Annotated in this window: 52 protein-coding genes, 4 tRNA genes and 6 rRNA genes (2 of these 62 only partly in view); 34 read left to right on the plus strand and 28 right to left on the minus strand. The window is 60.2% G+C overall.

Annotation, left to right across the window (positions count from 1 at the left end; translation table 11 throughout):
• The 8 genes from AZSP09_RS14980 to AZSP09_RS15015 form a co-directional block, all read left to right on the plus strand.
• Positions 1-721, plus strand: the 3' end of a protein-coding gene (locus AZSP09_RS14980) for a DUF6701 domain-containing protein (RefSeq protein WP_152090489.1). The gene continues 3,911 nt to the left of window position 1, outside the view; only the last 721 of its 4,632 coding nucleotides appear in the window; its start codon lies beyond the left edge, outside the window; the stop codon is at positions 719-721.
• Positions 722-788: 67 nt separating this feature from the next.
• Positions 789-1,736, plus strand: coding sequence for an agglutinin biogenesis protein MshI (locus tag AZSP09_RS14985; RefSeq protein WP_130459344.1), 948 nt, complete (start codon positions 789-791; stop codon positions 1,734-1,736).
• Between the two features lie 9 nt (positions 1,737-1,745).
• Complete coding sequence (locus tag AZSP09_RS14990) at positions 1,746-2,444, plus strand: hypothetical protein (protein WP_014236390.1); 699 nt, start codon at positions 1,746-1,748, stop codon at positions 2,442-2,444.
• The gene (locus AZSP09_RS14995; protein WP_014236391.1) at positions 2,441-3,094 is read left to right on the plus strand and encodes a hypothetical protein; all 654 of its coding nucleotides are present in this window, start codon (positions 2,441-2,443) and stop codon (positions 3,092-3,094) included. The genes AZSP09_RS14990 and AZSP09_RS14995 overlap by 4 nt, the downstream gene beginning before the upstream one ends.
• Positions 3,091-3,480 (plus strand): hypothetical protein, encoded by a 390-nt coding sequence (locus AZSP09_RS15000; RefSeq protein WP_050804269.1) that lies wholly within the window; start codon positions 3,091-3,093, stop codon positions 3,478-3,480. The genes AZSP09_RS14995 and AZSP09_RS15000 overlap by 4 nt, the downstream gene beginning before the upstream one ends.
• Positions 3,477-5,180 (plus strand): pilus (MSHA type) biogenesis protein MshL, encoded by a 1,704-nt coding sequence (gene mshL / locus AZSP09_RS15005; protein ID WP_152090490.1) that lies wholly within the window; start codon positions 3,477-3,479, stop codon positions 5,178-5,180. The genes AZSP09_RS15000 and mshL overlap by 4 nt, the downstream gene beginning before the upstream one ends.
• A gap of 25 nt (positions 5,181-5,205) precedes the next feature.
• Positions 5,206-6,036: an ExeA family protein gene (locus tag AZSP09_RS15010; protein ID WP_152090491.1), complete on the plus strand. Its 831-nt coding sequence runs from the start codon at positions 5,206-5,208 to the stop codon at positions 6,034-6,036.
• A 10-nt stretch (positions 6,037-6,046) separates the two neighbouring features.
• Entirely contained in the window at positions 6,047-7,171 is a 1,125-nt protein-coding gene (locus AZSP09_RS15015; RefSeq protein WP_152090492.1) for a tetratricopeptide repeat protein, read from the plus strand.
• Here AZSP09_RS15015 and AZSP09_RS15020 read toward each other — a convergent pair.
• Positions 7,116-8,930 (minus strand): PglL family O-oligosaccharyltransferase, encoded by a 1,815-nt coding sequence (locus tag AZSP09_RS15020; protein WP_152090493.1) that lies wholly within the window; start codon positions 8,928-8,930, stop codon positions 7,116-7,118. The genes AZSP09_RS15015 and AZSP09_RS15020 overlap by 56 nt on opposite strands.
• A 21-nt stretch (positions 8,931-8,951) precedes the next feature.
• The gene (locus AZSP09_RS15025; protein WP_232058907.1) at positions 8,952-9,614 is read right to left on the minus strand and encodes a ComF family protein; all 663 of its coding nucleotides are present in this window, start codon (positions 9,612-9,614) and stop codon (positions 8,952-8,954) included.
• Between the two features lie 148 nt (positions 9,615-9,762).
• Between AZSP09_RS15025 and bioB the strand changes: the two genes are divergently transcribed.
• Both bioB and AZSP09_RS15035 read left to right on the plus strand, forming a co-directional pair.
• Positions 9,763-10,770, plus strand: coding sequence for a biotin synthase BioB (bioB, locus tag AZSP09_RS15030; protein ID WP_014236398.1), 1,008 nt, complete (start codon positions 9,763-9,765; stop codon positions 10,768-10,770).
• A gap of 5 nt (positions 10,771-10,775) precedes the next feature.
• Positions 10,776-11,678, plus strand: a complete 903-nt coding sequence (locus AZSP09_RS15035) for a methyltransferase domain-containing protein (protein WP_152090495.1) — start codon at positions 10,776-10,778, stop codon at positions 11,676-11,678.
• A 69-nt stretch (positions 11,679-11,747) separates the two neighbouring features.
• Here AZSP09_RS15035 and AZSP09_RS15040 read toward each other — a convergent pair whose 3' ends face one another.
• From AZSP09_RS15040 to AZSP09_RS15065, 6 genes are all read right to left on the minus strand, one after another.
• Entirely contained in the window at positions 11,748-12,449 is a 702-nt protein-coding gene (locus tag AZSP09_RS15040; protein WP_152090496.1) for a sulfite oxidase heme-binding subunit YedZ, read from the minus strand.
• A 12-nt stretch (positions 12,450-12,461) separates the two neighbouring features.
• Positions 12,462-13,400, minus strand: coding sequence for a protein-methionine-sulfoxide reductase catalytic subunit MsrP (msrP, locus tag AZSP09_RS15045; protein WP_014236401.1), 939 nt, complete (start codon positions 13,398-13,400; stop codon positions 12,462-12,464).
• Between the two features lie 46 nt (positions 13,401-13,446).
• A complete protein-coding gene (locus AZSP09_RS15050) occupies positions 13,447-14,223 on the minus strand; it encodes an anti-sigma factor family protein (RefSeq protein WP_152090497.1) in 777 nt (258 codons plus the stop codon).
• A complete protein-coding gene (locus tag AZSP09_RS15055; RefSeq protein WP_152090498.1) occupies positions 14,220-14,720 on the minus strand; it encodes an RNA polymerase sigma factor in 501 nt (166 codons plus the stop codon). The genes AZSP09_RS15050 and AZSP09_RS15055 overlap by 4 nt, the downstream gene beginning before the upstream one ends.
• 3 nt (positions 14,721-14,723) lie before the next feature.
• Positions 14,724-15,107 (minus strand): COG4315 family predicted lipoprotein, encoded by a 384-nt coding sequence (locus AZSP09_RS15060; RefSeq protein WP_130459336.1) that lies wholly within the window; start codon positions 15,105-15,107, stop codon positions 14,724-14,726.
• A gap of 178 nt (positions 15,108-15,285) precedes the next feature.
• Entirely contained in the window at positions 15,286-15,927 is a 642-nt protein-coding gene (locus AZSP09_RS15065; RefSeq protein WP_014236405.1) for a c-type cytochrome, read from the minus strand.
• A 226-nt stretch (positions 15,928-16,153) separates the two neighbouring features.
• On the opposite strand from AZSP09_RS15065, the gene yihA reads away from it, so the two are divergent.
• The gene (gene yihA / locus AZSP09_RS15070) at positions 16,154-16,912 is read left to right on the plus strand and encodes a ribosome biogenesis GTP-binding protein YihA/YsxC (protein ID WP_152090499.1); all 759 of its coding nucleotides are present in this window, start codon (positions 16,154-16,156) and stop codon (positions 16,910-16,912) included.
• Between the two features lie 189 nt (positions 16,913-17,101).
• Positions 17,102-18,112 (plus strand): porphobilinogen synthase, encoded by a 1,011-nt coding sequence (gene hemB / locus AZSP09_RS15075; protein WP_172974776.1) that lies wholly within the window; start codon positions 17,102-17,104, stop codon positions 18,110-18,112.
• A gap of 67 nt (positions 18,113-18,179) precedes the next feature.
• Here hemB and slmA read toward each other — a convergent pair whose 3' ends face one another.
• From slmA to AZSP09_RS15150, 15 genes are all read right to left on the minus strand, one after another.
• On the minus strand, positions 18,180-18,776 hold the full coding sequence (slmA, locus tag AZSP09_RS15080) for a nucleoid occlusion factor SlmA (RefSeq protein ID WP_152090500.1): 597 nt from the start codon (positions 18,774-18,776) through the stop codon (positions 18,180-18,182).
• Between the two features lie 32 nt (positions 18,777-18,808).
• The gene (locus tag AZSP09_RS15085; RefSeq protein WP_152090501.1) at positions 18,809-19,486 is read right to left on the minus strand and encodes a pyrimidine 5'-nucleotidase; all 678 of its coding nucleotides are present in this window, start codon (positions 19,484-19,486) and stop codon (positions 18,809-18,811) included.
• Positions 19,486-20,367, minus strand: a complete 882-nt coding sequence (gene argB, locus AZSP09_RS15090; protein WP_152090502.1) for an acetylglutamate kinase — start codon at positions 20,365-20,367, stop codon at positions 19,486-19,488. The genes AZSP09_RS15085 and argB overlap by 1 nt, the downstream gene beginning before the upstream one ends.
• 97 nt (positions 20,368-20,464) lie before the next feature.
• Positions 20,465-20,896: an Hsp20/alpha crystallin family protein gene (locus tag AZSP09_RS15095; RefSeq protein ID WP_014236411.1), complete on the minus strand. Its 432-nt coding sequence runs from the start codon at positions 20,894-20,896 to the stop codon at positions 20,465-20,467.
• An 83-nt stretch (positions 20,897-20,979) separates the two neighbouring features.
• Positions 20,980-21,324, minus strand: a complete 345-nt coding sequence (locus tag AZSP09_RS15100; protein ID WP_152090503.1) for a hypothetical protein — start codon at positions 21,322-21,324, stop codon at positions 20,980-20,982.
• Between the two features lie 168 nt (positions 21,325-21,492).
• Positions 21,493-21,960 carry a dihydroneopterin triphosphate diphosphatase gene (nudB, locus tag AZSP09_RS15105; protein WP_152090504.1) on the minus strand — a complete coding sequence of 156 codons (468 nt, stop codon included), beginning with the start codon at positions 21,958-21,960 and terminating at the stop codon, positions 21,493-21,495.
• Positions 21,957-22,403 (minus strand): barstar family protein, encoded by a 447-nt coding sequence (locus AZSP09_RS15110; protein WP_152090505.1) that lies wholly within the window; start codon positions 22,401-22,403, stop codon positions 21,957-21,959. The genes nudB and AZSP09_RS15110 overlap by 4 nt, the downstream gene beginning before the upstream one ends.
• Before the next feature lie 3 nt (positions 22,404-22,406).
• A complete protein-coding gene (locus AZSP09_RS15115; RefSeq protein WP_152090506.1) occupies positions 22,407-22,799 on the minus strand; it encodes a ribonuclease domain-containing protein in 393 nt (130 codons plus the stop codon).
• Between the two features lie 15 nt (positions 22,800-22,814).
• The gene (gene aspS, locus AZSP09_RS15120; protein WP_152090507.1) at positions 22,815-24,626 is read right to left on the minus strand and encodes an aspartate--tRNA ligase; all 1,812 of its coding nucleotides are present in this window, start codon (positions 24,624-24,626) and stop codon (positions 22,815-22,817) included.
• Positions 24,627-24,656: 30 nt separating this feature from the next.
• Entirely contained in the window at positions 24,657-25,298 is a 642-nt protein-coding gene (locus tag AZSP09_RS15125) for a DUF502 domain-containing protein (RefSeq protein ID WP_014236417.1), read from the minus strand.
• Entirely contained in the window at positions 25,277-25,549 is a 273-nt protein-coding gene (locus tag AZSP09_RS15130; protein WP_130459327.1) for an FmdB family zinc ribbon protein, read from the minus strand. The genes AZSP09_RS15125 and AZSP09_RS15130 overlap by 22 nt, the downstream gene beginning before the upstream one ends.
• 98 nt (positions 25,550-25,647) lie before the next feature.
• A complete protein-coding gene (locus AZSP09_RS15135) occupies positions 25,648-26,502 on the minus strand; it encodes a prepilin peptidase (protein WP_130459326.1) in 855 nt (284 codons plus the stop codon).
• 2 nt (positions 26,503-26,504) lie between these two features.
• Complete coding sequence (locus tag AZSP09_RS15140) at positions 26,505-27,749, minus strand: type II secretion system F family protein (protein WP_014236420.1); 1,245 nt, start codon at positions 27,747-27,749, stop codon at positions 26,505-26,507.
• A 24-nt stretch (positions 27,750-27,773) separates the two neighbouring features.
• The gene (gene pilB, locus AZSP09_RS15145; protein WP_152090508.1) at positions 27,774-29,492 is read right to left on the minus strand and encodes a type IV-A pilus assembly ATPase PilB; all 1,719 of its coding nucleotides are present in this window, start codon (positions 29,490-29,492) and stop codon (positions 27,774-27,776) included.
• Between the two features lie 275 nt (positions 29,493-29,767).
• The gene (locus tag AZSP09_RS15150) at positions 29,768-30,607 is read right to left on the minus strand and encodes a cytochrome C assembly family protein (RefSeq protein WP_014236422.1); all 840 of its coding nucleotides are present in this window, start codon (positions 30,605-30,607) and stop codon (positions 29,768-29,770) included.
• 45 nt (positions 30,608-30,652) lie between these two features.
• Between AZSP09_RS15150 and ffh the strand changes: the two genes are divergently transcribed.
• Positions 30,653-32,008 carry a signal recognition particle protein gene (gene ffh / locus AZSP09_RS15155; protein WP_152090509.1) on the plus strand — a complete coding sequence of 452 codons (1,356 nt, stop codon included), beginning with the start codon at positions 30,653-30,655 and terminating at the stop codon, positions 32,006-32,008.
• Between the two features lie 319 nt (positions 32,009-32,327).
• On the opposite strand, the gene AZSP09_RS15160 is transcribed toward ffh, so the two are convergent.
• Positions 32,328-32,936 carry a lytic transglycosylase domain-containing protein gene (locus tag AZSP09_RS15160; RefSeq protein ID WP_130459324.1) on the minus strand — a complete coding sequence of 203 codons (609 nt, stop codon included), beginning with the start codon at positions 32,934-32,936 and terminating at the stop codon, positions 32,328-32,330.
• Entirely contained in the window at positions 32,924-34,636 is a 1,713-nt protein-coding gene (locus AZSP09_RS15165) for a proline--tRNA ligase (protein WP_152090510.1), read from the minus strand. The genes AZSP09_RS15160 and AZSP09_RS15165 overlap by 13 nt, the downstream gene beginning before the upstream one ends.
• 159 nt (positions 34,637-34,795) lie before the next feature.
• Here AZSP09_RS15165 and AZSP09_RS15170 point away from each other — a divergent pair, with 159 nt between their 5' ends.
• The 4 genes from AZSP09_RS15170 to coq7 are packed head-to-tail and all read left to right on the plus strand — an operon-like array spanning position 34,796 to position 37,248.
• A complete protein-coding gene (locus AZSP09_RS15170) occupies positions 34,796-35,320 on the plus strand; it encodes an RNA pyrophosphohydrolase (protein ID WP_014236426.1) in 525 nt (174 codons plus the stop codon).
• Between the two features lie 54 nt (positions 35,321-35,374).
• Positions 35,375-35,986, plus strand: coding sequence for a CBS domain-containing protein (locus AZSP09_RS15175; protein WP_014236427.1), 612 nt, complete (start codon positions 35,375-35,377; stop codon positions 35,984-35,986).
• Between the two features lie 56 nt (positions 35,987-36,042).
• Positions 36,043-36,603 carry a CNP1-like family protein gene (locus AZSP09_RS15180; protein WP_232058806.1) on the plus strand — a complete coding sequence of 187 codons (561 nt, stop codon included), beginning with the start codon at positions 36,043-36,045 and terminating at the stop codon, positions 36,601-36,603.
• Positions 36,604-36,624: 21 nt separating this feature from the next.
• Complete coding sequence (coq7, locus tag AZSP09_RS15185) at positions 36,625-37,248, plus strand: 2-polyprenyl-3-methyl-6-methoxy-1,4-benzoquinone monooxygenase (protein WP_152090511.1); 624 nt, start codon at positions 36,625-36,627, stop codon at positions 37,246-37,248.
• A gap of 37 nt (positions 37,249-37,285) precedes the next feature.
• Here coq7 and AZSP09_RS15190 read toward each other — a convergent pair whose 3' ends face one another.
• Positions 37,286-37,702: an OsmC family protein gene (locus tag AZSP09_RS15190; RefSeq protein WP_130459322.1), complete on the minus strand. Its 417-nt coding sequence runs from the start codon at positions 37,700-37,702 to the stop codon at positions 37,286-37,288.
• Between the two features lie 500 nt (positions 37,703-38,202).
• On the opposite strand from AZSP09_RS15190, the gene rplM reads away from it, so the two are divergent.
• From rplM to erpA, 5 genes are all read left to right on the plus strand, one after another.
• The gene (rplM, locus tag AZSP09_RS15195; protein ID WP_014236431.1) at positions 38,203-38,631 is read left to right on the plus strand and encodes a 50S ribosomal protein L13; all 429 of its coding nucleotides are present in this window, start codon (positions 38,203-38,205) and stop codon (positions 38,629-38,631) included.
• A 9-nt stretch (positions 38,632-38,640) separates the two neighbouring features.
• The gene (gene rpsI, locus AZSP09_RS15200) at positions 38,641-39,033 is read left to right on the plus strand and encodes a 30S ribosomal protein S9 (protein ID WP_014236432.1); all 393 of its coding nucleotides are present in this window, start codon (positions 38,641-38,643) and stop codon (positions 39,031-39,033) included.
• 443 nt (positions 39,034-39,476) lie between these two features.
• Positions 39,477-39,977, plus strand: coding sequence for a DUF6776 family protein (locus AZSP09_RS15205; RefSeq protein WP_328590245.1), 501 nt, complete (start codon positions 39,477-39,479; stop codon positions 39,975-39,977).
• 20 nt (positions 39,978-39,997) lie between these two features.
• The gene (locus AZSP09_RS15210) at positions 39,998-40,408 is read left to right on the plus strand and encodes a bactofilin family protein (protein ID WP_014236434.1); all 411 of its coding nucleotides are present in this window, start codon (positions 39,998-40,000) and stop codon (positions 40,406-40,408) included.
• 44 nt (positions 40,409-40,452) lie between these two features.
• Positions 40,453-40,800: an iron-sulfur cluster insertion protein ErpA gene (gene erpA / locus AZSP09_RS15215; protein ID WP_014236435.1), complete on the plus strand. Its 348-nt coding sequence runs from the start codon at positions 40,453-40,455 to the stop codon at positions 40,798-40,800.
• A gap of 71 nt (positions 40,801-40,871) precedes the next feature.
• Here the strand turns inward: erpA and AZSP09_RS15220 are convergent, their stop codons facing one another.
• On the minus strand, positions 40,872-42,224 hold the full coding sequence (locus AZSP09_RS15220) for a M23 family metallopeptidase (RefSeq protein ID WP_152090512.1): 1,353 nt from the start codon (positions 42,222-42,224) through the stop codon (positions 40,872-40,874).
• A 570-nt stretch (positions 42,225-42,794) separates the two neighbouring features.
• Here AZSP09_RS15220 and AZSP09_RS15225 point away from each other — a divergent pair.
• The 12 genes from AZSP09_RS15225 (at position 42,795) to AZSP09_RS15280 (ending at position 54,592) form a co-directional block, all read left to right on the plus strand.
• Positions 42,795-44,334: ribosomal RNA gene (locus AZSP09_RS15225) — 16S ribosomal RNA — on the plus strand.
• Positions 44,335-44,471: 137 nt separating this feature from the next.
• Positions 44,472-44,548: transfer RNA gene (locus tag AZSP09_RS15230), tRNA-Ile, on the plus strand.
• A gap of 14 nt (positions 44,549-44,562) precedes the next feature.
• Positions 44,563-44,638, plus strand: a tRNA-Ala gene (locus AZSP09_RS15235).
• Positions 44,639-44,863: 225 nt separating this feature from the next.
• Positions 44,864-47,749: ribosomal RNA gene (locus AZSP09_RS15240) — 23S ribosomal RNA — on the plus strand.
• A 100-nt stretch (positions 47,750-47,849) separates the two neighbouring features.
• Positions 47,850-47,963: ribosomal RNA gene (gene rrf / locus AZSP09_RS15245) — 5S ribosomal RNA — on the plus strand.
• Between the two features lie 345 nt (positions 47,964-48,308).
• Positions 48,309-49,848 (plus strand): 16S ribosomal RNA (locus AZSP09_RS15250).
• Positions 49,849-49,985: 137 nt separating this feature from the next.
• A tRNA-Ile gene (locus AZSP09_RS15255) sits at positions 49,986-50,062 on the plus strand.
• Positions 50,063-50,076: 14 nt separating this feature from the next.
• A tRNA-Ala gene (locus AZSP09_RS15260) sits at positions 50,077-50,152 on the plus strand.
• 225 nt (positions 50,153-50,377) lie between these two features.
• A 23S ribosomal RNA gene (locus tag AZSP09_RS15265) occupies positions 50,378-53,263 on the plus strand.
• A 100-nt stretch (positions 53,264-53,363) separates the two neighbouring features.
• Positions 53,364-53,477 (plus strand): 5S ribosomal RNA (gene rrf / locus AZSP09_RS15270).
• Together the 16S, 23S and 5S rRNA genes with 4 tRNA genes alongside form the textbook arrangement of a ribosomal RNA operon.
• A 177-nt stretch (positions 53,478-53,654) precedes the next feature.
• Positions 53,655-54,203: a peptide-methionine (S)-S-oxide reductase MsrA gene (gene msrA, locus AZSP09_RS15275; RefSeq protein ID WP_152090909.1), complete on the plus strand. Its 549-nt coding sequence runs from the start codon at positions 53,655-53,657 to the stop codon at positions 54,201-54,203.
• 44 nt (positions 54,204-54,247) lie between these two features.
• The gene (locus AZSP09_RS15280) at positions 54,248-54,592 is read left to right on the plus strand and encodes an FKBP-type peptidyl-prolyl cis-trans isomerase (RefSeq protein WP_014236438.1); all 345 of its coding nucleotides are present in this window, start codon (positions 54,248-54,250) and stop codon (positions 54,590-54,592) included.
• 6 nt (positions 54,593-54,598) lie between these two features.
• On the opposite strand, the gene AZSP09_RS15285 is transcribed toward AZSP09_RS15280, so the two are convergent.
• Positions 54,599-55,427, minus strand: partial view of an alpha/beta fold hydrolase gene (locus AZSP09_RS15285; RefSeq protein WP_232058807.1) — the 3' portion only. It continues 134 nt past the right edge of the window; the window shows 829 of its 963 coding nt (coding positions 135-963); its start codon lies off the right edge, out of view — the gene reads right to left on this strand; its stop codon occupies positions 54,599-54,601.

Raw genomic sequence — 55,427 nt, forward strand, 5'->3', positions numbered from 1 at the left:
CACGGTCTTTCCCGGGGGGGGCGGAACCCGCCTCGGTTTTACGCCCGGCACAGTCTCTACTGCCTGCAGCGGGTCTCCGACCAATCGGTGGTGTGCCGGGGTTGCAACGATTACCGGCAACCTCGTATTGAATCGCGCGGCAACCGCTGACGGGCCCTACGCGAGCTTCACCATTGGCGCAGTTCCCCGGGACCAGGATGGTGTTTCGCTGGCAGCGACGGCGCTGAATCTGGATGCCGACCAGTCCGGCAGCAATGAGCGGGCCAAGTTGGCGACGACGGCGCTCCGTTTCGGCTTGCTGCAACTGACGACGGCCTATGGCTCCGAATTGCTGCCCCTGTCTGTCGGCATGGAAGCCCGGTTCTGGAACGGCCTGGCCTTCGTGCTCAATGCCCAGGACAACTGCACCGCGATTCAGCCAGCCAACGTAGCCTCGGCCAGGGTGGCTGGTGACACCTCTGCGACCCTGGGGGCGCCAACCGTGACGCAGATTGCCTCAGGCAAGGGGCGCTTGCGCTTTGCCTCTCCCGGTTTGCGCTCCACTTTCCGTGTCTGTGTGGATTTGGGGGGCGATGCCAACTGTGCGGCAACTAGCTCTGCTGCCATGAGTTATATGACAGGGCGTTGGGATGGCAGTGCCTTGTTTGACCGGGATCCGTCAGCCAGAGCGGCGTTTGGCCTGAACCGGGGGGCCTACCTGTATTACCGGGAGAACTACTGATGTGGGTAAAAATTCATAGTAATTAGGCCCATATATTGTTATCTTTTAGTGAAATATCAAGACGTCTATGTCCATCTCCCTGTCCGCCCCCTCTATCTCTAGCGCATCCGCCAAACGGTCGGATGGTTGGCTGGCCATAAATTGCCTGAAGGATCGGGTGGATTTGGCCCATGTGCAGCAGGCTCCCGGACAGATGCCCGAGGTCGTTCTGCTCGAGTCCTACGCCACGGGAGGCGATTTGCAGGGGGCCTTGCAGCGTTTGCGCAAGGAAAAGCGCCTGCATTCCCATCGTTGCGTGGTCATGCTCAATTCCGGTGACTTCCAGGTGTTGCAGGTCGAGGCGCCCAGTGTGCCTCTCGACGAGCGGCGGCAAGCCTTGCGTTGGCAGATCAAGGACATGCTGGACTACCCCGTGGAAGCGGCAACCCTGGATGTGCTGGATGTTCCCGGTCAGCAGGGCAGTGGGCGGGCGCAACAGGTGCTGGTGGTAGTTGCGGCCAATGCTGTGCTGTCGCCGCTGGCTGCGGCAGTGGCCGGCGCCGGACTCAAACTGGAAGCCATTGATGTTCCCGATATGGGGCAGCGCAATATCGCCGCCTTGCTGGAAAAGGACAACAGGGCCGTCGCTCTCCTGACTTTCGACGATGATGGCGGCCTGCTGACGGTCAGCGCTCAGGGCGAGTTGTATGTCAGCCGCCGCATCGATGTCAGTCGCCAGGCGTTGGAAGGGGCTGCGGACGAACGTCGTGAGCAGCTATTCGACCGCATCGTGCTTGAGGTCCAGCGGACCCTGGACACGTTTGATCGCCAGTATAGTTTCGTCCCCATGGGGCAGCTTTGGTTGGCCCAGGTGCCCGGTGGTGATGGGCTGAAGGCCACCCTGGCCCCCAATGTTTATGTGCCGGTCGAAACCCTGGACTTGCAGAACGTTCTGCATTTCCCGGGTATTCCCGAGTTGCGCCATCCCGAGCGTCAAGCCCAGTGCCTGAAGTTGCTCGGTTGTGCGATGCGTTAAGGGGGTGGTGTGAGTCAGCAAATTAATTTGTTCCATCCTTCCCTGCTTCCTGAGAAAGAGTGGATTACCGGGCGCAATCTGGCCCTCGCTGTTACCGGTCTTTTGGTATTTTTCCTCGTTGCTGCCGGCGTGACCCATTACCGTCTGGCGTCTTCCACTGAACGGGCCAGGGCTGCCGAGCAATCTGTCTCCCAGTTGAAGGCAAAACTGCAGGAGGCCAGCCAGCAACTGGCGGCCGCCAAGGTCCCGGTGGACAAGGATGCCGAACTATCCCGCCTGCAGCGCGCCGTGACCGAGCGTGAACAGGTGCTGGCCTTGCTGGAGCAGGGTTCGCCCAAGGAGGGCCAGGGTTTTGCCGATTATTTCCGCGGCTTGGCCCGTCAATCCTTGCCCGGTTTGTGGCTTACCGGCTTTTCCCTGGGGGCAGGGGGTAAAGGGCTGGAAATTCGCGGGCGCATGACGGACCAGTCCCTGCTGCCCGAATACATTCGTCGCCTCAACCGGGAGCCGGTTTTTGTCGGACGGGAGTTTGCCGCTCTGGATGTCCGCCTGCCGGATGCGCCCGATGTGCCGCAGGCTGGTGCCGCCAAACCGTCCGAGCCGGCCGCAAGGCCTTCCCAGAATTACGTGAATTTTGTCTTGAAACCTTTGCGCTCTTCCTCTGCCGGGGAGCGGGACGCAACCGAGAGCAAGGGGAGTGGGCAATGAAGGGGCAGTTTTTGGCCTGGCTGGCATGGTTTGATGCTCGCAACAAGCGGGAGAGGACCATCGGAGCGGTGGCTGCTGTTGTTCTGGTGCTGTTTGTTGGCGATGCCTTGCTGCTTTCATCTCCTCTGATTCGGGTCCGGGCTCAGACTGCCCTGGCGGAGCAGCGTGAAAGCGAGGCGGCCAGCCTTTCCCTGCAGCTCAAGGATGTGCAGTCGGAACTGGCGAACAGTGCGGCGAATCGCGCCCAGGTTCTGCAGACCCTGAAGAGCCGGGTTACCAACCTGGATGGACAACTGAAATCGTTTGATGGCACCCTCGTTTCCCCCCAGGCTGCTCCGGCCCTGCTGGAACGCCTGATGGGGCGTCGCAAGAGCCTGCAGATGCTGGGTCTGCGTACCGTGGCGCCGGTGCCGGCCATCGATGGTCCGAGTGCTGCCAGCACTCCCGAGTTGAATCTTTACCGCCACGGTATCGAGATACGCCTGGCCGGCAGCTATGGCGACCTCCTTGGCTATTTGGCCGATCTGGAGTCGGCACCGGAGCGGCTGCTGTGGGAGGGGGCGGAACTGAAGGTTGATGTGTATCCCCGTTCCATTCTGACCCTGCGGGTCTATACCCTCAGCCTGGATAAGGCATGGTTGGTCCTATGACACGAATCAAATGCCTGGTGTTTTGGGGTGGCTGTTTGGCGATGATGCCTGCCATCGCTGACGATAGTGCTCTGCCTGATCCTACCCGGCCACCGGAGGCCTGGGTTCATGTCTCTCCGGAAGGCGGTGCGGCGGTGTCCGGCCCCGTCCTGCAGTCAGTCGTGCTGCGCCGGCAGGGAACTCCGGTGGCAGTCATCAGCGGTGCGATGGTCCCCCTGGGCGGCAAAGTGGGCGATAGCATTCTGGTCAAGATAAAAGAAAATGAAGTGGTCCTGAAAGGGCCTTTGGGGAGCGAGGTTTTACGCATGACTCCCGATGTGAACAAGAAGACGGTAGTTGAAGTTCCCAAGCCCGTCGGGCGCAGGAACCAAAGGGGTAATTTATGAAGCGAGCCTTGATCGGCATTCTGGCCTCCCTGTTTCTCGGCGGTTGCGTTACCTCGGGAGGGAAACCGGGTGCCACGTATGAGCGTATCCAGAGCGAGATGAAAGGTGCGGTGGATGCCAATCGCTCCGCCAGTGCCGATGCTGTGAATCAGGCATTGCTGCCGCCGCTGCAACTGGATGTGCCCAAGGCGCCGCCGGCTGAGCCTCGCTTTGACCTGGCGGTGACCAATGCTCCTGCGTCCCAGGTCTTCATGGCGCTGGTTTCCGGTACCCGCTACAGCATGCTGGTGCCGCCGGAAGTGGCGGGCTCGATCACGGTCAATCTGAAAAATGTCACCCTGCGGGAGGCGCTGGAAAGCCTGCGGGACCTGTATGGTTACGACTTCCGGGTGCAGGGCAATCGCATCACCGTCATGTCCAATGCGATGCAGACCCGGGTCTTCCAGGTTAATTACCTGGCCGGCCGGCGTCAGGGTTCCAGCGATGTGCGGGTGACTTCCAGTTCCATCAGTGTGGTTTCCCCTGGTGCCAGTTCCTCTGGCAGTTCGACTTCTTCCGCCCAGGCTCAGGCTGCCACTGCCTCCGGCACCACCGGTGCTGGTGCCGGCGCAACTCGTGCTCAGGACAGTAGCCGTGTCTACACCTCGCAGGATGCTGACTTCTGGACGGAACTGAAGACGGCTCTGGGTGCCATCGTCGGGACGGAGGACGGGCGTAGCGTCATTATCAACTCCCACTCCGGCGTCATTCTGGTGCGTGCCATGCCCGGTGAGTTGCGCAATGTGGAGCAGTATCTGCGGGCCACCCAGGCCATTATCGAGCGCCAGGTCATGCTCGAGGCCAAGATCATCGATGTGGCCCTGAGCGATGCCTATCAGTCGGGCATCAACTGGGCGTCCTTCAGTGGCCACACGACCCTTGGCGTGGCTGCCAATGGCACATCCCTGTCTCCGTCAGGAGCGCTGACCTCTGACAATGCTTCCATTCGTCCGGGGACAGACGGAAATCTGGGATCGGTTGGCACCAACGGCTTCTTCGGCCTGGCATTCCGCACCAAGAGCTTCGCCGCGCTGCTGAATTTCCTGGAGACCCAGGGCAATACCCAAGTGCTGTCCAGCCCTCGCATTGCCACCCTGAATAACCAGAAGGCCGTGCTGAAGGTCGGTACCGACGAATACTATGTGACCAACGTCAGTTCCACCACCATTGCTTCCACCACCACTACCACCACCCCGACGGTGACGCTGCAGCCGTTCTTCTCCGGCATTGCCCTGGATGTGACGCCCCAAATCAACGAGAGTGGCCTGATCACCTTGCATATCCACCCCTCCATCAGCGTGGTGACGGAGAAGAACAAGAGCCTGAGCCTGGGTACGGATCTGGCCATGACTCTGCCCCTGGCCACCAGCAGGATCAACGAGTCCGATACCATCGTGCGGGTTCGCGACGGGGAGATCGTGGCCATCGGCGGCCTGATGACCCAGGACCAGTCCGATGCCAGCAACGGCCTGCCAGGAATCCATCAGGTTCCGGTTATCGGCAACCTGTTCGGTCAGAAATCCAAGGTCCTGAACAAGCGGGAACTGGTGATCCTGCTCAAGCCCACGGTCATCCAGAACGAATCCGACTGGCAGTCCGATCTGCAGAACACCCAGTCCCGCCTCGACGATTTCGATCCCCGGAGAGCCCTGCCCCAATGACATCTGCCGGAGCCGGGGGGGCGTCGTGTATCTGAAGCATTTCGGATTGGTGGAGTATCCGTTCGGGATTACGCCCGACACCAGTTTTGTCTACGCCACCACCGGCCACCAGGAGGCCTTGAATACCCTTCTGGTGGCGCTTCGTGCGGGAGAAGGATTCGTCAAGATCACCGGGGAGGTCGGCACCGGCAAGACGTTGCTCTGCCGCCGTCTCCTGCAGAATCTGGGCGACAAGTTCGTTACCGCCTATCTGCCCAACCCCAACCTCGAGCCCCGTACCCTCTACCTGGCCCTGGCAGAGGAATTGCGGTTGAAGGTGGCGCCGGATATCGATCAGTACCACCTGCTCAAGTCCCTCAACAAGCGTTTGCTGGATATCGCCCGGGAGGGCAAGTCCACCGTGGTCTGCATCGACGAGGCCCAGGCCATGCCGCTGGAGAGTCTGGAGGCCCTGCGCCTGCTTTCCAATCTGGAAACAGAAAAACGCAAACTGCTGCAGTGGGTCATCCTGGGACAGCCGGAGCTGGACAAAAAACTGGGCATGCCGGAAATCCGGCAACTGCGACAGCGGATCGCCTTCCATTACCGACTGCCCGGACTAGGGCGTCGCGAGGTGGCGGCCTACGTGGCCCACCGCCTGCGGGTGGCCGGTTATCGGGGCGAAGAGCTGTTTTCCTCCGGCGCTATCAAGGGGTTGCACCACGCCAGCCGCGGTACTCCCCGTCTGATTAACATCTTGGCCCACAAGGCCCTGCTGGCCGTATTCGGCGAGGGACACTTCCAGGTAAGGGGTAAGCACATCAAGGCTGCCGCCCGGGATACGGAAGGCACCCGCTCGCTCCGTCTCTGGTGGTAGAAAGGTTGCCATGAGCCTGATCAATCAGATGCTGCAGGATCTGGACCAGCGCCAGGCAGGAGAAGTGCAGCGGGCCCTGCCCAACGAGGTACGCTCCCTTCCTCCGAGCCGTCGTTCTTCCATCCTGCCTTGGGTTATCGCCGGCGGCAGTATCGCCCTGACGACGGCTGCCATTTATTTTTACCTGCCTTTGGCAACGCAAAGTGGGGCTGCGCCTGTGGCCGCGGTCGTGGTGTCTCCCCCTGGAATTCCGACGGGTGAGCCCGCGGTTGCCCCATCCGCGGGGGGCGGCGTGCCGATAGAGGCCCCGGTACCGGCCCCAGCTGCCACGGAGCCCATGCCCTTGCGGCTGTCGGATGTGCTTTCGATGCCCCAGCTGCGGCAATCATCCGTTCCCCAGGAAAACCGGAGTGCGCCGCTGGCGAAGGAGAGCCCTGCGGTTGCACCCGTTCCTGTGACCGTGCCACAAGCCGTCCCTGCCAAAGCTGCGAGCGGGGTTGCTGCCAGTGTTGCGAGCAAAGGTGATACGCGGGATGGACCTGTTCACATCGAAAAAACGCCCCTGCAGCCCACTCCCCAGGAGCGTGCCGAGTCCGAGTACCGGCGGGGTGCTGCCCTGCTGGCCCAGGGACAGCTCAAGTCCGGCATGGATGCACTGCGCTCCTGTCTGAAGGTCGATGGCACTCACGCAGCCGCCCGGCAACTGCTACTCAAAGCATTGCTGGAGCAGCGTTCCTATGATGAGGCCCGGGAGTTGATGTCCGAGGCGGTACAACTTCAGCCCGGACGCTATCAGTGGGCCATGACCCTGGCGCGGCTGCAGATCGAAAAGGGGGATGCGGCAGGCGCCTGGCAGAGCCTGCAGGCCTCCATGGGGGCGGGTGCCAACAACGCCGATTACCAGGGGCTGGCCGGCAATGTCCTGCAGCGGCTGGGCAATGGCAAGGATGCCGCCGAGCACTACCGGGCGGCCTTGCGCCTCAGCCCCAATGACGGCCGCTGGTGGATCGGCCTTGGCCTCGCCCTGGAGTCCCAGGGCAACGGGGCAGAAGCGCGTACGGCCTTCCAGACGGCCCGGGCTAGCGGTTCCCTGACACCGGAGATGGCGGCGTTTGTGGAGCAGCGCCTGCGCTGAATCCGGGGGGCTGCTTGGCGGCCGCCTCGGCCTTTTCCAGGGGGGCTTCCAGCCCTCTGATTTCCGGATACTTGTCGGCCAGCAATCGTACCTGACGCAGTGCCGCTGGCACCCGGGCGGGATAGGCGAGAATGGCCAGCTGCAGCATCTGCTCGGCCTCATCCTGGCGCCCGGCCAGCGCCAGCAAAGCCGGATACTTGAAGGCTAGGCGATCTACCGGCGAGAACAGCAGAGTGTCCGCGGTGATTTCCAGCTTTTCTTCCAGATTGTCCGGACTGATGGGCGCTGCCAGTGCGTAGTAGAGCTGGACGTAGTGGGGAAACAGAGACTCGCCGTAGAGCTTGCTCAAGCGGGTATGCACTTCCGGCCAGGAGGCCTGCTGGGTCGTGTCGATATCCCGCCAGTGCATGGTGTCCTCCAGCAGGGAATAGTCCCGATACAGATTGCCCATGACCCAGATGCCGGCCAGTAGCAGCAGCGCCATTGCCCGGGGGCCGAGCTTGCCCAGGTCGATGGAAATGGGCCTGGGGGCCAGCGCTCCCAGGAGGATGGCCATGGGGCCGAGGAAGAAGGCGTACCACAGGGGGTATTCCAGCTGGCTGTGCAGTCCGACGATGGTGATGGCGGCCAGTCCCCACCAATGTCCATACCCCCATGCCTGCTTCCGGAATTCGCGCCACAGCGCCACACCGACGAGCATCAGGGTCAGCAAACTGGCGATGCCGAATTCGGCCAGCAGCTGGGCGAAAAGGTTGTGGGCGTGCTCCGCCGCACCCGGCAGGCTGCCCGGTGGGACGGAGCTGGCCAGGACGAAGGTCTGCCAGGAGAAACCGCCCAGGCCGACGCCCAGCAGGGGGGCCTGGAGGAAGCTGTTCCAGGCGATCTGCCACAAGGCAAAGCGGGTGGAAATGCCGCCAGGGTCGCTGTACAGGCGCTCACCGGCCGTGATCATGACCATGTCGCCAATGTCGCCAAAATGCTTGGCAATCTCCACCAGCAATGCGGCGGCGATGACCCACCCGGTACCTCTGCGAATCGAAGCAAAGTCGGACTGCCGATAGCCCATGGCAAAACTCAGGAGGGCCGTGGCTGCGATGTACAGATAGACCGAGCGGGAGGCCGTGAAGACGGCGCACAGGGCCAGGGGTATGGCGGCCAGCAGGAACTGCCACGGGCGCAGGCGCTGCCGGGCCTGGAGATAGATGGCGGAGAGGACGCCCAGCCAAAGATAGTCGGCGAACTGGTTGCGTTGCCCCAGGTTGGCAAAGACCTGGCCATTGCGGGTGGGGAAAATGAATTCCAGGCCCAGCCAGTCGGGACGATACAACTGCAGGCCGACGATGAGGAGGCTCATCAGGCCGCCGCAGAGAAAGCCGATGGATAGCGTCTGCGCCAAGCGTTCCAGGCCGGCTTCCCTGACCAGCACCCGGCCCAGCAGCAGCATGAGGCAGGCCCAGATGAGGTAGAGGCAAAAGAGCAGGCCCTGGTGCAGAAAATGGACCTTGCCGGCAACCAGCTGAAACAGGAACAGGGCAATGAGGGCAAAGGGAATCAGTGCGCCCAGGGGCAGGCGCAGATCCTGGCGTGCCGGCTCCCGCAGGAACAGGCTGCTGGCCAGCAGCCCCAGCAGGCCGGCCCACCACTCCGCATAAAAGGAGGGAATGGGGTTGTAGTGGTGCGGATTGAGGAAGGGCAGGCAGGCCATGGCCCCGACCAGGAACAGGCTGCACTGCAGATGGCGCTGATAGGAAAAGGACATCGGGGCGGCTGCGAAAAAAGGCTAATGATGACAGGTGCGGGCAATGACGCCTACATCCACCTGCCGTGCGCCATGCAGTTTCAGGGTTCTGGCACATTCCGAGAGGGTGGCGCCGGTGGTGAGGACGTCGTCAAGCAGGAGCAGCCGTTGGCCGTCGAGGGCGGTGGTGCAATGAAAGGCGCTGCGGACGTTGGCGTGGCGCTTGTCGATGGGCAGTTCTGCCTGGGCCGTTGTCGCTCGCGTCCGTTGGCAGGCCTGGGACAGGACCGGCAGGTTCAGCAGCCGGCCCAGGTGCTTGCCCAGTTCCAGACTCTGGTTGAAGCCCCGCTCGCCCATCCGCTCCCCATGCAGGGGCAGGGGCACGATGGCGTCCCACTGGTCGGCCAGGGGTGCCAGCTGTCGCGCCAGCCCTTCGGCGAAGAGCGGTGCCAGTCCCAGCTGGCCCTGATATTTGAAGGCCTGGATCAGCCGGTCCACGGGATGCTCGTAACGCCATGGGGCCCAGGCGCGGTCGAAGTGGGGAGGCTGTTTCTGGCAGTGGCCACAGGTCAGACCGCCGGTGCCGGGTTCGGCGCAGCGGGGACAGGCATTGGCGCCGAGCAGCGGCAGCTCGTCACGGCAGGCGGCACACAGCATGCCTTCCTCACAGCGGTTGTGGCACAGCAGACAACTGGCCGGAAGCACTGAATTCAAAGAGAATTTCCAGGCCCGCCCGAGGACTTTACGGCTTTGGGCTACAATTGACATTTCACCCGTGCTCCGGGATTATTCATAATTATGAGCCATACTTAATAGTATGGATGCCAGTAGGGTTTTTCGCAAAGGTTTTGCCATGAATGCAGTCGCAGCCGCCGTTTCCGCCACTTCTCCCGCCGCCAATAGTGCTTCCGCCCATGCTGCCACCGACAAGCCGGTGTGGAGCCTGGAGCAGGTGCAGGCCCTGTTCGATCTGCCTTTCATGGACCTGGTCTTCCGCGCCCAGCAGGTGCACCGGGAAAACTTCGACCCCAATGCGATCCAGCGTTCCACCCTGCTCTCCGTGAAGACCGGCGGCTGTTCCGAGGACTGCGGCTACTGTTCCCAGTCCGCCCGCTACAGCACCGACGTGGAGCGGGAAGCCCTGCTGCCCCTGGATGACGTGCTCAAGGCCGCCCAGGCCGCCAAGGACCGGGGTGCATCCCGCTTCTGCATGGGCGCCGCCTGGCGCGGTCCGAAGGACAAGGACCTGGACAAGGTCACCGAAATGATTTCCGCCGTCAAGGCCCTGGGTCTGCAGACCTGCGTCACCCTGGGCATGCTCAAGGACGGCCAGGCCGAAAAGCTGAAGGATGCCGGCCTCGACTACTACAACCACAACCTGGACACGGACAAGGAATTCTACGGCCAGGTGATCAAGAGCCATTGCCAGGAAGACCGTATCGACACCCTGGAGCAGGTGCGGGATGCCGGCATCAACGTCTGTTCCGGCGGCATCATCGGCATGGGCGAAACCCGCAAGAACCGGGCGGCCCTCATTGCCCAGCTGGCCAACCTGCCCAAGGCGCCGGAATCCGTGCCCATCAACAACCTGGTACCGATCCCCGGCACGCCCCTGGCCAACGTCAATCCGGTGGATGGCATCGAGTTCGTGCGTACCATCGCCGCCGCCCGCATCACCATGCCCACTTCTTATGTGCGCCTCTCTGCCGGTCGCCACGAAATGAGCGAGGAGCTGCAGACCCTGTGCTTCCTGGCCGGTGCCAATTCCATCTTCTACGGCGAAGCGCTCCTGACCACCGGCAACTCCCAGGCCGACCAGGACGACGCCATGTTCGCCAAGCTCGGCCTCAAGCCCGTCTAAGCCCCATGGAACAGGCCGCGGCTCCCCTGGTGGATGAGCGCCAGGTGCGGCGCGCCTTTGCGCGCGCCGCTGCCGACTATGACGGCGCCGCCTTCGTCGCCCGGGAAGTGGGTGGCCGCATGGCCGAGCGTCTCGACTACGTGCGCCTGGAACCCGCGCGCATCCTCGATCTTGGCTGTGCCACCGGCGCCGACTTGGCGCCCCTCCAGGCCCGCTATCCCCAGGCTCTCACCGTTGGCGTGGACGCAGTGCCGGCTATGCTGGAGCAGGCCCGGCGCCAGCACCCGGCCAGCGGTCCCCTCGTTTCCCGGCTTCCTACCTGGCTCGGTGGCGGTTCTCGTGGCCCGACCCTGGCGGGCGGCGAGGCGGCCCGGCTGCCCTTTGCCGGCGGCAGTTTCTCCCTGCTCTGGTCCAACCTGATGTTGCACTGGGTGAATGATCCGGAGCCGGTACTCAAGGAATTGCATCGCACCCTGGAAGTCGGGGGGCTGCTGATGTTCTCCACCTTCGGCCCGGACACGCTGAAGGAACTGCGGGCTGCCTTCGGCGATGGCTACGCCCACACCCAGCGCTTCATCGACATGCACGACTGGGGCGATCTGCTGGTCCATTGCGGTTTCGCCGACCCGGTGATGGACATGGAAGTCCTCACCCTGACCTATCCAGACTTTGACGCCCTGGCTGCCGAACTGAAGGCCGCCGGCGACACCGTCGCCATGACGGCGCGTCGCCACGGCCTGATGACGCCCCGTCTGTGGCGCCAGGCAGCCGCCGCCTTCGCCGCCAAGGCCAGGGACGGCCGGGTGCCGGTGACGCTGGAGGTGGTCTACGGCCATGCCTGGAAAACGGCGCCGAAGAAGACTGCCGACGGGCGCAGCATCGTCCGCTTCGATCGCAGCCGCCCCTAGCGGTCAAGCCTTCCCCATCTTCCCGATACTGGCGGGCCCTGGGCGCACGAGTGCCCAGGGCCCTTTGTTTTAGCGCTTCTTCGGCATCCCCAGGGCCGCCGCCGCGTCCCGCTTCATGAAGACGACAGGCTGCACTGCCGGCGGCGTGCTGCGGGTCGGCCAGGGGCCGTTCAGCCGGATGCGTTCCACCACGCGCCATCCCAGCAGGATGGCCAGGACCAGGGCGTAGATGATGGGGTCCAGCAGGGCCACCCGTTTCACCAGCCACAGGTAATGCACCACCCCCAGGATCGCCACCGCATAGACCGCCCGGTGCAGGCTCTGCCAGCGCTTGCCGCCGAGGCTGCGGATGGCGGCGTGGCTGGAGGTCAGGGCCAGGGGCAGCATCAGCAGGAAGGCGGTGGCGCCGACGGTGATGAAGGGGCGCTTCCAGATATCCCGGGCGATGGCGTCCACATCCCAGAACTGGTCCAGCCAGAGGTAGGTGAGCAGGTGCAGGCAGCCGTAGGCGAAGGCCGTCAGCCCCAGCATGCGGCGCAGGCGCAGCAGCCAGTGCCAGCCGGAGAGCTTGCGCAGGGGCGAGACGCACAGGGTGAGAAAGAGGAAGTTGAGGGTCCAGATGCCCATGCCCCGGGTCAGGGCTTCGATGGGATTGGCCCCAAGGCTGTCCGACCACAGGCCGTGGGCGTAGTGCAGGGCCGGCAGCAGGGTGAGCAGGAACAGGGCGGCCTTGATGGCGGTAAGTTGGCGTGGGGTGGGCTGGAAGGTCATGGGCGGAAGATGTCAGAAGAAGCGGCGCAGGTCCATGCCGCTGTAGAGGCCGGCCACCTGGTCGGCGTAACCGTTGAAGGGAAGGGTCTTGCGCTTGATGAATTCGCCGATGCGGCGCTCCGTCGCCTGGCTCCAGCGGGGATGGTCCACCGCCGGATTGACGTTGGAGTAGAAGCCGTATTCGCTGGGGCCGGCCTTCATCCAGGTGCTGCGGGGCTGTTCGCGGACGAAGCGGATGCGCACGATGGACTTGGCGCTCTTGAAGCCGTACTTCCACGGCACCACCAGACGGATCGGTGCCCCGTTCTGGGCCGGCAGCACCTCGCCGTAGAGGCCGACGGCCAGCAGGGTCAGGGGGTGCTGGGCCTCGTCCAGGCGCAGTCCTTCCACATAGGGCCAGTCCAGTAACGGAGAGCGGACGCCGGGCATCTGCTGGGGGTCCGCCAGGGTGACGAATTCGACGAAGCGGGCCTGGCCGTTGGGTTCCACCTGCCGGATCAGCTCCGCCAGGGGAAAGCCGACCCAGGGAATCACCATGCTCCAGCCTTCGACACAGCGCATGCGGTAGATGCGCTCCTCCAGGGGCGCCAGCTTCAGCAGGTCGTCGATGGAAAAAGTGCGGGGGCGCTTGATCTCCCCTTCCACGGTGACGGTCCACGGCCGGGTCTTGAGGCGGCCGGGTGCGTGGCGGGCCGGGTCCTCCTTGTCCGTGCCGAACTCGTAGAAGTTGTTGTAGCCGGTGACCGACTTGAGGGGCGTCAGCTTTTCGTCGCTGCTCAAGGGGCTGGGGCGCAGGGTGCCGAGGCTGCCGGCCTGGCTGATCTGGGGCAGCCCCAGGCCGGCCAGGGCGGCGCCGGCGCCGAGGCCTTTGAGCAGGGCACGGCGACCCCGGGCCAGGGGCTCCGGCGTAATCTCGGATGGCAGCAGGTCGGGGGGGCGGCGGATCAGCATGGGCGGCTCCGGAGGTGAGGATTGGGCAGGCTCGGGGCGGGCCGGCCTAGCGGGCTTCCAGTTGTTGATAGACCTGGGTGGCGATTGTGCCCAGGCTTGCCTTGTCCAGCGTGCCGGACAAAGCATAGCCGAAGCGACCGTCCACCCAGTAGAAAACGCTGACGTCCCCTTCCCGGCTGAAACGGAAGGAGGTGTCGCCACTGCCGCTGGCTTCGCCGCTGACATAGAGGGTCAGGCGCTGGCCGCCCCCGTCCTGGTACATGAACAGGGCCACAGGGCCCTGGCCGCCCGGCAGCAGGCGCCCGCCCACCAGTTCGAAGCCCTGGGCGCCGAGGCGGGGCGGGCGCAGGGGGGCGCCGAGCCGTTTCGACAGCCAGGCGGCCAGATGGGTTTCCTGGTCGGCGCCGACTTCCACCGGGTGGCGCACCTCCGGTGTATACACCGCGTGGGCGATGGCCGCCTGGCGGGGCAGGGCCGCAGCCAGGTTGGGCGACGGCAGGTAGGTATGGGCCTGCCAGCCGGCCAGGGCGCCCGACAGCATCAGCAGCACCGCGGCGGCGCTCTGCCAGGGCCAGGTGAGGAAGCGCTGCCGGAGGAGGGGTGCCGGCCGGGGTAGTTCCTGCAGGTGCTCCGGAATGTCCTCCTCCAGCACCGGCTGGAAGAGGGACTGCAGGGCCCGGTTCTGGGCCTGGTAGGCCTGCAGTCGGGCGTGGGTGTCGGGATGTTGTTCCAGGTACGACTCCACCTGAGTTTGCCGCTCGGCGGGCAGGCGCTGGTCCGCCCAGGCCTGGAGCTCGTCTTCGTGAATGGGTTGGGGCGTCATGGTACGACCCTCAAATGGGTGACGCCGGACTCCGGCGCCATGAGGCGGCGCAGATGCTCGCGGCCGCGAAAGAGGCGCGACATGACGGTGCCCCGGGGGATGGCCAGGGTTTGGGCAATGGCGTCGTAGCTCATGTCTTCCAGTGCCACCAGCAGGATCACCGCCCGTTGCTCCTCCGGCAGGCGGTAGAGGGCTGCCGCCAGGTCGGCCAGTTCCAGGGCGTCGCTCTGGGTGGGGCGGGTACCCGGTTCCGGGATTCGCTCGTCCAGTGACTGGGGGGCGATGCCGGGGCGGCGCAGCTGATCCAGGCGCAGGTTGTGCATGATGGAGAACAGCCAGGGGCGCAGGGGGCGGTCATCCTGCCAGCTGCGGCGCCGGCTCCAGGCCCGTTCCAGGGTGTCCTGCACCAGGTCGTCCGCCGCCGCCCGGTCGCCCACTAGGGCCCGGGCGTAGCGGCGTAGCCGGGGAATCTCTGCCAGGAGCGGCGCTTCCTCCATGGTTCAGGGCTTGGCCACGTGCCAGACGTTGTTTACGCCGTCGCCGCTGCGGTCTCCCGGCTTCTGGTCCTTGATCCAGTAGTAGAGGGGCTTGCCCCGGTAGGCCCACTGCTTCTTGCCGTCGTCCCGGGTGAGGACGCTGAAGTGGCCGTTGGCCCGGTCCATCTCGTTGGCGAACAGGGGCGGCCAGTTGCTGGCACAGGGGCCGTTGCAGACGCTCTTGCTGCCGTCCGCCGGGTCCTTGTCGAAGACGTAGAGGGTCATGCCGTTGCTGCCGGTGAGGGCGTCCTGGGCGACCATGGCTGGAGCGGGGCCGCCGCCGTAACTGGCGCAGGCGGCCAGTCCGGTGGCGAGAACGATGCCGGCGATGCAGGTGTGGATTTTCATGGTGATCTCCGTAGGGTGATGTTGCATACGGATATACGGAAATCCCCGGCCGCCAATTCCCTCCGGCGGCAAATAATTTCCGTGGCTGGCGGTAGGACCGCCGGTGCCGGAAAAAATGCCGCGGAAAAAGAAAAAGGGTGGCAAATGCCACCCTTTTCGGTGCTGCTGGGAGTGCGGCTTAGCGCAGGCCGGCAGCGTACTCGGCCACGGCCTTGATTTCCTGATCGCTCATCTTGGCAGCGATGGTGCGCATCATCTTTTCCGGATCGTTGCCGCGCTCGCCGGAGCGGAAGGTCTTCAGCTGGTTCTCGGTGTATTCAGCCCACTGGCCGGCCAGACGGGGGAACTGGGCGGGCAGGCCGGCACCGGCAGCGCCGTGACAGCCGGCACAGGCGGGGATGCCCTTCTTCACGTCGCCGGCGCGCCACAGCTTCTGGCCCTGAGCCACCAGCTTTTCGTCCTTGGCCACCTGGGGCTTCAGGGTCTGGGCGGCGAAGTAGGCGGCCACGTTCTTCATGTCGTCTTCGGTGGCCAGGGTGGCGGCCATGCCGGCCATGATGGCGTTGTTGCGCAGGGGCGCCTTGCCGTCGGCACCGGGCTTGAAGTTGGACAGCTGCTTGACGATGTATTCGGGGATCTGGCCGGCCAGGTTGGGGTTGGCGGCAGCCAGGCTGTTGCCGTCGGTGCCGTGACAGGCGCCGCAGACGGCTTCAGCAATGGGCTTGCCCTTGGCGGGGTCCGGTTTGGCAGCAGCTTCCGGGTTGGCGTGGGCGGTGAAGCTGGCGGCGAGCAGAAGCGCCAGAGCCGTGGTGCGAATCATGTCCAAACTCCTTCTATCGATCCAAAAAATTCGGTATAGACGCTAGGCCGCCGGAGCGGGATCGCGCGGCCCCTCCCGGGAGGCCAGGGTTATTCTTTGAGCATTGCTGCGGCCGGAGTTTGCCTCGCCTGGGGGCTGAACCCCGTGAAAGCAAAAGCCGAAACCCTGCTATTCTATATCACTTCGGTGCTCCGAAGCGAGGAGCGGAAAAAGGAGAAGGCCCACCATGGCCCTGTTTCAAAAGGCGGTTTTTTTAACCACCGTCGCCCATTTGCGGGATCTGCCCGAGGACGCCCTGGCGGAGGTGGCTTTTGCCGGCCGTTCCAACGCCGGCAAGTCGTCCGCCATCAATACCCTGGCCAACCACACCCGGCTGGCTTTCGTTTCCAAAACTCCCGGCCGCACCCAGCACCTGAACTTCTTCAAGCTGGAAGAGGGCAAGTTTCTGGTGGACCTGCCCGGCTACGGCTATGCCAAGGCGCCGGAGGAAATCCGTTCCCAGTGGGAGGGCCTGCTCGGCCCCTACCTGCAGCACCGCGGGCCGTTGTCCGGCCTGGTGTTGATCATGGACAGCCGCCATCCCCTGACGGAGCTGGACCAGAACCTGATCGACTGGTTTGCTGCCACGGGCAAGCCCCTGCACATCATGCTGTCCAAGGCGGACAAGCTGACGCGGCAGGAACAGTCCCTGGTTTTGCGTCAGGTCAAGGCCGCCATGGCCGATCTGGGGGAACGTTGCACCGTCCAGCTGTTCTCCAGCCTGAAGAAGACCGGCGTCGAGGAGGCGGAGAAGGTGATTGCCGGCTGGATGGGCATGGAAGTGCCGCCGCCGCGCCCGGCGCCGCCGCCCCGGCCGATCCGTTCGGCCAAGAGCGCCGCCGGTGCCAAGCAGAACCGGACCCACGCCCCGGGCAACAAGAAAGCCGTGCTGGCGGGGGGCAAACCGGCCAAACCGAAGCCGACCAAGGCTCCGGCACAGAAATAAAAAAGCCCCCGGTAAAGGGGTAACCGGGGGCCGAAATGCCTTAATTAACTTGATTAAGGCACCCGCTCAGGGAGGTAAAGCGGGAGACGGTGTGAGCCATCTGCGTTCTAAGAGAGGCCTTGGGGGAGAGAAGTTCCCAAACCGTGCAATTTTTTTGAAAATTTTTTACTGGGTTCAGAACCGCCTGCCATGACTAGCCAAACCATCCCCGGAAAGTTCTCCGCCACCCGCATGCGGCGCATGCGCCGCGATGATTTCTCCCGTCGTCTGATGCGTGAGTCCGTGCTCACTGCGGACGACCTGATCTATCCCGTTTTCGTCCTCGAAGGCAGCCAGCGCAGTGAAGCCGTCGCCTCCATGCCCGGCGTCTGCCGCCAGAGCCTGGACCTGCTGCTGCATACCGCCGAGCGCGCCCTCAAGCTGGGCGTGCCCGCCCTGGCCCTGTTCCCGGTGGTGGACGGCAGCCGCAAGAGCCTGGATGCGGCCGAGGCCTACAATCCGGAAGGCCTGGTGCCCACCGTGGTGCAGGCCCTGAAGAAGGAATTCCCGGAGCTGGGCGTCATCACCGATGTGGCCCTGGACCCCTACACCATCCATGGCCAGGACGGGCTGATCGACGCCAGCGGCTACGTGCTCAACGACGAGACCGTGGAGGTGCTGATCAAGCAGGCCGTCTGCCACGCCCAGGCCGGCGCCGACGTGGTGGCGCCCTCCGACATGATGGATGGCCGCATCGGCAGCATCCGCCAGGCCCTGGAAGCGGAAAAGCTGATCTACACCCGCATCCTGGCCTATTCCGCCAAGTACGCCTCCGCCTTCTACGGCCCCTTCCGGGAGGCCGTCGGCTCCGCCGCCAACCTGGGCAAGGGCAACAAGTACACCTACCAGATGGACCCGGCCAATACGGACGAGGCCCTGCGGGAAGTGGCCCAGGACCTGGAAGAGGGGGCCGACATGGTGATGGTGAAGCCGGGCATGCCCTATCTGGACATCGTGCGCCGGGTCAAGGAGCAGTTCGGCGTGCCGACCTACGCCTATCAGGTGAGCGGCGAGTACGCCATGCTCAAGGCCGCCATCCAGAACGGCTGGCTGGCCGAGGAAGCCTGCGTCCTGGAGGCCCTGCTGTCCTTCAAGCGGGCCGGCGCCGACGGCATCCTCACCTACTTCGCCCTGGATGCGGCGGCGTGGCTGCGCAAGTAAGCGATCGCTTACTCCAATGAAAAAGGGCGCCGCGGCGCCCTTTTTCATTGTCCATGGCGATTGGAAGTCAGGCTGCCTGGCTGAGGCAGGCCCCGTACAGCATGGGCCATTGCTGGGGCCATTGGGCCAGGGGCTCCCGGCTGAAGCCGCTCTTGGTGTATTGCTGCCAGCGGCCGCTGACGTGGCACAGCAGCAGGTTGGCCAGGGCAGCGAAGTCGGTGGCGGGGCTCAGGCCCTCCTGGGTGGCCGCCACCTTGAGGGACTGCCGCAGGGCCGCCTCCAGCTTTTCCAGCAACTGGTTGATGCGGGCCTGCAGGCGCTCGTTTTCGTGCACCAGGGCATCGCCGGTGAGGACCCGGGTCATGCCCCGGTTGCGCTGGGCAAAGCCCAGCAGCAGGTGCAGGATCAGTTCCACCTGCTTCAGGCCCATTTCCTCTTCCGCCGTGATCTGGTTGATGAGGCCCAGCAGGCTGGTCTCGATGAATTCGATGAGACCCTCGAACATCTGGGCCTTGCTGGCGAAGTGACGGTAGAGGGCGGCCTCGGAGCATTCGAGGCGGGCGGCCAGGGCGGCCGTGGTGATTTTCTCGCCCTGGGGCTGTTCCAGCATGGCCGCCAGGGTTTGCAGTATCTGCAGCTTGCGTTCGCCGGGCTTGCTGGCCATGGTGCTTCTCCCCCTTGTTGTTGGTGGGGAAATTATAGCTGGCGCAGGGCCCGGGGCAGGTCCAGGATGTTGCGCAGGGTGACGTCCACATAGGCCGGCTGGCGCAGTCTGGCGGCGGAGTCAGTGCTCACCCAGACGGTCTTCAGGCCGAGCCGTTTGGCCGTGGCCAGATTCGGCAGGCTGTCCTCCACCATGATGCAGCGGTGCGGATTCAGGCCCTCGGCCCGGAACAGGTGGCGAAAGCCGTGGCTCTCGGGCTTGGGCCGGAAACGCACCCGCTCCACCGAATAGGCGGCGGCGAAGCAGTCGGCGATGCCGGTGGCCTCGAGCACGGCCTCGGTGTAGTGCTGGGGGCCGTTGGAGAAGACGATCTTGCGTCCCGGCAGGCGCTGCAGCATGGCCTTGACCCCCCGCTGGAAGACGATGCCGGGTAGCAATACCTCCAGGTCGTGGGTTTCCCGCAGGAAATGGTGGGGGTCGATGTCGTGGTGCCGGATCAGGCCCAGCAGGGTGGCGCCGTAGCGGTGCCAGTAGTCCTGGCGCAGGGCCTGGGCGGCCGCCTCGTCCAGGGCCAGGTGGTGCTGGATGTAGGCGGTCATGGCCCGGTTGATGTGGGGGAAGATGTGGGGGCTGGCGTTGTGCAGGGTGTTGTCCAGATCGAAGATCCAGACCGGCTGGCCACCCTGCCGCCAGCCCCGGGGCATGGCCATCAGTGGCTCTTGATCATGGTGCCGACGCCGTGGTCGGTGAGGATTTCCAGCAGCAGGGCATGTTCCACCCGGCCGTCGATGATGTGCACGCTCTTCACGCCGTTGCGGGCGGCATCCAGGGCGGAGCTGATCTTGGGCAGCATGCCGCCGGAGAGGGTGCCGTCCTCCACCATGTCGTCGATCTGCTTGGGGGTGATGCCGGTGATGAGCTGGCCGGCCTTGTCCAGCACCCCGGGGGTGTTGGTCAGCAGCACCAGCTTCTCGGCCTTGAGCACCTCGGCCACCTTGCCGGCCACCACGTCGGCATTGATGTTGTAGGTTTCGCCATCCTTGCCGACCCCGATGGGGGCGATCACCGGGATGAAGCCGGCGCCTTCCAGGTTGCCGATGAGGGAGGGGTCGATCTGCACGATGTCGCCCACCTGGCCCACGTCGATCAGGTCGTCGGGGTTTTCCTTGTTCGGCAGCAGCAGCTTCTCGGCCCGGATCATGCCGCCATCCTTGCCGGTGAGGCCCACGGCCTTGCCGCCGGCGCGGTTGATGAGATTGACCACGTCCTTGTTCACCTGGCCGCCCAGGACCATTTCCACCACTTCCATGGTTTCGGCGTCGGTGACGCGCATGCCCTGGATGAATTCGCCCTTCTTGCCGACCCGGCCGAGCATGTTCTCGATCTGGGGGCCGCCGCCATGGACCACCACCACGTTCATGCCCACCAGCTTCAGCAGCACCACGTCCCGGGCGAAGCATTGCTTGAGGTGCTCGTCGGTCATGGCGTTGCCGCCGTATTTGACGACGATGGTGCGGCCGTGGAAGCGCTTGATGTAGGGCAGGGCTTCGGCCAGGATGGCGGCCTGCTGGGCGGGGGTGGGGGTGGTCATGGTGTTTCCCGAATGAAAGACCCGGGAATTCTACCCGCCGGGGGGCGGAAAGAAAAAGCCGGCAGTGGCTGCCGGCTGTCTGGGGAGCGGTGCAGGCTCAGTCGATGGTGAGGCGCTTGCTGCTGGCGGCTGCCCGTTTGGGCAGGGTCAGTTCCAGCACGCCGTCGTTGAACCTGGCGGAAGCCTGGGCGTCATCGATGTCCTGGGCCACCTGGAAGGAGCGGGAAACCTTGCCGAAGTAGCGTTCGGAGCGCAGCAGGCGCTGGCCTTCCTTCACTTCCTTTTCCTGCTTGACCTCGGCGCTGATGGCCACGGTGTTGCCTTCCACATGGACATGGATGTCCTCCTTCTTCACGCCCGGCAGTTCGGCGTGTACCAGATAGGCCTTTTCATCTTCCTTGACGTCCATCTTGATACTGGGCGCCTGGGTCTGGTTGGAAAACTCCACCGGGCGCACGAAGAAACCCCGGAACAGGTCGTCGAGCGGGTCCAGTCCGGCTTGGCTGAGGCGGGTCAGGTGATTGCTCATGATGATCTCCTTCAAGGACTCAGGGTGGATGCCATATCCATACGGCACCTTCTATTTCCTATATAGGGCATGGCAAAAACTTTTCAAGGGCGTGCGTTCTGCCCCTCCCCGCGGGCCTCCCAGTACTCGTTGCAGCGGCCCCGGGCCAGGCTCTGGGCGAACTTGGGGCTGCGGATCTGGGGCTCCTCATAGACCTGGCGCGCCAGTGACTGGAGAAAGGCGGCATGGGCCTCTTCGGCCGGCAGGGGGCGCAGGGGGCGTCCCTTGTCCCGGTCGCCGAGGGCCTGCAGGGCTACGTCCTCGGCCCGGTTGCACAGCTTCAGGCGCGGCGCCTCCGGGTGGTCGTCGGCCACCGCCACCGGATGGCCGTGGGCCAGGACCAGGGAGGAACAGAGGAGCAGCAGGCAGAACAGGGCGGGACGGCGCATGGCGGAGATGAGGCGGCAATGACGATGGCCAATGGAAGCACGAAGGCCACCAGCAGCGCCAGGGCCGGCATCAAAAAGGGACGGGCATGACGAGCCGGGGTGCCGGCAGGGCAAGGCGTGGTGAGGCGCTGCGGCAGTAGCGGCCTGGGATGGCCGTCCCTTGGGCCTCTAGGGCTGGGCCAGCTGGAGAATGGCGTCCCGGTTGGTCCAGGAGAAGACCTTGTCAGCAGCTTCCTGCCAGGGCAGCCAGCAGTAGTCCAGGTGTTCGCCCGGTGCCAGGGTCACCGGCCGGGGCGCCGGCAGCTCCAGAGAATAGACGTGTTCGGTGTTGTGGGTGACGCCGGGGGCGTAGCGATGGCGCCATTCGAGAAAAATCTCGAAGACGTGGCTCTGCTGCCAGTTGCGCAGGGGTAGACCTTCGCCGGCGATGTCGATGCCGGTCTCCTCCAGCACCTCGCGCCGGGCCGTGGCGTCCAGGGGCTCGTCGCCCTCCTGGCTGCCGGTGACGGATTGCCAGTAGCCCGGGTGGGAGGCGCGCTCGAGCAGGAGAATCTGCCGCTCCGGAGTGTGGATCAGCACCAGTACGGAAACGGGCCGCTTGTAGGGCTTGGGCGTTTCGCCCGGGGTGGCGCTCACGCCGGCAGGGAATCCAGGGCCAGGCCGGGGACGGCGAAGAGTGCCCACAGGGGGCGGCCCTGTTCCCGCCATTCGTCGCCGGCGGCCTGCAGCACGGCGATGAGGGTGTCCACCGGACTGCCCTCGTCATCTTCATCCGCGCCCGCGGCAGGGGCGCCGGTGAACAGCAGCAGGCAGCCCTGGCCCGGGCTGGCCGCCAGGTCGGTGAGGCAGTCGTAGAGGGCGTCGAAATTGGCGCCGTAGTGTTCGGGGAATTGCAACTGCCGTCCCAGCTCGGCGAGGAAGTCGCCGTCCAGGCCGATCTCGGCCACGCTCAGGCCCAGTTGTCGGGCGGCGGCTAGGGCGACCTGCGCCTGGTCCGGGCGCAGGCGGAAGGGGCCGGCCAGGTCTGCTTTGGCCAGCAAGGTGGGAAAGTCGGGAGTGCGGGATGGTTTGCCGGTCATGGTTCAGTCCCGCAGACGACGGAAGCTGCGGTAGTGGTCGTCGGTGTAGTAGAAGACCACCGGCGGCTGGCCGCCGGCGATGAGGCGGCGGGCCCCCCGGTTGCGGGCGCCGGGGGTGTCCACCGTGTACTCGCGGTAGTAGCCCCGGGGCTGCAGGGGCAGGCGCCGTTCGAAGTTGCCGAAGGTGCTGCCGTCCTTGGGGTAGGGGAAGGGGCCGCCGCGATGGATCAGGTTGAGGGTGCTGCGGGCCTCGGCCGGCAGCTCCTGGACGGAGACGCTGGTATCGCCGAAAGCCGGGCCGGGATTGGGTTCCCGGGCCGCGGCCGGCCCCGCCAGCAGCCCGCCCAGCAGGGCCAGGCCGGCCAGCAGGGAGGGCAGGAGGCGGGAGCGGCGCATGGCGGTGGGCTTGCTTTAGCCCTTGCTGACTTCGACCTGGGCTTCCACCTTCTGGCGCAGGCGGATGTGCAGCTCCTTCAGCTGCTTCTCGTCCACGTCGGAGGGAGCGTCGGTGAGCAGGCACTGGGCGCGCTGGGTCTTGGGGAAGGCGATGACGTCGCGGATGGATTCGGCGCCGGCCATCATGGTGACGATGCGGTCCAGACCGAAGGCCAGGCCGCCGTGGGGCGGGGCGCCGTACTTGAGGGCGTCGAGCAGGAAGCCGAACTTGAGCTGCTGTTCTTCCGCACCGATGGCCAGGGCTTCGAAGACCTTGGACTGCACTTCGGCCTTGTGGATACGCACGGAGCCGCCGCCGATTTCCCAGCCGTTGAGGGCCAGGTCATAGGCCTTGGCCAGACACTTGCCCGGATCGGTGAAGAGGTATTCCTCGTGGCCGTCCTTAGGGCTGGTGAAGGGGTGGTGACAGGCGGTCCAGCGCTTGTCGTCCTCGTCGTACTCGAACATGGGGAAATCCACCACCCAAAGGGGTTCCCAGGCCTTGCCGTTGAGGTAGCCCTTCTCGTGGCCGAGCTTGACGCGCAGGGCGCCGAGAGCATCGTTCACCACCTTGGTCTTGTCGGCGCCGAAGAAGATCAGGTCGCCGGACTGGGCGCCGGTGCGCTCCAGAATGCCCTTGAGGGCAGCTTCGTGCAGGTTCTTGACGATGGGGGACTGCAGACCGGTCTCGTTGGGCTGGGAGGCGTCATTGACCTTGATGTAGGCCAGGCCCTTGGCGCCGTAGATGCCGACGAACTTGGTGTATTCATCGATCTCGCCGCGGGTCAGAGCGGTGGCACCAGCAGCACCGCCGGGCACGCGCAGGGCGGCGACACGGCCGCCGCTGGTGGCCGGGCCGGAGAAGACCTTGAAGGCCACGTCGGCCACCAGGTCGGTGACTTCGGTCAGTTCCAGGGTGACGCGCAGGTCCGGCTTGTCGGAGCCGAAACGGTTCATGGCTTCGGCGTAAGTCATGCGCGGGAAGGGGGCGGGCAGTTCGACGGCCAGGGCTTCCTTGAAGACGTAGCGCACCATCTCTTCCATGATGGCGGTGATCTGGTCTTCGGTGAGGAAGGAGGTCTCGATATCGACCTGGGTGAATTCGGGCTGGCGGTCGGCGCGCAGGTCCTCGTCGCGGAAGCACTTGGTGATCTGGTAGTAGCGGTCGAAGCCGGCCACCATCAGCATCTGCTTGAACAGCTGGGGGGACTGGGGCAGGGCGAAGAACTGGCCCGGATGCACGCGGGAGGGCACCAGGTAGTCGCGGGCGCCTTCCGGGGTGCTCTTGGTGAGCATGGGGGTTTCGATGTCGATGAAGCCCTGGCCGTCGAGGAAGCGGCGGAAGGCCATGGCCGTCTTGTAGCGCAGCATCATGTTCTTCTGCATCTGGGGCCGGCGCAGGTCGATGACCCGGTTGGTCAGGCGCACGTTCTCGGACAGGTTGTCGTCGTCCAGCTGGAACGGGGGCGTCACCGCGGCGTTGAGCACTTCGATTTCATGGCAGAGGATTTCGATCTCGCCGCTGGCCATGTTGGGGTTCACGGTGCCTTCGGGGCGGGGGCGGACCTTGCCGGTGATCTTCAGCACGAACTCGTTGCGCACGGACTCGGCCACCTTGAACATGTCGGCACGGTCCGGGTCGCACACCACCTGGGCCAGGCCTTCCCGGTCCCGCAGGTCGATGAAGATGACGCCGCCGTGGTCGCGCCGCCGGTGAGCCCAGCCGCAAAGGGTGACTTCCTGGCCGTTCAGGCCGGAATTGAGTTGTCCGCAATAATGAGTACGCATGGTGATTCCAGAAGGGTTGATTCTTGTGGTTCAGTGATGGGGCTGGGGCGGCGGCAGGTGCCGGGCCGGCGGTGCGACGACGCCCATGGAAATGATGTACTTGAGGGCCTCGTCCACGCTCATTTCCAGTTCGATGGTGTCGCTGCGCGGCAGCATCAGGAAAAAGCCGGAAGTGGGGTTGGGCGTGGTCGGCACATAGACGCTGACGTAGTCTCCCACCAGGTGATTGACCACGTCGCCGCCGGGCTGGCCGGTGAGGAAGGCGATGGTCCAGGAACCCTGGCGCGGGTATTGCACCAGGAGGGCCTTGCGGAAAGCCTGGCCGCTCTGGGAGAAGAGGGTGTCGGAAACCTGCTTGACGCTGTTATAGACCGAATTGACCACCGGGATGCGGGCCAGCAGCTTTTCCCACCAGCGCACCAGCTTTTCGCCGATGAAGTTGGCCGCCGCCACCCCGGTGACGAGGATGATCAGCAGGGTGAGGATGGCGCCGGCCCCCGGAATGTCGAAGCCGAACAGGTTGCGCGGATGGATCGCCTCCGGCAGCAGCCGCAGCGACTGATCCATGGTGCCGATGATCAGGTTCAGCACCCAGGCCGTGATGGCCAGGGGCACCCAGATCAGCAGCCCGGTGATGAAATAGCGTTTGATCAGCTGCCCGCGCACGCGCATGCTCCGTCGCCGCCCTGGCAGGGCGGCGGGTTGTCGGCCTTCTTGCTGCTGGCCGGGGAGGCGCCGCTACCGCCCTTGAAGTCGGTGGCGTACCAGCCGGAACCCTTGAGCTGGAAGCCGGCGGCAGAAATCTGCTTGGCGTAGCCGTCCTTGCCGCACTGGGGACAGGCGGTCAGGGGGGCGTCGCTCATCTTCTGCATGTGGTCCTGCTGATGGCCGCAGGCGGGGCAACGGTATTCGTAAATCGGCATGAGGAACTCCGGAAAAGCGAAATTATACCCGAACCGGGGCCGGCCTTATGCAGGCCCCGGCTGGGAAAATGGGGGTGAAACCCGGAGAATTCAAGCGGCTAGAGCAGCCGCAGGTAGGACTGGGTCAGTTCCTGGCCCCAGTACAGGGCCAGCAGGCCTGCAGCAGCCAGATAGGGACCGAAGGGAATGGGCACGTTGCGGCCCCGGCGGGCCAGCACGATCAGGGCCACGCCGACGACGGCACCGACCAGGGAGGAGAGCAGGATGGTCAGGGGCAGCATCTGCCAGCCGAGCCAGGCGCCGATGGCCGCCAGCAGCTTGAAGTCGCCGTAGCCCATGCCTTCCTTGCCGGTGGCCAGCTTGAACAGCCAGTAGACGCTCCACAGGGACAGGTAGCCGACCATGGCGCCGATGACGGCGGAACTGATGTCGGTGAAGGTGCCGGAGATGTTGAACAGCAGGCCGAGCCAGACCAGGGGCAGGGTGATGGAGTCCGGCAGCAGCTGGGTGTCGAAGTCGATGCCGGTCAGGGCCACCATGGCCCACAGCAGCAACAGGGCGGCAGCCGCTGCCAGGGTCGGGCCGAAGTGCCATACCGTGAAGGCGGAGAGCAGGCCCGTGAAGGCCTCCACCAACGGGTAGCGCAGGGAAATCGGGGCCTGGCAACCGGAACAGCGGCCTTTGAGGAGCAGGAAGCTGAGTACCGGGATGTTCTCCCAGGCCCGGATGGCGTGGCCGCAATGGGGGCAGCGGGAGGCCGGGGCCGCGAGGCTCAGCCGTTCTTTTTCCGGTGCCGTTTCCCCCCGCAGTTCGGCGCACTGCAGGTGCCAGTCCCGCTCCATCATCCGTGGCAGGCGGTGGATGACGACGTTGAGGAAGCTGCCGACCAGGAGGCCCAGGATTCCGGCCACAGCAGAGGCAAGGGCGGGACTTTCCAGTAGTAAAAATTCCATACTTAGACCACGGAGCCCATTTTGAAGATCGGCAGGTACATCGCCACCACCATGCCGCCGATGAGAACCCCCAATATGACCATGATGATTGGCTCCATCAGGCTGGAGAGGGCCGCAACAGAATCGTCTACTTCGGCTTCAAAGAAGTCCGCAACCTTGGACAGCATTGAGTCGAGGGCTCCAGATTCCTCACCGATGGCAACCATCTGGATCACCATATTGGGGAACAGGTTCACATTCTGCATTGAGTTGGTCAGGCTGGTGCCGGTACTGACTTCGCTTTGGATCTGACGCGTTGCCATTTTGTAAACGTGGTTGCCTGAGGCTCCGCCCACTGAGTCCAATGCCTCAACCAGAGGAACGCCGGCGGCAAACATGGTTGCCAGGGTTCTCGTCCATCTGGCGATAACCGATTTCCGTATGAGGGGGCCGAAAATCGGCATCCTCAGCAATGCCTTGTCCATGGCAATCTGAACGGCCTCGGAGCGCTTCCACGACTCCAGGAAGGAATAGATACCTCCTCCCAATATGCCGAAGATCAAATACCAATAGGCAACGAAGAAGTCAGAAATCGCTATTACGACCAGTGTCGGGGCAGGAAGGTCCGCACCAAACGATTTGAAAACCTCTTTGAACGCAGGAATTACAAAAATCATGATCACAGCCGTAATGCAGAAAGCTACGACAATGACGGCAATTGGATAGAACAGGGCTGACTTGATCTTGCTTTTGACGGCTAGGATTTTTTCCTTGTAGATGGCGAGCCGATCAAGGAGTGTATCGAGGATGCCGGCCTGCTCGCCGGCGCCGATCAAGTTGCAGAACAGGCTGTCGAAGTAAAGTGGGTACTTGCGGAAAGCTTGGTTCAGAGCGCTACCCGTTTCGACATCAGCCTTGATATCCAGCAGCAGTTTCCCGACAGCGGGGTTTGAGTGGCCTTTGCCAACGATGTCGAAGGCCTGGAGTAGCGGCACCCCAGATTTCATCATGGTGGCCAACTGCCGGGTGAACAGGGTGATGTCCTTGTCGGTGATCTTGCCGCCACTCTTGAAACGCTGCTTGGATACCTTGGTAACCAGCACGCCTTGGCGCCGCAGGGTTGCCTGGACCACCGTTTCGCTGGTGGCGCGCAATTCCCCCCGGATGATTTTCCCGGTCTTGTCCTTGCCTTCCCAAACAAAGACGAACTCCTTGATGCTTGGGTCGGCACGCTTGGTGTTTTGTGTGTTTTTGCCGGCAGTGGCCATGGGGGGCCTCTTTCTGAATGGTTATCAGGCGTTTGTCGTAGACAGCACTTCGTCCAGGGAGGTGACTCCCTGCTTTACTTTCAACAGGCCGGACTGACGCAAGTCCTTGACCCCTTCCTTTTTGGCCTGGGCAGCAATATCCATGGAGTTGCCATTGGCCATGATGATGCGCTGAATTTCCTCGGAAACCGGCATCACCTGGTAAATGCCTACCCGGCCCTTGAAACCACCTCCCTTGCAGCGCTCGCATCCTTCCGGGTTGGGGCCATAGAGTGTCCAACTGCCATCCAGTTCTGCTTCGGTAAAGCCTGCATTCAGAAGGGTTTCGGTGGGGACGTGGAGCGGGACCTTGCAGTTGCACAGACGGCGGGCCAGCCGCTGGGCGGTGATCAGGATGACGGACGAGGCAATGTTGAAGGTGGGGACGCCCATGTTCTTCAGGCGCTCCAGTGTCGTCGGGGCATCGTTGGTGTGCAAGGTGGATAGCACCATGTGGCCGGTCTGGGCTGCCTTGATTGCGATTTCGGCAGTGTCCAGGTCGCGGATTTCACCCACCATGATGATGTCCGGATCCTGCCGCAGGAAGGACTTGAGGGCGGCGGAAAAGGTCAGACCTGCCTTGTCGTTGACGTTTACCTGGTTGATGCCGGCCAGGTTGATTTCTGCCGGGTCTTCCGCGGTGGAGATGTTGATGCCAGGCTTGTTCAGGATGTTGAGGCAGGTGTACAAGGATACGGTTTTACCGGAGCCGGTCGGGCCGGTTACCAGAACCATGCCATAAGGACGGTGGATGGCGTTGAGCAGGGCTTCCTTCTGTTCCGGCTCGTAGCCCAGCGCTTCGATGCCCAGCGTGGCGGAGGACGGATCCAGAATACGCATGACGATCTTTTCGCCATGCAGCGTTGGTAGCGTGCTGACCCGGAAGTCGATGGCTCTGGTTTTGGAAAGGACCAGCTTCATCCGGCCGTCTTGCGGGACCCGCTTCTCGGAAATGTCCATCCGGGAAATGACCTTGATGCGGGAAGCCACCTTTTCCTTGATTGCCAGGGGCGGATTGGCAACCTCTCGCAACTCGCCGTCGATGCGATAGCGGATGCGGTAAAACTTTTCATACGGCTCGAAGTGGATGTCGGAAGCGCCATCGTTGATCGCATCCAGCAGTATTTTCTGAATGAACTTGACGACCGGTGCGTCATCCACATCCAGGGAAACGGCTTCATCGGCCTTGGCCTGATCTTCTTCTTCCGCAAATTCGAGGTTCAAGTCCTCATTGGTGAGATTCTTGAGGTTTTCTTCTGCCGATTCCGAATATTTGACGACCAGCGGTGCCAGTTTGGGCTCTTCGACAACGACGGAGTCCACTGCCAAGCCTGTCTGGAAGCGAATTTCGTCCAAGGCCCGCAAATTTGTTGGGTCAGCTATCGCTACCGAGAGCCGGTTGCCGCGCTTGTTCAGCGGTATGACGCGGTGGGTGGCGATGAGCTTCCGGTCAATGGCGCTGGCCGGAATGTTGGCTTCATCGAAAGCGCTCAGATCAAGGACCGGGTAGCCGAATGTTTCTCCTGCGAATACGGCTATTTCCCTGGCGCTGGCCCGCTTGCCGGCGATCACCTGCTCAATGAATGTCGTGCCCTTTTCGCTGGCTTGGGCCATGAAGGCTTCGGCTTCGGCCTCTTTGAGGCGTCCAGCCTGGACCATGGCGCGCGCAAGACCACTTAGGGGAACCTGAAAAGTAGCTGCCATGACTCCTGCATCTGCGTGGGTTGGACTGAAGTGGGGCGGTAGCTATGCCGTCGTTATCGGGCTGATGATGCCCGCCGCGGGTCTTTTTGTAAAGTTGTGACGGATCAGTTGCTTGGGTGGCAAAGTCGAAGTGTTTTCACACTTTCACACTCGGCAACGCAATTGCTTGGTTGCCGGTATGCGCCCATCGCCTGCCAGTACTCTCAAGGGGGCGCCTAGCTGAGGAGGGTGCGATGCCTCGCCGGCCGAGGCAGTGCCCGGCCATTGCAGCTACGTCAGAGGCGGTTCAGCAGCACTTCCACCACGAAGCGGCTGCCGACGTAGGCCATCAGGAGCACCAGGAAGCCGGCCATGGTCCAGCGCAGGGCAGTGCGGCCGCGCCAGCCGTAGGCATGGCGGCCGGCAAGGAGGGCGGCGAATATGCCCCAGGAGATGAAGGCGAAGACCGTCTTGTGGTCCAGCGCCATGGCCTTGCCGAAGAGGGCTTCGGAGAACAGTACGCCGGAACCGAGGGCGGCGGTCAGCAGGATGAAGCCGACAATGATCATGCGGAACAGCAGGGCTTCCATGGTCATCAAAGGCGGCAGGCTGGTCAGGCTCTTGGTGAGGGAGCGCTGATGCAGCTTGCGTTCGGCGAACCCCATGAAGACTGCGTGCAGGGCCGACAGGGTGAACAGGCTGTAAGCCAGCATGGCTGCCATGAAATGCAGCTTGAAGCCGACCGAATCGGCATGGGGCAGGACGTGAGCCGAGGGGAAGAGGGGCGGCAGGATGGCGCAGGCGGCGGCCAGCGGCAACACCATGGGCTGCAGGCCTTCCATGCGGGCCTTGAAGCTTTCCATCCAGTAGATGAAGACGGCCAGCCACAACATCAGGGAGAGGGCGAAGCTGAAGGAGAAGCGCATTTCTCCCGTGCCGAAGAGGCCGTCGTAAAGGCCGATGCCCTGGATCAGCATGGTGCCGAGAATGGCCCAGCGCTCCCAGGGTTGCATCGGCGCCGTGACCATGGGCTTGTCAGTTTCCGCCCAGCGGGTGCGCCAGAAATGGAAACCCAGCAGGGCATAAAGGGCGCTGGCCAGGTAGTGGGGCAGGAAGTGCAGTAAAATGGACGGCATTCCCGCAGTTTACACCAAGCAACCTCTTAAGCTCACCTCCTGCCCATGCTCGATAATCTGACTCAACGCCTCGCCGGTGTCATGAAGACCCTCCGGGGTGAAGCCCGTCTGACGGAATCCAATATTTCCGACGCCCTGCGCGAGGTCCGCCTCGCCTTGCTGGAGGCGGACGTGGCGCTGCCGGTGATCAAGGACTTCATTGCCGCCGTGAAGGAGAAGGCCCTTGGCGAGGAGGTCATTGGCTCCCTGACCCCGGGCCAGGCCCTGATCGGTGTGGTGCACAAGGAAATGACCCAGTTGATGGGCGGTGCCAATGCCGCCCTCAATCTGGCGACCCAGCCGCCCGCCGTCATCCTCATGGCCGGTTTGCAAGGTGCCGGCAAGACCACGACGGTGGGCAAGCTGGCCAAGCTGCTCAAGGAAACCCAGAAGAAGAAGGTGCTGGTGGTTTCCTGCGACGTCTACCGCCCTGCCGCCATCGAGCAGTTGAAAACGGTGGCGGCCCAGGCCGGCGTCGATTTCTTCCCCTCCAGCACCGAGGAAAAGCCGGAAGCCATCGCTCTGGCCGCCATCGACTGGGCCCGCAAGCATTACCACGACGTGTTGCTGGTCGATACGGCCGGCCGCTTGGCCATCGACGAAGCCATGATGGCCGAGATCAAGCAGCTGCATGCGGCGATCAAGCCGGTGGAAACCCTGTTCGTGGTCGACGCCATGCTGGGCCAGGATGCCGTCAATACTGCCCGCTCCTTCAATGAGGCCCTGCCCCTGACCGGTGTGGTGCTGACCAAGCTGGACGGTGACGCCCGGGGCGGTGCCGCCCTCTCTGTGCGCCATGTGACCGGCAAACCGGTCAAGTTCGTCGGCGTCGGCGAGAAGCTGAGCGGCCTGGAGGCCTTCCACCCCGAGCGCATGGCGTCCCGGGTGCTGGGCATGGGCGACATCCTTTCCCTGGTGGAAGAGGCGCGCAAGGGGGTCGATGAGGAAAAGGCCCTGGCCATGGCCAAGAAGCTCAAGTCGGGCAAGGGCTTCGATCTCAACGATTTCAAGGACCAGATCGCCCAGATGCGCAACATGGGGGGCATGGCGGCCCTGATGGACAAGCTGCCGGCCCAGTTCGCCCAGGCCGCCGGCCAGCTGCAGGGCGGTGCGGAAGACAAGGCGGTGCGTCGCATTGAGGGCATCATCAATTCCATGACACCGGCGGAGCGGGCTAAGCCGGAGCTGATCAAGGCCAGCCGCAAGCGCCGCATCGCGACCGGTGCCGGGGTGCAGGTGCAGGAAGTCAATCGCCTCCTCAATCAGTTCGAGCAGACCCAGAAGATGATGAAGTCCTTCGCCAAGGGCGGCCTGTCCAAGCTGATGCGGGGCATGAAGGGCATGATGCCGGGCATGCGCTGATCTTTCGCATCCCTTGCGGCAATAAAAAAAGCCCCGTGTGCCGGGGCTTTTTTTTATTGGAACTGCCTGCTTGACCGGCCCTGGGTGTTTGCCGCCAATCCGCTCCTCTTGCGGGGTGAAAGTTACCATGGCTGAGAGGCAGTAAGGGCGGCCTTCTCCGGCATGGGACAGCTGGCATGCCCGTCCCTGCTGCCTTCTGGGTTAATGCTATTTATGGCCGCCAGCAGCGCGAACCCATTCCCTTCGGCGAGGGCGGTTCGCTCTCTCGGAGACGGCAAATCAGATACGTGGTTCTCTATTCAATTGCCGTTGGTGCGCCCTAATGCAGGGCCACCTGCTCGTTGTAGAGCCAGCGCCCATGCCAGGCGCCCTTCACCAGGTTGGGGTACTCGGGCTGGCCCAGGCTGCCGTTGTAGCGGCCCAGGGCCCGGTACAGGTCGCCCCGCTCGATGTCCAGGTAATGGCGCAGGATGGTGCAGCCATAACGAAGATTGGTGCGGAGGTTGAAGAGGTTGTGGCTGGGATCGCCGATCAGCTTGACCCAGAAGGGCATCACCTGCATCAGCCCCCGGGCGCCGGCTGAAGAGACGGCATATTTCTTGAAGCCGCTCTCCACCTGGATCAGGCCCAGCACCAGCTGGGGGTCGAGCCCGGCCCGGGTGGCTTCGTAGTGCACCGAGCGCAGGAGCTCGAGGCGGCTTTCCTGATTGGGGATGCGCTTTTCCAGCCGGTGGGACATTTCCGTCAGCCAGTTGGCCGCCGCAATCGGGTCTTTGAACGAGCTCTGGGGCGGCTTCTGGTCGGCGACCGACTTGGACAAGGCAGCCTGGACGCTGGCCGACAGGGGCTCATACTTCTGAGCCCCTGCCTGCGCCGCCAGGGGCAGGCACAGGCAGCCGGACAGCAGCAGTGCCTTTAGGCGGCGCACAGCTTCCCTTGCAGCAGGGTAACGATGCCGGCGGCGTCCACCATCTGGGCTTCCGCATCGCGGCGGCCCTTGTACTCCAGCTTGCCTTCGGCCAGGCCCCGTTCGCCCACGACGATGCGGTGGGGGATGCCGATCAGTTCCATGTCGGCAAACATGGAGCCGGGGCGCTCGTTGCGGTCGTCCAGCAGCACGTCGATGCCGGCTGCCTTGAGGTCGGCCAGGAGCTGGTCGGCAGCCGCCTTGACGGCCTCGCTCTTGTGGTAGCCCATGGGCACGATGGCCACTTCGAAGGGGGCGATGGCGGCCGGGAAGACGATGCCCTTGTCGTCGTTGCCCTGCTCGATGGCGGCGCCGACGATGCGGGAGACGCCGATGCCGTAGCAGCCCATCTCCATGATCTGTTCCTTGCCGTTTTCGTCCAGGTACTTGCAGTTGAGGGCTTCAGAGTAACGGGTGCGCAACTGGAAGATGTGGCCCACTTCGATGCCGCGGCACAGGCCCAGCTGGCCCTTGCCATCCGGGGAGGGGTCGCCTTCGACGACGTTGCGAATGTCCGCCACCTGGCCAGGTTCGGGCAGGTCGCGGCCGAAGTTGACGCCGGTGAGGTGATGCTCGGCCTCGTTGGCGCCGCAGATGAAATCCGCCATGGCCGCCACCGTGCGGTCGGCAATCACGGGGATGTCCGCCTTGATGCCCACCGGGCCGATGTAGCCGGGCTTGCAGCCGAGGGCGGCGACGATTTCGTCGTCCTTGGCGAAGCGGAATTCGCCGATGATCTTTTCGGCCTTGATCTCGTTCAATTCATGGTCGCCGCGCAGCAGCAGCAGGGCAAAGCCACCTTCGGTGCGCATCACTGCCACGGCCTTGACCGTCTGGGCGGCGCTGGCGCCAAGGAAGGCGGCCACATCGGCGCACTGGGTCTTGCCCGGGGTGGCGACCTTGGTCATGGCTTGGCTGGCCGCAGCACGGGCAGCGGCAGGGGGCAGGGCTTCGGCCAGTTCCACGTTGGCGGCGTAGTCGGAGTCCGGGCAGAAGGCGATGGCGTCTTCGCCGGAGTCGGCCAGCACATGGAATTCATGGGAGCCGGTGCCGCCGATGGAGCCGGTGTCCGCGGCCACGGCGCGGAACTGCAGGCCTAGGCGGGTGAAGATACGACAGTAGGTGTCGTACATGTGCTTGTATTCCCGCTCCAGATCGGCGAAGGAGGTGTGGAAGGAGTAGCCATCCTTCATCAGGAATTCGCGGCCGCGCATGACGCCGAAACGGGGGCGGATCTCGTCGCGGAACTTGCTCTGCACCTGATAGAAATAGACGGGCAGCTGGCGGTAGCTCTTGATTTCCTTGCGCACCACGTCGGTGATCACTTCCTCGTGGGTGGGGCCGATGACGAAGTCCCGCTGGTGACGGTCCTTGAAGCGCAGCAGTTCCGGTCCGTACTTTTCCCAGCGGCCGGTTTCCTGCCACAACTCGGCGGGCACCACTGCCGGCATCAACAGTTCAATGGCGCCGGCACGATCCATTTCTTCACGCACCACCTTTTCTACCTTGCGCAGTACCTTCAGGCCCAGGGGCATCCAGGTATAAATGCCGCCTGCCAGGCGCTTGATGAGGCCGGCACGAAGCATCAGCTTGTGGCTGATCACTTCCGCGTCGGAGGGAGCTTCCTTGAGGGTGGAAATGAAAAATTGGGAGGTACGCATGGGATTGAATCTTTTGACGGGCTAAAAATCTAATTCTACAAGACGACGGACCGTCATGGGATGCCGGGTATTGGCTTGTTTCCGGCCGATGGCCTTCCTTTCCAAGTATGTGGAATTGTGAAAGAATGCTTTCAACCCAATATTTGATGCAGGTTTTCCATGCTCGACCGTGAAGGCTATCGCCCGAACGTCGGCATCATTCTTTGTAACGCAAAAAACGAGGTTTTCTGGGGCAAGCGTATTCGTGAGCATTCCTGGCAGTTCCCCCAAGGTGGCATCAAGCGCGGCGAAACGCCGGAGCAGGCCATGTTCAGGGAGTTGCACGAGGAGGTCGGGTTAAAGCCCGAACACGTGCGCATCCTCGGTCGAACCAAGGATTGGCTGCGTTATGACGTGCCGACGCAATGGATCAAGCGCGAATGGCGTGGCAGCTACAAGGGGCAGAAACAGATCTGGTTTCTGTTGCGCCTTGTGGGCCGCGACAGCGATGTGTGCCTCCGGGCAACCAGTCACCCTGAATTTGATGCGTGGCGCTGGAACGATTACTGGATTCCGTTGGATGCAGTGATCGAGTTCAAGCGTGGCGTTTATCAGCAGGCGCTGAACGAACTGGTCCGTTATATTGACGCCGATCGTGGGCGGGCTCCCGGCCGCATTCGGCGCCCGTTGGAGATTGGGAATTAGGTTTTCTTTGGTTTCGCAGGTGTGGTCCGTCGTCCTCTAGTCAAGGAGATAGCAATGGTCGCGAAAACCGAGTACAAGCCGCTTCCAATAACCCGTCTGGCCGATGGGGCCGGTTATCATCAACCCACCTATTTTTCCCCCCAGCCGGTCCGGGTCGATTCCCCGGCGCTTGAAGTCATGACTGATCTCAAGCTGGTGGCTGCAGCCACTATTGAGGCATCCACCCACATTGATGTGGCCAACCAGGCCATGATTGTGCGGGGGGTTCGTTCCTTGCTGGTTGTCGACGCCCGAGGGGATGTCGTCGGGCTGGTGACCGCCCGGGATATCCTAGGGGAGCGACCGCTCCAGGTCGTGCGCAATCGGGGCGTGCGGCATGAGGATGTCCGAGTGGCGGATATCATGACGCCTCGGGATGAAATCGAGGTGCTGCATATCGGGGACGTCCTGCGCGCAGATGTGGGAAATGTCGTCGAAACGCTCAAATACTCAGGGCGTCAGCATGCTCTCGTGGTGGATTTCGATCCCCTGGGTGGGCGGCAGATGGTTCGGGGGGTGTTCTCGGCCTCCCAAGTCGCGCGCCAGTTGGGCATTCCTTTGCATACCACCGAAGTGGCGCGTACCTTTGCGGAAATCGAGGCTGTGATTTCCCAGCCGGAGGTATAGCGGCTTTCTGGTTAAGTGACGGTTCCCCGTCCTTGTTAACGTGACAGGCAGTGTTCGTGAAATATTCCAAACTGTGCAGTTTGCTGGCTGCCCTCGGGCTGTGTCTCAGTCAGCAGGTCTTGGCGGATTTGCCGGCCATTCTTTTCCCTCCTCAGGGGACGGTCTATGACTTTGATGACGAGTTCGACAAGAAGCCTTGGCAGGAGGTCGAGACTCAGTTGCCGCCCGCGCCCCGGGAAGAGACTCTGATTCCCTTTTATGTCAGTCCCACTGCCCAGGGAGTGTTCAGCGTTGATGGAGCCACCATTTCAGTGGGGTCTGATGGGGTGGTGCGCTATGTTCTCGTTGTCGTGGCCCAAGGGGGGGCTCGGAACGTCAGTTATGAAGGTTTGAGATGTGATACCCGGGAGCGTCGTCTCTACGCTTTTGGCCGCCCGGATGGGAGTTGGTCAAAGGCTCGCTCCAACCAATGGGGGCTTGTGGAGAACAAGATGGTGAACCGGCACCATGCCGCGCTTTCCCGGGAGTATTTTTGTCCTGGGGGTGTGGCGATCCGAACGGCCCAGGAGGGGGTGGCAGCATTGAAGGCTGGTGGGCATCCGGATGCGCCCCGCTAGTTTGGGGCTGAGGACTGCTGAATGTGTGTTGATCGTTTGATTGTCGAGTTTGATAAGGCGCTTCGAGCCGTATTCGCCCCTGCGCCGACTCGCCGCTCTGTTCCAGGATCTGATGTGCCGATGCCTGAATTGTCTCCGGAGGAGAAGCGTCACGCCGCGGCGCTGATGCGGGTCAATCACTGTGGTGAGATATGCGCCCAGGCCTTGTATCAGGGGCAGGCACTGACATCGAAGGATGTGGTGATCAAGCGGGCGCTGGAGCATGCGGCCTGGGAAGAAACGGAGCACCTTGCGTGGACCGAAAGACGAATTCAGGAGTTGGGCGGACGTAAAAGTCTTTTGAATCCGCTGTGGTATGCGGGGTCGCTGGCGCTGGGGGTCGTGGCGGGAAAGGCCGGTGATTCGTGGAATCTTGGGTTTCTGGCTGAAACGGAACGCCAGGTCGAACGCCATCTCGATAGCCATTTACGGCGCTTGCCCCTGGCTGATCAGCGTTCCAGGAGCATTGTGAGCCAGATGAAATTTGATGAGATGAGCCATGCTCAGACGGCTGTTAGTCTCGGAGGAGTGGACTTGCCCGGTCCAGTCAGGCTCGCGATGAAGTTGTCGTCAAAAGTGATGACGGGGGTTGCCTACTATCTATGAGGTATGCCCCAGGCCCGGTAGGCCTGGGGCAAGCATTCTATGCTTCGACCACTTCAAGTTCGTGCGTGATGGTGGCTGTTTTGCCCAGCATGATTGAGGCGGAGCAGTACTTCTCCTTGGATAGTTCGATAGCCCGTTCCACTGCGGCTTGCTTGAGATTTTTCCCGGTGACCTTGAAGGCGAAATGAATTTTCGTGAAGACTTTGGGGTCTGTGGCGGCGCGCTCGGCATGGAGCGTTACTTCGCAGTCGCTAACTTCATGACGTCCTTTTTTCAGGATCAGGACAACATCAAAGGCAGTACATCCTCCTGTGCCTGCCAGCAATAGCTCCATCGGGCGGGGAGCCAGGTTGCGACCTCCTGCTTCCGGGGCGCCGTCCATCATCACAGTATGGTTGCTGCCTGTTTCCGCCAGAAAAGCCATTCCATCAACCCATTTAACTTTGCATTCCACGATGAGACCCCTCCATTTATTGGAAGGGCGCATTCTAAGGGCTCTATCAGATGGCCGGGAGTAGTGCGCATTGCTGCGCCGCACAAATGCAAGGGGTGTTGGCTTGCTTCTGAGGTGGTTATGAAATTACGAATTGGTGAATCAATTTCTGATAAATTGTATTTGCTCATTTAAAACATTGTGTTGTGTTTCATACATAAACATTATCGACAAATTAAAAAAATACTGGTGCATCGCACAAAAAATTACTTGATTTCGACCTTGCCTTTAGTGATAATTAACCCAACTTGAGTGTGAGTTGTGCGTAGGTTTTGGTGCGGCTCATGCTTGCAGTTTGTCTCCTCCACCCTCCTCCTTTGGTGTGGATTTAGCGCGACTCCTTGGAGTCGCGCTTTTTTTGTTGGCGCTGGATTGTGTTGTCTGCCAAGAAGGCATTGACACGGGGTGTTCTGCCCCCATATAATCCGCGGCTTTCTGTGATTAGGCTAAGGACGGCCCAGATGAAAACTTTTTCCGCTAAACCCCATGAGGTGAAGCGCGAGTGGTATGTGGTGGACGCCACAGACAAGGTGCTCGGCCGCCTCGCCACTGAAATCGCTCGCCGGCTGCGTGGTAAGCACAAGGCAATTTATACCCCTCACGTTGATACCGGCGACTTCATCGTCGTGACCAATGTTGAGAAGCTTCGTGTCACCGGTAACAAGGCCGAGGACAAGAAGTATTACCGGCATAGCGGTTACCCCGGTGGTATCTATGAAACTAACTTCACCAAGCTGCAGCAGCGTTTCCCCGCTCGTGTGCTGGAAAAGGCTGTTAAGGGCATGCTGCCCAAGGGCCCGCTCGGCTACGCCATGCTGAAGAAGATGAAGTGCTACGCTGGTGCTGAACACCCCCATAGCGCTCAGCAGCCCAAAACCCTGGATATCTAAGGTACTGTCATGGCTGAAAACTATTTTTATGGCACCGGTCGCCGCAAGAGCGCTGTTGCTCGCGTCTTCATGAAGCGCGGTTCCGGCAACATCGTTGTTAATGGCAAGCCGGTTGACCAATTCTTCTCCCGTGAAACCGGCCGCATGATCGTGCGTCAGCCCCTGGAGTTGGTTGAGCAGGTCGCTGGCTTCGATATCAAGGTCAATGTTACTGGCGGTGGTGAATCTGGTCAGGCCGGTGCCGTTCGTCATGGCATCACCCGTGCGTTGATTGCTTATGATGCTGCTCTGAAATCTGCTCTGTCTAAGGCTGGGTTCGTGACTCGTGATGCCCGCGAAGTTGAGCGTAAGAAAGTCGGTTTCCACAAGGCTCGTCGCCGCAAGCAGTTCTCCAAGCGTTAATCAACGCTGTGAAAAAGAGCCGCCTCTTGGGCGGCTTTTTTTTTGCTTGATCCGGGCTTGTTGGTAAAGATTGGGGCGTTTAAGATGGCTCGACACTGTCCAGCGTGTTGGTTTAAAGGATTGTCGCTGGATTTGTCTTCATCCACCGCGGTGCGCGGTGATAATCCGTTGGTTGGGAACCCATGGCCGTGTTGGCGACATCATTGATTCGTAAGCGTCTGCGGCAGCGGTTTGGGATAAGCGCGCCTAAAGTGGCTGTTCGTACTCATGTTTCCTGGTACTGGCGGCTTTTGTTGGTTGTGGCGGTGCTATCCTTGTCTTTGGCTGCTGCGGCCTGGGTGTATGACGTGGGGCGGCGCTTCGCAGGATTTCATAGCCGGGAGTCCGATCGGGAGATATCGTCTCTGCGGACCCGAACTGAGGCTCTGGAGACTGAGTTGGCTGTGCTGCGTCAGTCCTCGGCGGCGGGGGAAAGCAGTGTTCAGATTGAGCGTTCCGCAAAAGAGCGCCTTCTGCGCCAGGTTGCTCAGCTTGAGCAGGAAAATGCCAGTCTGAAAGAGGATTTGGCTTTCTTCGAAAGCATCGTGCCTGGGGTTGGGGCATCAGAGGATGGTTTGAAGATTAGCCGGTTGAGGGTGGAGCCAGAAGGCGAAGAGGGGCGCTATCGATACCGGCTATTGATTGCGATGGAGTCGGGGGCTCGTTCCAAGGAGTTCCGAGGGCTTCTCCAGTTCCACCTCAAAGTGCAGCAGGCGGGCAAAGATGTTATGATGATTCTTCCCGCCGAGGGGGACTCGGCGGCGGGGAAGTTCCGTTTGGAAATCAAGCGGTTCCTTCGGACTGAAGGTTATTTTTCTATCCCCAAAGGTACTGTTCTTAAGGGGGTAGAGGCGCGTCTGGTGCAGGACGGTTCCGTGCGTGCCAAGCAGTCCCTGTCGCTTTGATACCTAAGTGAGGAGGCTCCATGTTTGGTGGCAAGAAGAATGGTGCTAGCAAGCCCCAGAACCGTATTGATAGTCTTATTGGTGCTGGTACTCGCTTGGAAGGTAATGTTCAGTTCAGTGGTGGCCTGCGCATTGATGGTGAAATAAAGGGAAATGTCGAGGCCGCCCAAGATCAGCCGTCGACCCTAGTTGTTAGTGAGCATGCGCGTATTGAAGGGGTGATAAATGTTGCGCACGTGGTGATCAATGGGACAGTGATTGGTCCGGTGCATGCAACCGAAACCCTTGAACTTCAGCCGTGTGCCAAGGTCACAGGTGACGTGGAGTACAACAGCCTGGAGATGCAGCAAGGTGCTGTGGTTCAGGGAAGGCTGATTCATCAGTCTAATGCGAAGACTGTCGAGCTTAAATTGGCAGCTTCAAGTAACTGACGGCGGTACTAATAGGATTCAAGTTTTTAGTTTAGGAGTGCGTTATGAATGCAGTTGCTGATGGTCTGCCCTTAGTTTTTACTGATAGTGCTGCCAGCAAAGTTCGGGAGTTGATTGAAGAAGAGGGTAATGCTGAGCTCAAGCTGCGGGTTTTTGTGACCGGTGGTGGCTGCTCTGGTTTCCAGTACGGCTTCACGTTTGACGAAGTGGCAAACGAGGACGATACCGTGCTGGACAAGAATGGTGTGACCCTTCTGATTGATCCGATGAGCTTTCAGTATCTAGTCGGTGCCGAGATCGACTACTCCGAGGGGTTGGAGGGTTCCCAGTTTGTGATCAAGAATCCAAACGCCTCCTCTACCTGCGGCTGCGGTTCCTCGTTTTCCGTATAGTGCGCTTCAGTCTGTGCTCTCAAAAAAGCCTCGCATCTGCGGGGCTTTTTTGTTGGGGTTGTGAGGGGGGCTTACTCCTGAAAGGCAACCATGTCGCTTTGTTTCAGCATTTCCAGCTGGGCCAGAAGATCCTGGGTCTTCTGACGAAACTGCAACAGTTGCGCAGTTCCAAGTGACGGTGCACCAGGCAACTGGACTGCTAAGGGATTAACTTGTTCGCCGCCAATGCGAAATTCATAGTGTAGGTGGGGGCCGGTTGCCCAGCCGGTGGCGCCGACGTTGCCGATATGCTCGCCCTGGCTGACCCGAGAGCCTTTACGCAGCTGGGGGGTGAAGCTGCTCAGGTGTCCATATGCGGTGGAGTAGCGACCTTGATGGCGGAGGATGATCAGATTCCCATATCCGCCTTGGCGTCCGATAAACTCCACGGTACCCTCCCCGGTGGCGCGTACTTTGGTTCCCGTTGGCGCGCCGTAGTCGACACCCTTGTGCGCTCGCCATTGTTGGAGAATTGGGTGGAGTCTGGCATTGGTGAATCCAGACGTGATCCGTGAGAACTCAAGTGGGGAGCGGAGGAAGGCCTTGCGTAAACTCTTGCCTTCCGGTGTGTAGTAGCTTCCCTTGATGCTGGTCTTCGGGTCTTCAAAATAAACGGCACGGAAGACTTTTCCTGCATTTACAAGTTCTGCAGCAAGAATTCGTCCGCTACGAATGCTTTGGCCTTGGTGGCGGTACATTTCGTAGATCAGGGTGAAGCGGTCTCCCTTGCGCAAGTCTCTGTGGAAGTCGATATCTGCACCAAAAATCTCCGCCAATTGGTTGGCTACGGCGTCAGGAATCCCTGCATCATCCGTCGCTCCATACAGCGAGCTACGAATTTCGCCTGATTTCATTTCTAGTTGGGATTGAAGAGCCAGGGGCGCTTCTCTTGTTCTGAAGGTATTGCCGTGTCTTTCGATCAGCAAGTTCTCTGCGCGATTGTTCAGTGGGAAACTGAGGAGTAGCAATTCTCCGGTGTCACTGGTGCTGGCCGTGACTAACTTGCCGGGGGCTAGTTGGCGAAAGATGGGGTGTGCGGCAGGGGTTCGCTTGATGTAATCCAGGGCTGATGCATCGTTGACGCCAAGTCTGTTGAGCAGGTTGGCTAGGCTGTCGCCCTTTTGTACCTTTTCTTCTCTTAGATAGGCTTGGTTGCCCAAATCCAAAGGGTGGGCGAGTGCAAGCGCAAGGTCTTCTACAACTGGGCGGGGGATAAGCTCGGTGCTGCTTAGCGAGGGGGGTTGTAGGCCAAATGCAGCCACCATACTGAATAGGGCCAAGGCTCCAAATACGGCGGCGGCTCCCGGATGTTTTTTTAGGTGGTAGAGCGGGCTGTGGCGATGCAATAAGGATGAGGTGTGTTGGCTGCCGGGGTGCTGGTGCATGATGCGTGGTCCTGCCCTGCTATTTTAACTGCGGCAGTCTAGCATGGTGTGCATTGCTATCCCAGGGGCTGGGTCGTTGCGTAATACGGGGTTTGCTGGAGCGGCAGCGTGTATCGACCTGTTTTTTCCAACACATGGATTTATTAGGGAAATTTTGGTTTTGTGAGTAATTCTGGGTAAAAGTTCCTATTTTTGTATTGACTGGCGTTTCTTGGCCTGTATAATTCGCCTCTCTCGCTGCTTTGCGGCGGGGGAAAGTCGATAAAAAACAATAAGTTGTTATCGTCTGCCAGAGTAAGCGTGGCTTCGTTTTCAAGGTTAATTATTTTTGAAAATTGTTTGACGGCTTGTTTTTCTCTGTGTAGAATGCGCGTCTTTCGTTGCTACGGCGACGCGGCAGATTGAGATAAGATCTTGATTTGCAAGCTCTTTAAAAAATAGGACAACCGATAGGTGTAGGTGCTTGGTTGGGTGTTCCGGCTTAGGTCGGACAAATGAATCAAGCGCTTGCACAAAGATGTAGTCAAGGAAACTTGAATATATCCGTCAAGCGAGTTTTAAGCAGAGATTAAACTGAAGAGTTTGATCCTGGCTCAGATTGAACGCTGGCGGCATGCCTTACACATGCAAGTCGAACGGCAGCACGGGAGCTTGCTCCTGGTGGCGAGTGGCGAACGGGTGAGTAATACATCGGAACGTACCCAGGAGTGGGGGATAACGTAGCGAAAGTTACGCTAATACCGCATATTCTGTGAGCAGGAAAGCGGGGGATCGCAAGACCTCGCGCTCTTGGAGCGGCCGATGTCGGATTAGCTAGTTGGTGAGGTAAAAGCTCACCAAGGCGACGATCCGTAGCAGGTCTGAGAGGATGATCTGCCACACTGGGACTGAGACACGGCCCAGACTCCTACGGGAGGCAGCAGTGGGGAATTTTGGACAATGGGGGCAACCCTGATCCAGCCATGCCGCGTGAGTGAAGAAGGCCTTCGGGTTGTAAAGCTCTTTCGGCGGGGAAGAAATGGCAACGGCTAATATCCGTTGTTGATGACGGTACCCGCATAAGAAGCACCGGCTAACTACGTGCCAGCAGCCGCGGTAATACGTAGGGTGCGAGCGTTAATCGGAATTACTGGGCGTAAAGCGTGCGCAGGCGGTTTCGTAAGACAGACGTGAAATCCCCGGGCTCAACCTGGGAACTGCGTTTGTGACTGCGAGGCTAGAGTACGGCAGAGGGGGGTAGAATTCCACGTGTAGCAGTGAAATGCGTAGAGATGTGGAGGAATACCGATGGCGAAGGCAGCCCCCTGGGTTAGTACTGACGCTCATGCACGAAAGCGTGGGGAGCAAACAGGATTAGATACCCTGGTAGTCCACGCCCTAAACGATGTCAACTAGGTGTTGGAAGGGTTAAACCTTTTAGTACCGCAGCTAACGCGTGAAGTTGACCGCCTGGGGAGTACGGCCGCAAGGTTAAAACTCAAAGGAATTGACGGGGACCCGCACAAGCGGTGGATGATGTGGATTAATTCGATGCAACGCGAAAAACCTTACCTACCCTTGACATGCCAGGAACTTTCCAGAGATGGATTGGTGCCCGAAAGGGAGCCTGGACACAGGTGCTGCATGGCTGTCGTCAGCTCGTGTCGTGAGATGTTGGGTTAAGTCCCGCAACGAGCGCAACCCTTGTCATTAATTGCCATCATTCAGTTGGGCACTTTAATGAGACTGCCGGTGACAAACCGGAGGAAGGTGGGGATGACGTCAAGTCCTCATGGCCCTTATGGGTAGGGCTTCACACGTCATACAATGGTCGGTACAGAGGGTTGCCAAGCCGCGAGGTGGAGCCAATCCCAGAAAGCCGATCGTAGTCCGGATCGCAGTCTGCAACTCGACTGCGTGAAGTCGGAATCGCTAGTAATCGCGGATCAGCATGTCGCGGTGAATACGTTCCCGGGTCTTGTACACACCGCCCGTCACACCATGGGAGTGGGTTCTACCAGAAGTAGTTAGCCTAACCGTAAGGAGGGCGATTACCACGGTAGGATTCATGACTGGGGTGAAGTCGTAACAAGGTAGCCGTATCGGAAGGTGCGGCTGGATCACCTCCTTTCTAGAGAAAAGCATCCTCCAAGCATCTACAACCTATCGGTTGTTCAAGTAACAGCATGAGGGAAAGGCCAGGAGCAGGAGTAGCGCGCAGGCGTACTGACTCCGGGTCCTCTACTGACCCTTCGGTAAGAGAAGTTTGGGTCAGTAGCTCAGTCGGTTAGAGCACCGTCTTGATAAGGCGGGGGTCGTAGGTTCGATTCCTACCTGACCCACCAACGCTTCATCAGGCGGGGGCATAGCTCAGTTGGGAGAGCGCCAGCTTTGCAAGCTGGATGTCGTCGGTTCGATCCCGTCTGCCTCCACCAACCCCTTCGGTTGTCTGCAAGAGCTCATACGTAAGCACGGATGCTTAGGTCTGACCTCTTGGTCAATGCTGTTTGCTCTTTAACAAAATGGAGAAGGTTGTATATCTGGAGCCGAAACCAAGCCAGATATACATTGTGATTGCATCGTATCGCGTTACAGCTAGCGCGATACAAACACAAACTGAGTTGCTTATAACTGCCTCGGAAGAGGCCTCAAAGTTATAGGATCAAGCGACTAAGTGCATGTGGTGGATGCCTTGGCGATTACAGGCGATGAAGGACGTGCAAGCCTGCGAAAAGCTCTGGGGAGCTGGCAACGAAGCTTTGATCCAGAGATGTCCGAATGGGGAAACCCACTCCGCAAGGAGTATCCCTGACTGAATACATAGGTCAGTGGAGGCGAACCCGGTGAACTGAAACATCTAAGTAGCCGGAGGAAAAGAAATCAACCGAGATTCCCAAAGTAGTGGCGAGCGAAATGGGAACAGCCTGCAAGTGATAGCGAATCTGTTAGCGGAAGACTCTGGAAAGTGTCGCCGTAGTGGGTGATAGCCCCGTACGCGAAAACAGGATCGTGGTACTAAGTTTGCGACAAGTAGGGCGGGGCACGTGAAACCCTGTCTGAATATGGGGGGACCATCCTCCAAGGCTAAATACTCGTAATCGACCGATAGTGAACCAGTACCGTGAGGGAAAGGCGAAAAGAACCCCGGGAGGGGAGTGAAATAGATCCTGAAACCGCATGCATACAAACAGTGGGAGCCCCTTCGTGGGGTGACTGCGTACCTTTTGTATAATGGGTCAGCGACTTACGTTATGTTGCGAGCTTAACCGAGTAGGGAAGGCGTAGGGAAACCGAGTCTGATAAGGGCGTTAAGTAGCATGGCGTAGACCCGAAACCGGATGATCTATCCATGGCCAGGATGAAGGTGCGGTAACACGCACTGGAGGTCCGAACCCACTAACGTTGAAAAGTTAGGGGATGAGCTGTGGATAGGGGTGAAAGGCTAAACAAATCCGGAAATAGCTGGTTCTCTCCGAAAACTATTTAGGTAGTGCCTCAAGTATCACCTACGGGGGTAAAGCACTGTAATGGTTGAAGGGGTCATCGCGACTTACTTCGCCATAGCAAACTCTGAATACCGTAGAGTGCGAGCTTGGGAGACAGACATCGGGTGCTAACGTCCGGTGTCAAGAGGGAAACAACCCAGACCGCCGATTAAGGTCCCAAAGACATAGTTAAGTGGGAAACGAGGTGGGAAGGCTCAGACAGCCAGGAGGTTGGCTTAGAAGCAGCCATCCTTTAAAGAAAGCGTAATAGCTCACTGGTCGAGTCGTCCTGCGCGGAAGATGTAACGGGGCTCAAACTATGCACCGAAATCGCGGATATCCTTTGGATATGGTAGGAGAGCGTTCTGTAGGCCGTTGAAGGTGTCTCGTGAGGGATGCTGGAGGTATCAGAAGTGCGAATGCTGACATGAGTAGCGATAAAGGGAGTGAAAAGCTCCCTCGCCGAAAGCCCAAGGTTTCCTGCGCAACGTTCATCGGCGCAGGGTGAGTCGGCCCCTAAGGCGAGGCTGAAAAGCGTAGTCGATGGGAAACAGGTTAATATTCCTGTACCTCAATGTAATGCGATGGGGGGACGGAGAAGGTTAGGTCAGCCGGGTGTTGGACGTCCCGGTTTAAGCGTGTAGGCGTGCCCCTTAGGCAAATCCGGGGGGCTAAGCTGAGGCGTGACGACGAGCGCTCTTTGAGCGCGAAGTGATTGATACCAAGCTTCCAAGAAAAGCCTCTAAGCTTCAGTTACATTGGGACCGTACCGCAAACCGACACAGGTGGGCAGGATGAGAATTCTAAGGCGCTTGAGAGAACTCAGGAGAAGGAACTCGGCAAATTGGCACCGTAACTTCGGGATAAGGTGCGCCCCGGTAGGGTGTAGAGACTTGCTCTCGAAGCTCGATGGGGTTGCAGTGAAATGGTGGCTGCGACTGTTTAATAAAAACACAGCACTCTGCAAACACGAAAGTGGACGTATAGGGTGTGACGCCTGCCCGGTGCCGGAAGGTTAAGTGATGGGGTGCAAGCTCTTGATCGAAGCCCCGGTAAACGGCGGCCGTAACTATAACGGTCCTAAGGTAGCGAAATTCCTTGTCGGGTAAGTTCCGACCTGCACGAATGGCGTAACGATGGCCACACTGTCTCCTCCTGAGACTCAGCGAAATTGAAATGTTTGTGAAGATGCAATCTCCCCGCGGCTAGACGGAAAGACCCCATGAACCTTTACTGTAGCTTTGCATTGGACTTTGAACCGATCTGTGTAGGATAGGTGGGAGACTGTGAGACCAGGACGCTAGTTCTGGTGGAGTCGTCCTTGAAATACCACCCTGGTTTGTTTGAGGTTCTAACCATGGCCTGTGAATCCAGGTCTGGGACCGTGCATGGTAGGCAGTTTGACTGGGGCGGTCTCCTCCCAAAAGGTAACGGAGGAGTACGAAGGTACGCTAGGTACGGTCGGACATCGTGCTAATAGTGCAATGGCATAAGCGTGCTTGACTGCGAGACCCACAAGTCGAGCAGGTGCGAAAGCAGGTCATAGTGATCCGGTGGTTCTGTATGGAAGGGCCATCGCTCAACGGATAAAAGGTACTCTGGGGATAACAGGCTGATACCGCCCAAGAGTTCATATCGACGGCGGTGTTTGGCACCTCGATGTCGGCTCATCTCATCCTGGGGCTGTAGCCGGTCCCAAGGGTATGGCTGTTCGCCATTTAAAGAGGTACGTGAGCTGGGTTTAAAACGTCGTGAGACAGTTTGGTCCCTATCTGCCGTGGGCGCTGGAAGTTTGAGGGGGGCTGCTCCTAGTACGAGAGGACCGGAGTGGACGTACCCCTGGTGTACCGGTTGTGACGCCAGTCGCATCGCCGGGTAGCTAAGTACGGAAGAGATAACCGCTGAAAGCATCTAAGCGGGAAACTCGCCTCAAGATTAGACTTCCCCGGGGCTTCGAGCCCCCTAAAGGGTCGTGGAAGACCACCACGTTGATAGGTCGGGTGTGGAAGCGCAGTAATGCGTTAAGCTAACCGATACTAATTGCCCGTGCGGCTTGATCCTATAACTCTGAGATCAAAGCGCTTCAGTTTGAAACGCAATCACATTTAACCTTCTCCCATTTTGCGCTCGACGTCACTCGACGGCGAGCGAACAAGTTACGCTTGGCGGCCATAGCGCTCTGGACCCACCCCTTCCCATCCCGAACAGGACCGTGAAACAGAGTTGCGCCGATGATAGTGCATACTTCATGTGCGAAAGTAGGTCACCGCCAGGCTCCCCTTACAACACCCCAGCTACCTCGTGGCTGGGGTGTTTGCTTCTCTAAGGGTGAGCCGCATGCGTAATTAAGCAAAAAGCTAAAAAAATTTCAGCCAAGTGCAAATAGTGCTTGGCAGCAGTAAAAGAAGTATGTAGAATGCGCGTCTTTCGTTGCTACGGCGACGCGGCAGATTGAGATAAGATCTTGATTTGCAAGCTCTTTAAAAAATAGGACAACCGATAGGTGTAGGTGCTTGGTTGGGTGTTCCGGCTTAGGTCGGACAAATGAATCAAGCGCTTGCACAAAGATGTAGTCAAGGAAACTTGAATATATCCGTCAAGCGAGTTTTAAGCAGAGATTAAACTGAAGAGTTTGATCCTGGCTCAGATTGAACGCTGGCGGCATGCCTTACACATGCAAGTCGAACGGCAGCACGGGAGCTTGCTCCTGGTGGCGAGTGGCGAACGGGTGAGTAATACATCGGAACGTACCCAGGAGTGGGGGATAACGTAGCGAAAGTTACGCTAATACCGCATATTCTGTGAGCAGGAAAGCGGGGGATCGCAAGACCTCGCGCTCTTGGAGCGGCCGATGTCGGATTAGCTAGTTGGTGAGGTAAAAGCTCACCAAGGCGACGATCCGTAGCAGGTCTGAGAGGATGATCTGCCACACTGGGACTGAGACACGGCCCAGACTCCTACGGGAGGCAGCAGTGGGGAATTTTGGACAATGGGGGCAACCCTGATCCAGCCATGCCGCGTGAGTGAAGAAGGCCTTCGGGTTGTAAAGCTCTTTCGGCGGGGAAGAAATGGCAACGGCTAATATCCGTTGTTGATGACGGTACCCGCATAAGAAGCACCGGCTAACTACGTGCCAGCAGCCGCGGTAATACGTAGGGTGCGAGCGTTAATCGGAATTACTGGGCGTAAAGCGTGCGCAGGCGGTTTCGTAAGACAGACGTGAAATCCCCGGGCTCAACCTGGGAACTGCGTTTGTGACTGCGAGGCTAGAGTACGGCAGAGGGGGGTAGAATTCCACGTGTAGCAGTGAAATGCGTAGAGATGTGGAGGAATACCGATGGCGAAGGCAGCCCCCTGGGTTAGTACTGACGCTCATGCACGAAAGCGTGGGGAGCAAACAGGATTAGATACCCTGGTAGTCCACGCCCTAAACGATGTCAACTAGGTGTTGGAAGGGTTAAACCTTTTAGTACCGCAGCTAACGCGTGAAGTTGACCGCCTGGGGAGTACGGCCGCAAGGTTAAAACTCAAAGGAATTGACGGGGACCCGCACAAGCGGTGGATGATGTGGATTAATTCGATGCAACGCGAAAAACCTTACCTACCCTTGACATGCCAGGAACTTTCCAGAGATGGATTGGTGCCCGAAAGGGAGCCTGGACACAGGTGCTGCATGGCTGTCGTCAGCTCGTGTCGTGAGATGTTGGGTTAAGTCCCGCAACGAGCGCAACCCTTGTCATTAATTGCCATCATTCAGTTGGGCACTTTAATGAGACTGCCGGTGACAAACCGGAGGAAGGTGGGGATGACGTCAAGTCCTCATGGCCCTTATGGGTAGGGCTTCACACGTCATACAATGGTCGGTACAGAGGGTTGCCAAGCCGCGAGGTGGAGCCAATCCCAGAAAGCCGATCGTAGTCCGGATCGCAGTCTGCAACTCGACTGCGTGAAGTCGGAATCGCTAGTAATCGCGGATCAGCATGTCGCGGTGAATACGTTCCCGGGTCTTGTACACACCGCCCGTCACACCATGGGAGTGGGTTCTACCAGAAGTAGTTAGCCTAACCGTAAGGAGGGCGATTACCACGGTAGGATTCATGACTGGGGTGAAGTCGTAACAAGGTAGCCGTATCGGAAGGTGCGGCTGGATCACCTCCTTTCTAGAGAAAAGCATCCTCCAAGCATCTACAACCTATCGGTTGTTCAAGTAACAGCATGAGGGAAAGGCCAGGAGCAGGAGTAGCGCGCAGGCGTACTGACTCCGGGTCCTCTACTGACCCTTCGGTAAGAGAAGTTTGGGTCAGTAGCTCAGTCGGTTAGAGCACCGTCTTGATAAGGCGGGGGTCGTAGGTTCGATTCCTACCTGACCCACCAACGCTTCATCAGGCGGGGGCATAGCTCAGTTGGGAGAGCGCCAGCTTTGCAAGCTGGATGTCGTCGGTTCGATCCCGTCTGCCTCCACCAACCCCTTCGGTTGTCTGCAAGAGCTCATACGTAAGCACGGATGCTTAGGTCTGACCTCTTGGTCAATGCTGTTTGCTCTTTAACAAAATGGAGAAGGTTGTATATCTGGAGCCGAAACCAAGCCAGATATACATTGTGATTGCATCGTATCGCGTTACAGCTAGCGCGATACAAACACAAACTGAGTTGCTTATAACTGCCTCGGAAGAGGCCTCAAAGTTATAGGATCAAGCGACTAAGTGCATGTGGTGGATGCCTTGGCGATTACAGGCGATGAAGGACGTGCAAGCCTGCGAAAAGCTCTGGGGAGCTGGCAACGAAGCTTTGATCCAGAGATGTCCGAATGGGGAAACCCACTCCGCAAGGAGTATCCCTGACTGAATACATAGGTCAGTGGAGGCGAACCCGGTGAACTGAAACATCTAAGTAGCCGGAGGAAAAGAAATCAACCGAGATTCCCAAAGTAGTGGCGAGCGAAATGGGAACAGCCTGCAAGTGATAGCGAATCTGTTAGCGGAAGACTCTGGAAAGTGTCGCCGTAGTGGGTGATAGCCCCGTACGCGAAAACAGGATCGTGGTACTAAGTTTGCGACAAGTAGGGCGGGGCACGTGAAACCCTGTCTGAATATGGGGGGACCATCCTCCAAGGCTAAATACTCGTAATCGACCGATAGTGAACCAGTACCGTGAGGGAAAGGCGAAAAGAACCCCGGGAGGGGAGTGAAATAGATCCTGAAACCGCATGCATACAAACAGTGGGAGCCCCTTCGTGGGGTGACTGCGTACCTTTTGTATAATGGGTCAGCGACTTACGTTATGTTGCGAGCTTAACCGAGTAGGGAAGGCGTAGGGAAACCGAGTCTGATAAGGGCGTTAAGTAGCATGGCGTAGACCCGAAACCGGATGATCTATCCATGGCCAGGATGAAGGTGCGGTAACACGCACTGGAGGTCCGAACCCACTAACGTTGAAAAGTTAGGGGATGAGCTGTGGATAGGGGTGAAAGGCTAAACAAATCCGGAAATAGCTGGTTCTCTCCGAAAACTATTTAGGTAGTGCCTCAAGTATCACCTACGGGGGTAAAGCACTGTAATGGTTGAAGGGGTCATCGCGACTTACTTCGCCATAGCAAACTCTGAATACCGTAGAGTGCGAGCTTGGGAGACAGACATCGGGTGCTAACGTCCGGTGTCAAGAGGGAAACAACCCAGACCGCCGATTAAGGTCCCAAAGACATAGTTAAGTGGGAAACGAGGTGGGAAGGCTCAGACAGCCAGGAGGTTGGCTTAGAAGCAGCCATCCTTTAAAGAAAGCGTAATAGCTCACTGGTCGAGTCGTCCTGCGCGGAAGATGTAACGGGGCTCAAACTATGCACCGAAATCGCGGATATCCTTTGGATATGGTAGGAGAGCGTTCTGTAGGCCGTTGAAGGTGTCTCGTGAGGGATGCTGGAGGTATCAGAAGTGCGAATGCTGACATGAGTAGCGATAAAGGGAGTGAAAAGCTCCCTCGCCGAAAGCCCAAGGTTTCCTGCGCAACGTTCATCGGCGCAGGGTGAGTCGGCCCCTAAGGCGAGGCTGAAAAGCGTAGTCGATGGGAAACAGGTTAATATTCCTGTACCTCAATGTAATGCGATGGGGGGACGGAGAAGGTTAGGTCAGCCGGGTGTTGGACGTCCCGGTTTAAGCGTGTAGGCGTGCCCCTTAGGCAAATCCGGGGGGCTAAGCTGAGGCGTGACGACGAGCGCTCTTTGAGCGCGAAGTGATTGATACCAAGCTTCCAAGAAAAGCCTCTAAGCTTCAGTTACATTGGGACCGTACCGCAAACCGACACAGGTGGGCAGGATGAGAATTCTAAGGCGCTTGAGAGAACTCAGGAGAAGGAACTCGGCAAATTGGCACCGTAACTTCGGGATAAGGTGCGCCCCGGTAGGGTGTAGAGACTTGCTCTCGAAGCTCGATGGGGTTGCAGTGAAATGGTGGCTGCGACTGTTTAATAAAAACACAGCACTCTGCAAACACGAAAGTGGACGTATAGGGTGTGACGCCTGCCCGGTGCCGGAAGGTTAAGTGATGGGGTGCAAGCTCTTGATCGAAGCCCCGGTAAACGGCGGCCGTAACTATAACGGTCCTAAGGTAGCGAAATTCCTTGTCGGGTAAGTTCCGACCTGCACGAATGGCGTAACGATGGCCACACTGTCTCCTCCTGAGACTCAGCGAAATTGAAATGTTTGTGAAGATGCAATCTCCCCGCGGCTAGACGGAAAGACCCCATGAACCTTTACTGTAGCTTTGCATTGGACTTTGAACCGATCTGTGTAGGATAGGTGGGAGACTGTGAGACCAGGACGCTAGTTCTGGTGGAGTCGTCCTTGAAATACCACCCTGGTTTGTTTGAGGTTCTAACCATGGCCTGTGAATCCAGGTCTGGGACCGTGCATGGTAGGCAGTTTGACTGGGGCGGTCTCCTCCCAAAAGGTAACGGAGGAGTACGAAGGTACGCTAGGTACGGTCGGACATCGTGCTAATAGTGCAATGGCATAAGCGTGCTTGACTGCGAGACCCACAAGTCGAGCAGGTGCGAAAGCAGGTCATAGTGATCCGGTGGTTCTGTATGGAAGGGCCATCGCTCAACGGATAAAAGGTACTCTGGGGATAACAGGCTGATACCGCCCAAGAGTTCATATCGACGGCGGTGTTTGGCACCTCGATGTCGGCTCATCTCATCCTGGGGCTGTAGCCGGTCCCAAGGGTATGGCTGTTCGCCATTTAAAGAGGTACGTGAGCTGGGTTTAAAACGTCGTGAGACAGTTTGGTCCCTATCTGCCGTGGGCGCTGGAAGTTTGAGGGGGGCTGCTCCTAGTACGAGAGGACCGGAGTGGACGTACCCCTGGTGTACCGGTTGTGACGCCAGTCGCATCGCCGGGTAGCTAAGTACGGAAGAGATAACCGCTGAAAGCATCTAAGCGGGAAACTCGCCTCAAGATTAGACTTCCCCGGGGCTTCGAGCCCCCTAAAGGGTCGTGGAAGACCACCACGTTGATAGGTCGGGTGTGGAAGCGCAGTAATGCGTTAAGCTAACCGATACTAATTGCCCGTGCGGCTTGATCCTATAACTCTGAGATCAAAGCGCTTCAGTTTGAAACGCAATCACATTTAACCTTCTCCCATTTTGCGCTCGACGTCACTCGACGGCGAGCGAACAAGTTACGCTTGGCGGCCATAGCGCTCTGGACCCACCCCTTCCCATCCCGAACAGGACCGTGAAACAGAGTTGCGCCGATGATAGTGCATACTTCATGTGCGAAAGTAGGTCACCGCCAGGCTCCCCTTACAACACCCCAGCTACCTCGTGGCTGGGGTGTTTCTATTTGTACCCCGCCAAATCCCCCCCAACTCAAAAACGGCCTCCTGGTGACTTGAACTGTCGCAAGGGGAGCATTCGCAGTGAATTTATTTACCTCCTGATGGTCCATTTCCATCCACCAGCAATGGAAACCAACATGACATTAGGCAATGTTGAGGTAGATCATCTGACCCTGGGGGGAGGCTGTTTCTGGTGTCTGGAAGCGGTATTCCGTCGTTTGGATGGCGTACTGTCCGTGGAACCGGGTTATAGCGGTGGGCGCACCGAGGCCCCGGACTATGAGGCCGTATGCACCGGAACGACGGGTCACGCAGAGGTTGTACGGATTACCTTCGATCCAGCTCGAATTGGCTTTCAAGCCTTGCTACAGGTGTTTTTCAGTAGCCATGACCCCACCACTGTCAATCGACAAGGGCATGACATAGGCTCCCAGTACCGCTCGGTCATATTCTTCGCCAGTCCCCTGCAGGAAGCGCTGGCAAAGCAGTTCATCGCTGACCTTCAGGCCCGGTGGCCCAGCCCCATCGTCACGGAATTGCTGCCTCTGGGGCCTTTCCATCAGGCGGAAGCGTATCATTGCGACTATTACGCGCGAAATTCCGCTCAACCCTATTGCCAGCTGGTGATTGCGCCGAAGCTGCAGCAACTCGAGCGGGATTTTCCGGATCGCCTGAGCGCTGTCTGAGCAATAATTGCAGCCCGTTTTTCCCCTAACTTTCAGGAGACTTCATGAGTACTACCACCACTGCTTCCGGCCTGATCATTGAAGAACTGGTCCTGGGCGACGGCGTCGAAGCCAAGGCCGGCGACATCGTTACCGTGCATTACACCGGTTGGTTGACGGATGGCCAGAAGTTTGACTCCTCCAAGGATCGCAATGATCCTTTCGAGTTCATGCTGGGGGCCCGCCACGTCATTGCCGGCTGGGATGAGGGGGTGCAGGGAATGAAGATCGGCGGGAGCCGCAAGCTCACCATTCCGCCGGAACTGGGCTATGGTGCCCGTGGTGCCGGCGGTGTCATCCCCCCCAATGCAACCCTGGTATTCGAAGTGGAGATGCTGGCCTGTCGTTAAGCTCGGCTAACCAACGACAAACGTCAGCAGGTCCCGGACGAAACGCTCCCTCTGCCACTGGTGGGGGGAGTGGTCCGTGCCTTCGTAGATGTGTAGCAGGGCCCGGGGTATGCGGGCTGCGACATAGTGTGCGGTGCTGCTGTGATAGAAGTTGCTTTCGCCGCCGTAAATCAGCAGAGCCGGAATGTGGATCTGCTGCAGCACATCCCGGTAATCCGCTTCCGTCAAACTCTGCCAGCAGGCAATCAAGGGGTTGCTGGGCAACTGACTTAACCATTCCCGGGCCTTGGCCCAGCCCTTGGCATTCGCTTCGTATTTTTCCCTGGCGCGCCGATTCAGGCCGAGGGCTCCCAGGCGTAGCACGGCTTCAGGAAAGTCCTGTTCCAGTTCGTTGATGAAGGCGCTGGAGCGGTGCTCGTCGAAATCCCCGTAAACGCCGTGGGGCCAGTCTGCGGCCGTAACTAGCTTAGGTGATTGGTCGATCAGGCAAATCTTCCCCAGACGGTCGCAGCCGTAATCACGGATGTACTGCCACAGGGTCAGGGCACCCATGGAGTGGCCGACAGCCACCACCTCTTCCAAATCGTAGGTCTCCAGCAGATTACGCAAATCCCTGGCCATGCGCTGTACGGTCGGCGGGGTCGGCTGGCTCAGGGCGTGGCCGCCATGGCCACGGGCGTCCCAACGCCACACCCGATGGTGGGTGTTGAGGTCCTGCAGGAAGGGGAACCACTCCTGATGGCTGGACGTCCACCCGTGCAGCATCACAATCGGCGGTGTGCCGTTGCCGGAAACGTGCAGATGGATCTTCTCGCCGTCGTCTGCAAAAAAATGG

The sequence above is a fragment of the Azospira sp. I09 genome (genome assembly GCF_009177135.1).
In the GTDB taxonomy this organism is placed as follows: Bacteria; Pseudomonadota; Gammaproteobacteria; order Burkholderiales; family Rhodocyclaceae; genus Azospira; species Azospira oryzae.

Excerpts from the sequence above, each read along its gene's own strand:
- AZSP09_RS14985 (WP_130459344.1), top strand. The coding sequence starts at position 789 with ATGTCCATCTCCCTGTCCGCCCCCTCTATCTCTAGCGCATCCGCCAAA.
- AZSP09_RS14995 (WP_014236391.1), top strand. The coding sequence starts at position 2,441 with ATGAAGGGGCAGTTTTTGGCCTGGCTGGCATGGTTTGATGCTCGCAAC.
- AZSP09_RS15000 (WP_050804269.1), top strand. The coding sequence starts at position 3,091 with ATGACACGAATCAAATGCCTGGTGTTTTGGGGTGGCTGTTTGGCGATG.
- mshL (WP_152090490.1), top strand. The coding sequence starts at position 3,477 with ATGAAGCGAGCCTTGATCGGCATTCTGGCCTCCCTGTTTCTCGGCGGT.
- AZSP09_RS15015 (WP_152090492.1), top strand. The coding sequence starts at position 6,047 with ATGAGCCTGATCAATCAGATGCTGCAGGATCTGGACCAGCGCCAGGCA.
- AZSP09_RS15020 (WP_152090493.1), bottom strand. The coding sequence starts at position 8,930 with ATGTCCTTTTCCTATCAGCGCCATCTGCAGTGCAGCCTGTTCCTGGTC.
- bioB (WP_014236398.1), top strand. The coding sequence starts at position 9,763 with ATGAATGCAGTCGCAGCCGCCGTTTCCGCCACTTCTCCCGCCGCCAAT.
- AZSP09_RS15035 (WP_152090495.1), top strand. The coding sequence starts at position 10,776 with ATGGAACAGGCCGCGGCTCCCCTGGTGGATGAGCGCCAGGTGCGGCGC.
- AZSP09_RS15040 (WP_152090496.1), bottom strand. The coding sequence starts at position 12,449 with ATGACCTTCCAGCCCACCCCACGCCAACTTACCGCCATCAAGGCCGCC.
- msrP (WP_014236401.1), bottom strand. The coding sequence starts at position 13,400 with ATGCTGATCCGCCGCCCCCCCGACCTGCTGCCATCCGAGATTACGCCG.
- AZSP09_RS15050 (WP_152090497.1), bottom strand. The coding sequence starts at position 14,223 with ATGACGCCCCAACCCATTCACGAAGACGAGCTCCAGGCCTGGGCGGAC.
- AZSP09_RS15055 (WP_152090498.1), bottom strand. The coding sequence starts at position 14,720 with ATGGAGGAAGCGCCGCTCCTGGCAGAGATTCCCCGGCTACGCCGCTAC.
- AZSP09_RS15060 (WP_130459336.1), bottom strand. The coding sequence starts at position 15,107 with ATGAAAATCCACACCTGCATCGCCGGCATCGTTCTCGCCACCGGACTG.
- AZSP09_RS15065 (WP_014236405.1), bottom strand. The coding sequence starts at position 15,927 with ATGATTCGCACCACGGCTCTGGCGCTTCTGCTCGCCGCCAGCTTCACC.
- yihA (WP_152090499.1), top strand. The coding sequence starts at position 16,154 with ATGGCCCTGTTTCAAAAGGCGGTTTTTTTAACCACCGTCGCCCATTTG.
- hemB (WP_172974776.1), top strand. The coding sequence starts at position 17,102 with ATGACTAGCCAAACCATCCCCGGAAAGTTCTCCGCCACCCGCATGCGG.
- slmA (WP_152090500.1), bottom strand. The coding sequence starts at position 18,776 with ATGGCCAGCAAGCCCGGCGAACGCAAGCTGCAGATACTGCAAACCCTG.
- AZSP09_RS15085 (WP_152090501.1), bottom strand. The coding sequence starts at position 19,486 with ATGGCCATGCCCCGGGGCTGGCGGCAGGGTGGCCAGCCGGTCTGGATC.
- argB (WP_152090502.1), bottom strand. The coding sequence starts at position 20,367 with ATGACCACCCCCACCCCCGCCCAGCAGGCCGCCATCCTGGCCGAAGCC.
- AZSP09_RS15095 (WP_014236411.1), bottom strand. The coding sequence starts at position 20,896 with ATGAGCAATCACCTGACCCGCCTCAGCCAAGCCGGACTGGACCCGCTC.
- AZSP09_RS15100 (WP_152090503.1), bottom strand. The coding sequence starts at position 21,324 with ATGCGCCGTCCCGCCCTGTTCTGCCTGCTGCTCCTCTGTTCCTCCCTG.
- AZSP09_RS15110 (WP_152090505.1), bottom strand. The coding sequence starts at position 22,403 with ATGACCGGCAAACCATCCCGCACTCCCGACTTTCCCACCTTGCTGGCC.
- AZSP09_RS15115 (WP_152090506.1), bottom strand. The coding sequence starts at position 22,799 with ATGCGCCGCTCCCGCCTCCTGCCCTCCCTGCTGGCCGGCCTGGCCCTG.
- aspS (WP_152090507.1), bottom strand. The coding sequence starts at position 24,626 with ATGCGTACTCATTATTGCGGACAACTCAATTCCGGCCTGAACGGCCAG.
- AZSP09_RS15125 (WP_014236417.1), bottom strand. The coding sequence starts at position 25,298 with ATGCGCGTGCGCGGGCAGCTGATCAAACGCTATTTCATCACCGGGCTG.
- AZSP09_RS15130 (WP_130459327.1), bottom strand. The coding sequence starts at position 25,549 with ATGCCGATTTACGAATACCGTTGCCCCGCCTGCGGCCATCAGCAGGAC.
- AZSP09_RS15135 (WP_130459326.1), bottom strand. The coding sequence starts at position 26,502 with ATGGAATTTTTACTACTGGAAAGTCCCGCCCTTGCCTCTGCTGTGGCC.
- AZSP09_RS15140 (WP_014236420.1), bottom strand. The coding sequence starts at position 27,749 with ATGGCCACTGCCGGCAAAAACACACAAAACACCAAGCGTGCCGACCCA.
- pilB (WP_152090508.1), bottom strand. The coding sequence starts at position 29,492 with ATGGCAGCTACTTTTCAGGTTCCCCTAAGTGGTCTTGCGCGCGCCATG.
- AZSP09_RS15150 (WP_014236422.1), bottom strand. The coding sequence starts at position 30,607 with ATGCCGTCCATTTTACTGCACTTCCTGCCCCACTACCTGGCCAGCGCC.
- ffh (WP_152090509.1), top strand. The coding sequence starts at position 30,653 with ATGCTCGATAATCTGACTCAACGCCTCGCCGGTGTCATGAAGACCCTC.
- AZSP09_RS15165 (WP_152090510.1), bottom strand. The coding sequence starts at position 34,636 with ATGCGTACCTCCCAATTTTTCATTTCCACCCTCAAGGAAGCTCCCTCC.
- AZSP09_RS15170 (WP_014236426.1), top strand. The coding sequence starts at position 34,796 with ATGCTCGACCGTGAAGGCTATCGCCCGAACGTCGGCATCATTCTTTGT.
- AZSP09_RS15175 (WP_014236427.1), top strand. The coding sequence starts at position 35,375 with ATGGTCGCGAAAACCGAGTACAAGCCGCTTCCAATAACCCGTCTGGCC.
- coq7 (WP_152090511.1), top strand. The coding sequence starts at position 36,625 with ATGTGTGTTGATCGTTTGATTGTCGAGTTTGATAAGGCGCTTCGAGCC.
- rplM (WP_014236431.1), top strand. The coding sequence starts at position 38,203 with ATGAAAACTTTTTCCGCTAAACCCCATGAGGTGAAGCGCGAGTGGTAT.
- rpsI (WP_014236432.1), top strand. The coding sequence starts at position 38,641 with ATGGCTGAAAACTATTTTTATGGCACCGGTCGCCGCAAGAGCGCTGTT.
- AZSP09_RS15210 (WP_014236434.1), top strand. The coding sequence starts at position 39,998 with ATGTTTGGTGGCAAGAAGAATGGTGCTAGCAAGCCCCAGAACCGTATT.
- erpA (WP_014236435.1), top strand. The coding sequence starts at position 40,453 with ATGAATGCAGTTGCTGATGGTCTGCCCTTAGTTTTTACTGATAGTGCT.
- AZSP09_RS15220 (WP_152090512.1), bottom strand. The coding sequence starts at position 42,224 with ATGCACCAGCACCCCGGCAGCCAACACACCTCATCCTTATTGCATCGC.
- msrA (WP_152090909.1), top strand. The coding sequence starts at position 53,655 with ATGACATTAGGCAATGTTGAGGTAGATCATCTGACCCTGGGGGGAGGC.
- AZSP09_RS15280 (WP_014236438.1), top strand. The coding sequence starts at position 54,248 with ATGAGTACTACCACCACTGCTTCCGGCCTGATCATTGAAGAACTGGTC.